Here is a 48,529-nt window from a genome sequence, read left to right on the forward strand (position 1 = left end):
AGGTAACGAACGTACGACTTGGGCACCTTCTCGATCTGGTTACCGTGGATCACGATAATCGGCGGGTTGGCACCGCCCAAGTGGGCGTAGCGCAGCTTGATCCGACGGTTGTTGACCATCGGTGGCGCGTGCTCGCCTACCGCATCTTCGAGGATCTGGGTAAGGCGGTTGGTCGGCCAGCGGGTCACCGCGGACTTGAACGAGTTCTGCACCGAAGCGTAGAGGTTGCCCACGCCCGTGCCGTGCAGAGCCGAGATGAAGTGGATGTCGGCGAAGTCGACGAAGAACAGGCGACGCTGCAATTCGACCTTGACGAAATCCCGTTCGCTCGGCGTCATGCCGTCCCACTTGTTGATCGCGATGACCAGCGCACGACCGGCTTCCAGGGCGAAACCCAGCAGGTTCAGGTCGTGATCGACCACACCCTCGCGGGCATCCATCACGAAGATCACCACGTTGGCGTCCTTGATCGCCTGCAAGGTCTTGACCACGGAGAACTTTTCAACTTCTTCGTGGATCTTGCCGCGCTTGCGCACACCGGCGGTGTCGATCAGCGTGTACTTCTCTTCGTTACGCTCGAAGGGAATGTAGATGCTGTCACGGGTGGTGCCGGGCTGGTCATAAACGATGACCCGGTCTTCGCCGAGCATGCGGTTGACCAGCGTCGACTTGCCCACGTTGGGACGGCCGATGATGGCGATCTTGATCCCGTCTTTCTCGCTTGGGCCCGGAATGCGCTTGGCTTCCTCGCCTTCGGCAACGATCTCTTCCTCGCCCTCTTCCGGCTCTTCCACGTCGTCCTTGGGGAAACTCTCCAGGGCGATTTCCAGCATCTGGGTGATGCCACGACCGTGGGCACCGGCGATCGGGATCGCCTGGCCCATGCCCAACGGTGCGAACTCGGCACGGGCCATGTCCGGGTCGATGTTGTCGACCTTGTTGGCGACCACGTAGGAACGCTTGTTACGCTTGCGCAAATGCTCGGCGATCATCTGGTCGGCGGCGGTAAAACCGGCCTTGGCGTCTACCAGGAACAGCACCACATCGGCTTCTTCAATGGCGAGCAGCGACTGCTCGGCCATTTTTTCGTCCATGCCATGTTCATCACCGGAGATGCCGCCGGTGTCGACCAGAATATAGGTACGCCCTTGCCACTTGGCCTCACCGTATTGGCGATCACGGGTCAGACCGGACAAGTCGCCGACAATGGCGTCGCGAGTCCTGGTCAGGCGATTGAACAAGGTGGACTTGCCGACGTTCGGTCGGCCCACCAGGGCGATTACGGGAACCATGCGGCTCTCCACTTCGTTATTTCAGAAAATACAAAAGCCGCTGCGAGGCAGCGGCTGGTGCTCGGGGCAGTCTGTGCAAGCCCTGCAAACCTTGAGAACAAGGCCGCTTGGGGGGATTAGCCCCAAGCATAGTCTTACTTGATGGTCAGGGCTTCCAGTTTGCCGCTGTTGCCATACACATAGATCATGTTGCCCGCCACCAGCGGACGAGCCCGCAGGCCGTCGCTGTCGATGCGCTCGCGGCCGACGAAACGGCCGTCCACCTGGCTGAGCAGGTGCAGGTAACCTTCCAGGTCACCCACTGCAACGTAGCTGGAGAACACTTCCGGGGCCGACAGTTGACGACGGGCCAGGGAGTCGTTGCTCCACAAGGCGGTGGTGGAACGCTCGTCAACGCCTTCGACGGTGCCCGAGGACAGGCTCACGTAGACGCTGCCAAAACCCTGGGCGACACCGGCGTAGCTGGACGCATCGCGCTGCCACAACGGACGACCGCTTTCCAGGTCCAGTGCCGCCACGCGGCCCTGATAGCTGGCGACGTACAACGTACCGCCGGACAGCAGCAAGCCACCGTCGATGTCGACCACACGCTCCAGCTCCGAACGACCTTGCGGGATCGCTACGCGCTGTTCCCAGACCGGCACGCCGTTGGAAATATCCAGGGCCACCACTTTACCGGTCGACAAGCCAGCCACCGCCAGGCGGTTGGTAACGATCGGTGCACTGGTGCCGCGCAGGGTCAGTACCGCCGGGGTGCTGTCGTACAACCAGCGCTGGTTGCCGGTGGCGGCATCCAGGCCGATCAGGCGGTCGTCCTGGGTCTGGACCACCACCACGTCGCCGTTGGTGGCCGGCGGTGCGAGCACTTCGCTGGTCACGCGGGCGCGCCATTTCTCTTCACCGCTGCTCGCGTCCAGGGCGACGATCTCGCCCTTGAGCGTGCCGATCATGACCAGGCCGTAACCCACGCCAACGGCGCCGGAAACGGGCAGTTCGAGATCTTTCTCCCATTTGACGTCGCCGTTGCTGCGATCCATCGCCATGACCACGCCCGTGACGTCGCCGGCATAGATGGTGTCGCCATCGATGGCCGGCACCAGCATGTTGTAGGTTTCACCCTGGCCATCGCCGATGGAACGGCTCCACTGCTTCTGCAGCACGACTTCTTCTTTGAAGTCGGTCAGTTCGGCCGGAGGCAGTTCTTTCTTGCTGTTGCTGCTGCAACCCGCGGCCAGAATGGCCAGGGCCAGCAATGCTGCATGTTTCCACTGGATCACGTCACGCATCCCCTTTGGCCAGGTCGTCCAGCTTGATTTGCAGGCCACCGACCGCGGCTTCATCCGACAGCGCAGCCTTGGCTTTTTGGTAGGCCGCATGGGCCTCATCGGCACGGCCCAGCTGTACCAGCAGGTCGCCCTTGAGTTCTTCGCGGGTCGCCAGGAACGCCTTGTCGGCATCGCCGTCGAGCAGCTTCAACGCCTCTTCAGCCTTGTTCTGTGCCGCCAGTACCTGCGCCAGGCGCTGACGCGCCACTTCGCCCAGGGTCGGGTTGGCCGGTTTGTCGACGATACCTTTGAGCTCAGTGGCCGCGTCGTCCAATTTGCCGCTGTCCACCGCCACCTTGGCCACGAACAGGCGACCGTACTGGGCGTAGGCAGTGCCGCCGAATTCCTTGTCCAGCTTGCCGGCCAGGTCCGCCACGCGGGCAGGGTCAGGCTTGCCGTCCGGGGTCAGGGTGGTTTCCAGCAATTGCTGGTAGAGCACCGAGGCGCCTTGCGACTGGTTGCTCTGGTATTTCTGGTAGGCCTGCCAGCCGAACACGATGACCAGCGCCAACAGGCCGCCAGTGACCAGCGGCTTGCCGTTGCGCGTCCACCAGTCCTTCAAATCCGCCAGCTGTTCATCTTCGGTACTCGACACCCCAATACTCCTTAATCGCTAAATCGGCTGTTTGACAGCTTCAACCCTGCACGACGCAGGTGGCCAGGTGTGCAGCAAGCGCATCCCAGGCAATGCTTTGTTGTTCGCCCTGGCCACGCAGGGGTTTGAAACCTACCACTTGTTGGGCCAGTTCGTCGTCACCGAGGATCAGTGCGTACAACGCACCGCTCTTGTCGGCCTTCTTGAATTGGCTCTTGAAGCTGCCGGCGCCGGCGTTGATTTGCAAGCGCAGGTTGGGCAACTGGTCGCGGATCCGCTCGCTCAACGACAAGGCGGCCAGTTCGGCGGCCTCGCCAAAGGCGCACAGGTAGACGTCGACCTGACGGGACAGTTCTTCGGGGACCTTGTCCAAGGCTTCCAGCATCAGCACCAGGCGCTCGATGCCCATGGCAAAGCCCACGCCAGGGGTCGGCTTGCCGCCCATCTGTTCAACCAGTCCGTCGTAGCGGCCGCCAGCACATACGGTGCCTTGGGCGCCGAGTTTGTCGGTGACCCACTCGAAGACGGTCTTGCTGTAGTAGTCCAGACCACGGACCAACTTGGGGTTGATCACGTAAGGGATGCCCACGGCGTCGAGGCGCGCCTTCAGCCCTTCGAAGTGTGCACGGGATTCGTCGTCGAGGTAGTCGGCCATTTTCGGCGCGTCGACCAGGACTGCTTGGGTCTCGGCATTCTTGGTGTCGAGCACACGCAGCGGGTTGGTCTTCAGACGGCGCTGGCTGTCTTCGTCGAGCTTGTCCAGGTGGGCAGAAAGAAACTCCACCAACGCTTCACGGTAGCGGCCACGGGACTCGCTGGTGCCCAGGCTGTTGAGCTCGAGCTTGACCGCATCGCGAAGCCCCAGCTCGCCCCACAGGCGCCAGGTCATGACAATCAGCTCGGCATCGATGTCCGGACCTTCGAGGTTGAACACTTCCAGGCCAATCTGGTGGAACTGGCGATAACGGCCTTTCTGCGGACGCTCGTGACGAAACATCGGGCCGACGTACCAGAGTTTCTGCACCTGGCCGCCGCCGGTGATGCCGTGCTCGAGCACCGCACGCACGCAGGCCGCCGTGCCTTCGGGGCGCAGGGTCAGGGAGTCGCCATTGCGGTCGTCGAAGGTGTACATCTCTTTTTCGACGATGTCGGTCACTTCACCGATGGAGCGCTTGAACAGCTCGGTGAACTCGACGATCGGCATGCGGATCTGCCGATAGCCGTAGTTATCCAGCAGACGCGCCACAGTGCCCTCGAAATAACGCCACAGGGGCGTCTGCTCGGGCAGGATGTCGTTCATGCCACGAATGGCTTGCAGGGACTTGCTCACAGGTAATCCTTAAATTCGTTCGACTCAACCACGCGCAATCACTGCGGCGTCGGCTTCGACCTTTTCGGCCGCTTTCTGGCGAATCAGCCGTTCCAGCTCATCCACCAGATTGTCATTCGTCAGTTTCTGCGACGGCTTGCCGTCGATGTAAATCAGGTTCGGTGTACCGCCAGTCAGGCCGATGTGCGCCTCCTTGGCTTCGCCCGGCCCGTTGACCACGCAACCGATCACCGCGACATCCAGCGGCACCAGCAGGTCTTCGAGGCGCCCTTCCAGCTCGTTCATGGTCTTGACCACATCGAAGTTCTGCCGCGAGCAGCTCGGGCAGGCGATGAAGTTGATGCCACGGGAACGCAGGTGCAGGGACTTGAGAATGTCGTAGCCGACTTTCACTTCCTCGACCGGGTCAGCCGCCAACGAGATGCGGATGGTATCGCCAATCCCTTCGGCGAGCAGCATACCGAGGCCGACGGCGGATTTCACCGTGCCCGAACGCAACCCACCGGCTTCGGTGATGCCCAGGTGCAGCGGCTGGACGATTTCCTTGGCCAGCAGGCGGTAGGCTTCGACGGCCATGAACACGTCGGACGCCTTCACGCTGACCTTGAAGTCCTGGAAATTCAGGCGCTCGAGGTGCTCGACGTGGCGCAGGGCCGACTCCACCAGTGCCGCCGGGGTCGGTTCGCCGTATTTCTTTTGCAGGTCTTTTTCCAGGGAACCGGCGTTCACGCCGATGCGGATCGGGATGCCCCGGTCGCGGGCGGCATCCACTACGGCACGGACACGGTCTTCGCGACCGATGTTGCCCGGGTTGATGCGCAGGCAATCCACGCCCAACTCCGCCACGCGCAGGGCGATGCGGTAGTCGAAGTGGATGTCGGCCACCAAGGGGACCTTGACCAGTTGCTTGATCTTGCCGAACGCCTCGGCGGCGTCCATGTCCGGCACCGATACGCGCACGATGTCGACACCGGCGGCTTCCAGGCGGTTGATCTGGGCGACCGTGGCGGCTACATCATTGGTGTCGCTGTTGGTCATGCTCTGCACAGCGATAGGCGCATCGCCGCCCACGGGCACGTTGCCGACCCAGATTTTTCGGGATTCGCGACGCTTGATAGGAGATTCGCCGTGCATGACTTATTGACCCAACTTCAGGCGAGCGGTCTCGCCACTGGTGAACGGAGCGATGTCGACCGGCTGGCCGTTGTAGCTGACCTGCGCGCCACGGGCATAACCCAGGCGTACGGCAAACGGCGGCTTGCCATTGACGGCAGTGCTGTCGCCCTTGCGCTTGAGGCCACTGAACAGCACCTTGCCGTTGCCGTCGGTGATCTGCGTCCAGCAGTCGGCGACAAACTGGATCTGCACCTGGCCTTCACCTGCGACTGGCGCCGGGGTCGGGGCCGCCGGAGCTGCCGGAACAACTGGCGCGGCTGGCGCAGCGTGGGTCGCAGGCGCAGCCGCGGTTGGCGCTGGCGTGCTCGGTGCGGCAGGTGCCGTGGCAATCGGTGCAGCCGGCGCTGCTGGTGCAACTGGCGCAGGGGCTGGAGCAGCCGGCTCGGCACCCGCTTCGGCATTGGCGTCCTGGTCCTGTGGCAACGCCAGGGCGGTCTCGCCTTCGGCCTGGCCTTCGACGACAGCCTGGTCTTCCGGCTCGTCCAGCGGATGGATCTGGGTGGTGCCGTCGGCGCCTTCGACCTCAACGTGCTCAGGGTTCATGGCGACCGGCTCCTTGTTGCGCAAGGAAGCCTGGTCCTGCCACCAGACAAAACCGCCACCAATCACCGCGATCAGCAACAACAGGCTGACGATTCGCAAAATGGTGTGGGAAACGCGAACCGGCTCCTCGATGCGCCCCAGGCTGTGCACATTGCTGCCCTGGGCATCGGAACCGGTGTATTGATCGAATTGCTGGACCAGCACGGTCTGGTCCATGCCGAGCAACTTGGCATAGGCGCGGATATAGCCCCGGGCAAAGGTATGCCCAGGCAGCTTGTCGAACGCGCCCGCTTCCAGATTGCCGAGGGAGGCCACGGTGAGATTGAGCTTGAGGGCCACTTCGGCCAGCGACCAACCATTGCTTTCGCGGGCTTGACGCAGGGTCTCACCAGGATTTACGCGAGTCGCTGCTACAACTTCGGGATGCGCCGCTTTCATCATTGCTCCGACAGGTATTGCTGATATTCCGGCGTACCGGGATAGAGTCTTTTGAGTTGCAGGCCGTAACTTGCAGCCTTGTCGCGATCTTCAAACACATGTGCCAGCCGAACGCCGAGCAATAGACTACGTGCATTTTGCTCACTCAGCAGGCTAAAACGCTCGTAGTAGTCACGGGCGGGCACATAATGCCTGTCTTCGTAGGACAACTCAGCCATTTCCAGCAGCGCCCGCGGTTGCTGGCGGTTGAGCCGCAGCGCCTTTTCCAGTTGCTGGCGGGCCAGGTCGCGCTGGCCGAGCTGCGCTGCCGTCATGCCGAGGTTTTCGAAAACCCGCGAACGCTCAGGGTAAAGGGTGTCGGCGGCAGCCTGCTCGAAGCGCTCGTAGGCGTCCTTGTAGCGTTTCTGCTCGAAAAGAAAACTGCCGTAGTTGTTCAGGATCCGCGCGTCTTGCGGGCGGGCAGACAGCGCCTTGCGAAAATGCTGGTCGGCCAGCTCCGGCTCCATCTCGGCCTGGAACACCAGGGCCAGGGCCGCATTGGCATCCGGGTCGGAGTCGTCCAGTTCCAGGGCTTTCTTGAGCGGCACCTTGGCCCGTTCGGTCATGCCCTGCTGCAGGTAGCCAATGCCCAGCTGCACGTAGGCCACACGCGCCTCGTCGCGCCCTTTGCTGGTCCTCATCGGGTTGTAGTCACCCGACAGGACACAACCGGAACAAAGGCCGGCCAACAGCAAAACGAGCGCGAAGCGCAGGGACATAGAGTTCCTCTCTTAGTGACTGTTCGCAGCGTTTTGCACCGCATCGTCCGTGGCGTTCAACTCACGCACGGCAATGTAGCGTTCGCTGCGACGGGTGCGATCCAGCACCTGTCCTACCAATTGGCCACAGGCGGCGTCGATGTCTTCGCCGCGAGTGGTGCGCACGGTGACGTTGAAGCCAGCGTGGTGAAGCTGATCCTGGAAGCGACGAATCGCGTTGTTGCTCGGACGCTCGTAACCGGAATGCGGGAACGGATTGAACGGGATCAGGTTGATCTTGCACGGGATGTTCTTGAGCAGCTCGATCATCTCGACCGCGTGTTCGACCTTGTCGTTCACATCCTTGAGCAGCGTGTACTCGATGGTCAGCACGCGTTTTTCGCCCAGGGACGACATGTAGCGCTGGCACGACTCGAGCAGCATCTTAAGCGGATATTTCTTGTTGATCGGCACCAATTGGTTACGCAATGCGTCATTGGGTGCGTGCAGCGACAACGCCAGGGAGACGTCGATGTGCTTGGCCAGCTCATCGATCATCGGCACCACGCCGGAAGTGGACAGGGTCACGCGGCGCTTGGAGATGCCGTAGCCCAAGTCGTCCATCATCAGGTGCATGGCGGAAACGACGTTGTCGAAATTCAGCAGCGGCTCACCCATGCCCATCATCACCACGTTGGTGATGGCACGGTCGACGGTCGCCGGGACACTGCCAAAGGATTTGTTGGCAATCCACACCTGGCCGATCACTTCGGCGGCGGTGAGGTTGCTATTGAAGCCTTGCTTGCCGGTGGAGCAGAAACTGCAATCCAGGGCACAGCCTGCCTGGGACGAAACGCACAAGGTGCCGCGTTTGCCCTGGGGAATGTAGACGGTCTCGACGCAGCTGCCGGACGCCACGCGCACCACCCACTTACGGGTGCCGTCGCTGGAAATGTCCTGGCTGACCACTTCGGGGCCGCGAATCTCGGCCACAGCCTTGAGCTTTTCGCGCAGGGCCTTGCCGACATTCGTCATGGCGTCGAAGTCGTCGACGCCAAAGTGGTGAATCCATTTCATCACCTGACCGGCACGGAAACGCTTCTCCCCGATCGAGTCGAAGAATTTCTCCATTTCCGGCTGGGTCAGCCCCAGCAGATTGGTTTTAACAGTCGATGTAGTCATGGATTCACCTTCACTCTTAAGCCAATGCTTAGCGAGTGGTTACTTCAGTAGCAGCGAAAAAGTAAGCGATTTCGCGAGCAGCAGCGGCTTCGGAGTCCGAACCGTGAACGGCGTTGGCGTCGATGGACTCGGCGAAGTCAGCACGGATGGTGCCGGCAGCAGCTTCTTTAGGGTTGGTAGCGCCCATCAGCTCACGGTTGCGAGCGATAGCGTTTTCGCCTTCGAGCACCTGGACGACAACCGGACCGGAAGTCATGAAGGCCACCAGCTCACCGAAGAAACCGCGCTCGCTGTGCTCAGCGTAGAAGCCTTCGGCTTCAGCCTTGGACAGTTGCTTCATTTTCGAAGCTACAACGCGCAGGCCAGCGTCTTCGAAACGGGTAACGATCTTGCCGATCACGTTTTTAGCAACGGCGTCAGGCTTGATGATGGAGAAAGTACGTTGAACAGCCATGGTGTAACTCCAGAAACGGTAATTTGCGAAAAATTAAACCCGCGAATTATACGCGGGTTCTTGGGTATTGCCTAACTGCGTACGGTGCAGACTCAGTCCGCCTCTTCGATCCAGGCGGCTTGAATGGCTTCCAGCACCTTCTCACCACCGCGGGTCGGATCATCGCTGAACTCCGGCAATTCCAGCACCCACTTGTGCAGATCGACGAAGTTCACGTAACGGGGGTCTACATCTGGCTTGGATTCAACCAGCTGGATTGCGATTTCCAGTACATCAACCCATTTCAGACTCATTGTAGCTCCCTGAATCAGTGCGGCGCTTCGGCGGCGTGGTTAAGCGAGTATCTTGGGATCTCGATGGTCAGGTCCTCAGTGCCGACAATCGCCTGGCAGGCCAGACGCGATTGCGCTTCCAGGCCCCAGGCCCGGTCGAGGAAGTCTTCTTCGAGCTCGTCCGCCTCTTCCAGCGAATCGAAGCCTTCACGAACGATGCAATGACAGGTCGTGCATGCACAGACACCGCCACAGGCACTTTCCATCTCGATGTGATGCTCATGAGCCAGTTCAAGAATGGACGTCCCGGGCTCAGCCTCCACGACCATACCCTCCGGGCAGAACTTCTCGTGGGGCAAAAAAATCACCTGCGGCATCAGTTATTCCTCGATTTCATTCAGGTTGCGCCCCGCCAGGGCGGCTTTCACCGTCGAGTCCAGGCGGCGGGCAGCAAAGGCATCGGTGACGTGCGACAGACGCTTGGTCTGCTGCTCGATGGCATAGCCATCGGTGCCTTTGATCAATTCGGACAATTCCTGCATTTGCAGCTCGATGACCATGCGTTCTTCAGCGTCGAGCAAACGGTCGCCGTCTGCCTCCAGGGCACCTTGCACGGCTTCGATCAGGCGCTGGGCGTCGACCTGCTGCTCGCGCAGCACCCGCGCCACCTTGTCGTCGCTGGCATGCTGGAAGGAATCCTTGAGCATCTTGGCGATTTCACCGTCGGTCAGGCCGTAGGACGGCTTGACCTGGATGCTCGCCTCCACGCCCGAACCCAGTTCGCGGGCGGAGACGTTGAGCAAGCCGTCGGCATCGACCTGGAAGGTCACGCGAATCTTCGCCGCCCCGGCGACCATGGCCGGGATGCCGCGCAGTTCGAAGCGCGCCAGGGAACGGCAGTCGCTGATCAGTTCACGCTCGCCTTGCAGCACGTGGACCATCATGGCCGACTGGCCGTCTTTATAGGTGGTGAAGTCCTGGGCGCGGGCAACCGGGATGGTGGTGTTGCGTGGAATCACCTTCTCCATCAGGCCGCCCATGGTTTCCAGGCCCAGGGACAACGGAATCACGTCGAGCAACAGCAGTTCGCCGCCGTCGCGCTTGTTGCCGGCCAGGGTATCGGCCTGGATCGCGGCGCCGATGGCGACCACCTGGTCCGGGTCGATTTCAGTCAGCGGCTGGCGGCCAAAGGCCTCGGCAACGGCTTCGCGAACCCGAGGCACGCGGGTCGAACCACCGACCATGACCACGGCCTTGACGTCTTCGAGCTCCACGCCGGAATCGCGCACGGCACGGCGGCAGGCCTTGAGGCTGCGGGCGACCATGGGCTCGATCAGGGCATCGAAGGCTTCGCGGGTCAGCGTGGCTTTCCAGTCGCCATAAGCGACTTCAACGGTGGCGGCGTCGGTCAAGGCTTCCTTGGCGGCGCAGGCGGTTTGCAGCAGGTGGCGTTGCGCACCTGGGTCGAGGTCGGCGGACAAGCCCGCTTGCTCGATGATCCAGCCGGCGATGGCGTGGTCGAAGTCATCGCCGCCCAGGGCACTGTCGCCACCGGTGGCCAAGACTTCGAAAACACCGCCGGTCAGGCGCAAGATCGAAATATCGAAAGTACCGCCACCCAAGTCGTAGATGGCAACCAGGCCTTCGGCATGCTGGTCCAGGCCATAAGCGACCGCAGCGGCCGTCGGCTCGTTGAGCAGGCGCAGCACGTTCAGGCCGGCGAGCTTGGCGGCATCCTTGGTGGCTTGGCGCTGGGCGTCGTCGAAATAGGCCGGCACGGTGATGACCGCACCGACCAACTCACCACCCAATGCTGCTTCGGCGCGCTGGCGCAACACCTTGAGGATGTCAGCGGAAACCTCGACCGGGCTTTTCGGGCCCTGCACGGTTTCGATGAACGGCATGTGGGATTCGCCGCCAACGAAGCGGTACGGCAGTTGGTCACCCAATTGCTTGACGTCGGACAGACCACGACCCATCAAGCGCTTGACCGAGACGATGGTGTTCAACGGATCGGTGGCGGCGGCCAGCTTCGCGGACTCGCCCACTTCAACGTGATCGGCGTGATAGCGCACGGCGGACGGCAGGATCACCCGTCCCTGCTCGTCGGCCAGCGGTTCGGAAAGACCGCTGCGCAAGGCAGCTACCAGGGAGTTGGTGGTACCCAAGTCGATCCCGACAGCCAGGCGACGCTGGTGCGGTTGTGGACTTTGGCCGGGTTCGGCGATCTGCAGTAGGGCCATCGTAATCAGGACTTATCTGTAATCAGGCGTGCGACCGGAGCGGCACTGGGTTAATCGTCGAGGCGCTCTTCTAGCTGGCGCACTTCGTAGGTGAGCTTGTCGAGGAACTGCATGCGCCGCATCAGGCGTTCGGCCTGTTCGCGTTGCGCGGCATCGTTCCAGCAGGCTGCGAAGCTTTCGTTCAGTGTTTGCTGGGCGTCTTTCAAGCGTCGCTTGAATACCGCGACACCGGCCAGATCGGCGCTGTCCTGCAGGTCTTCGAGCTCTTCGCGCCATTGCATCTGCTGCAAAAGAAACTCGGGATCGTGGACCGTGACCTCCAGCGGCAACTCATGGCCACTGATGGCAAGCAGGTAACGTGCGCGCTTGGCCGGGTTCTTGAGCGTCTGGTAAGCCTCGTTGAGGTTCGCCGACTGCTCGAGCGCCCGCCGCTGCTCAGCCTCGGAGCCGTCGGCAAAACGGTCCGGATGAACACCACGGGCCAATTCCAGATATCGCGCCGACAACTGATCGAGATCCAGCTGGAAAGCAGGCTGCAACTGGAACAACGCAAAATGACAAGGAGTACCCACAAGCTGCCTCAGATGTTGAAGCTTTCGCCGCAGCCACACTCACCGCGCACGTTGGGGTTGTTGAACTTGAAGCCTTCGTTCAACCCTTCCTTGACGAAATCCAGCTCGGTGCCGTCCAGGTACGTCAGGCTTTTCGGGTCGATGATCACTTTCTGACCATGACTTTCGAACACCTGATCGTCTTCGCCCACTTCGTCGACGAATTCCAGTACATAGGCGAGGCCAGAACAGCCCGTGGTGCGAACACCCAGGCGGATACCCTCGCCCTTGCCACGCCCCGCGAGGGAACGCTGCACATGCTTAGCTGCCGCTTCTGTCATCTGGATAGCCATGAAAACTCCTTACCAATGCGCGGATCAGATCAAGCCTTTCTTCTGCTTGTAGTCGCGAACGGCGGCCTTGATGGCGTCTTCGGCGAGTACCGAGCAGTGGATCTTCACTGGCGGCAGGGCCAGTTCTTCGGCCAGCTGGGTGTTCTTGATGGTTTCGGCTTCATCAAGGGTCTTGCCCTTCATCCACTCGGTGGCCAGGGAGCTGGACGCGATGGCGGAACCGCAACCGTAGGTCTTGAACTTGGCATCTTCGATGATGCCTTGCTCGTTGACCTTGATCTGCAGACGCATCACGTCGCCGCACGCCGGCGCGCCGACCATGCCGGTGCCGACATCAGGATCCTGCGCGTCCATCTTGCCGACGTTGCGCGGGTTCTCGTAGTGGTCGATGACCTTTTCGCTATATGCCATTTGCTTCAATCCTCATCAGTGAGTCGCTCTGGTGGCGACTTCTTCAGTGCGCCGCCCACTCGATTTTCGAAATGTCGACGCCGTCTTTGTACATGTCCCACAGCGGCGACAGAGCGCGCAGCTTGGTAACGGCCTCGCAGACTTTCTGCGCGGCGTAATCGATTTCTTCTTCGGTGGTGAAACGGCCGAAGGTAAAGCGAATGGAGCTGTGGGCCAGTTCGTCGTTGCGGCCCAGGGCGCGCAGTACGTACGAAGGCTCAAGCGACGCCGAGGTGCACGCCGAACCGGACGACACGGCCAGATCCTTGAGCGCCATGATCAGCGACTCACCTTCAACGTAGTTGAAGCTCAGGTTCAGGTTGTGCGGTACGCGGGCGATCATGCTGCCGTTGACGTAGAGTTCTTCCAGATGCTCGACCTGCTTGAAGAAGCGGTCGCTCAGGGCCTTGATGCGTACGTTCTCGGCGGCCATGTCTTCCTTGGCCACGCGGAAGGCTTCGCCCATGCCGACGATCTGGTGGGTCGCCAGGGTGCCGGAACGCATGCCGCGCTCGTGACCGCCGCCGTGCATGGTCGCTTCGAGGCGAACACGCGGCTTGCGGCTGACGTACAGCGCGCCGATGCCTTTAGGGCCATAGGTCTTGTGGGCCGAAAACGACATCAGGTCGACTTTCAGCTTGGACAGGTCGATGTCGACCTTGCCGGTGGACTGGGCCGCGTCGACGTGGAACAGGATGCCCTTGGAACGGGTCAGTTCGCCGATGGCGGCGATGTCGTTGACGGTGCCGATTTCGTTGTTCACGTGCATGATCGAAACTAGGATGGTGTCGTCGCGCAGGGCGGCTTCAACCATGGCCGGGGTGATGATGCCGTCTTCACCGGGCTCGATGTAGGTGACTTCGAAGCCTTCACGCTCCAGTTGGCGCATGGTGTCCAAGACAGCCTTGTGCTCGATCTTGGAGGTGATCAGGTGCTTGCCCTTGGTGTGGTAGAAATGCGCGACACCCTTGATTGCCAGGTTGTCGGATTCAGTGGCACCGGAGGTCCAGACGATTTCACGCGGGTCGGCGTTGACCAGGTCAGCGACCTGGCGACGGGCGTTTTCGACCGACTCTTCGGCCTTCCAGCCAAACACGTGGGAACGGGACGCCGGGTTACCGAAGTTTCCGTCGACCAGCAGGCATTCACTCATTTTTTGCGCAACACGCGGATCAACCGGGGTGGTCGCAGAGTAATCAAGGTAAATCGGCAATTTCATGGACTCTCTCCTAAATCAGGCTGGCTGGCGTTCCGCGTGCTCTGCGGCAGTCATTCGACGGCGGACGCTTCAATCTTGTCCAGGTGCGGCGCCTTGCTATTGCAACGACGCTGGTCCTGACGCTGGGCTACTTCTTGCACCTCACGACGAGTTACAAGGTCAGCCAAGCTGATACCGCTTAGAAATTCGTGAATCTGCAGGCTGAGGTCGCACCACAAGTGGTGGGTCAGGCAAGTATCGCCGCCATGGCAATCGCCAAGGCCCTGGCATTTGGTCGCATCGACCGATTCGTTCACCGCATCGATCACCTGGGCGACCTGGATGCCCTGCATGTCCCGCGACAGCTGGTAGCCGCCGCCTGGGCCGCGAACGCTGGAAACCAGGTTGCTACGGCGCAGCTTGGCGAACAGCTGTTCAAGGTAGGACAGGGAAATGCCCTGGCGCTCGGAGATATCGGCCAGGGACACCGGCCCGTGCTGCGCATGCAATGCCAGATCCAGCATTGCGGTCACGGCGTATCGGCCTTTTGTAGTCAGTCGCATGGACAATTACCACGGAGTTCGGAATGGGGGCGAGTATGCAATTCCCGAGTATTTAAGTCAAGTATAAGACCTAGTGCTTTACTCAGGTTTACCCGCGAAAGAGCGCGCGCATGATAGCAAAGGCTGGTCGGCGGCGACCAGCGATACCGCGTTATCGTTTATCGCGAGCAAGCTCGCTCCCACAGGGATCTGTGGTGTACACGAATTGTGCACCCACCAAAACCCCCTGTGTGCGAGCTTGCTCGCGATGAGGCCTGCCGGGTTTAGCTGGCCTGGCTCTGATCCTTGTCCTTCACACACGCGAAATCTTCCTCGCGCAGCTCAGGCAGGTCCTTGGCACAGTAATTACTGCCCAGATCCTTCAGGGCCCCGCACATCCCCTCCAGGCGCCCATCGACGGCCTGCAGGTGATCGAGCAACTGGTTGATGGCGCGGGCGACCGGGTCGGGCATGTCTTCGCCGACACCGTAGGCGTCGAAGCCGATCTTCTCGGCCATGGCCTTGCGGCGCGCGTCCTGCTCGTCATCGGACTTGACGATGATCCGCCCCGGAATACCCACCACGGTCGCGCCAGGCGGCACGGCCTTGGTTACGACCGCATTGGAGCCGACTTTCGCCCCCGCCCCCACCGTGAACGGCCCGAGCACCTTGGCGCCGGCACCGACTACCACGCCGTCTTCCAGGGTCGGGTGGCGCTTGCCTTTGTTCCAGCTGGTGCCACCGAGGGTCACGCCCTGGTACAGGGTCACGTCGTCGCCGATCTCGGCGGTTTCGCCGATGACGATGCCCATGCCATGGTCGATGAAGAACCGACGGCCGACCTTGGCGCCCGGATGGATCTCGATCCCGGTCAACCAGCGCCCGAAGTTCGAGACCAGCCGCGCCAGCCATTTCCAGCCCATGTTCCACAAGGCACCGGACAGGCGGTGGATCCAGATCGCGTGCATCCCCGGGTAGCAGGTCAGCACTTCAAAGGCATTGCGCGCCGCCGGGTCACGATGGAAAACACTTTGGATATCTTCACGCAAACGTTCGAACATTTTATTTCTTCCGCTTAATCAGCTCGCCACGGGCCGCCTTCTGGGTTTCCGTGAGGATGCCGCGCAATATATTCATCTCCGCCCGGCTGACCGAGCTTCGTCCGTACAACCGACGCAGGCGCGCCATCAAGTGTCGCGGCTTTTCCGGGTCGAGGAACTCGATGTCCACCAGGGTCTGCTCCAGGTGTTCATAGAACCGTTCCAGTTCGTCCATGGTCGCCAGTGTCTCACTGCGCGGCGACGTGACCTCGGTTTTTTCGACTTTGCTGGGCTTGCCTTCGGCTGCCAGCCAAGCCATGCGCACTTCATAGCTCAACACCTGCACCGCCGCCCCCAGGTTCAGGGAACTGAACTCGGGGTCGGAAGGGATATGCACGTGAAAGTGACATCGCTGCAGCTCGTCGTTGGTCAGGCCGGAATCTTCACGACCGAACACCAGGGCGATCTCAAAGCCTTGGGCGGCCTCCTCGACCACTTTGGTGCCGCATTCGCGGGGGTCGAGCAGCGGCCAGGGGATACGGCGGTCGCGGGCGCTGGTGCCGAGCACCAGGTTGCAACCCACCAGGGCATCCTCAAGAGTGGCGACGACTTGAGCGTTGGCCAGGATGTCACCGGCACCGGAAGCCCGGGCGTCAGCCTCGTGATGGGGAAACAGACGCGGTTCGACCAGCACCAGGCGCGACAGGCCCATGTTCTTCATGGCCCGCGCAGCTCCGCCGATGTTACCCGGATGGCTGGTATTGACCAGGACGACACGAATGTTCTGCAACAAGGGGGGCGCTCTCGAACACGATAAAGGGAGCAAATCTTACAGAAGCACCTACCGTTAAGCTATGAAAGCGAACACCAACCTTCTCCTCGGAAAACTTTCTGATAGAATGCGCGGCTTTCTTTAACAACCTTAGGTGACACATCCATGCAGCCCATGCTGAATATCGCGCTGCGCGCCGCCCGCAGCGCCAGTGAACTGATCTTCCGCTCCATCGAGCGCCTGGATACCATCAAGGTCGATGAAAAAGACGCCAAGGACTACGTGTCCGAGGTCGATCGCGCCGCCGAGCAAAAGATCGTCGACGCCCTGCGCAAGGCTTATCCAAACCACTCCATCCTCGGTGAAGAGACCGGCATGCACGCCGGTACTGGCATCGAAGGCGAAGAGTACCTGTGGATCATCGATCCGCTGGACGGCACCACCAACTTCCTGCGCGGCATTCCTCATTTCGCTGTCAGCATCGCCTGCAAATACCGTGGCCGCCTGGAACACGCCGTTGTGCTGGACCCGGTTCGCCAGGAAGAATTCACCGCCAGCCGTGGCCGTGGCGCCCAACTGAACGGTCGTCGCCTGCGCGTCAGCGGCCGCACCAGCCTGGACGGCGCCCTGCTGGGTACCGGCTTCCCGTTCCGTGATGACCAGATGGACAACCTGGACAACTACCTGGGCATGTTCCGCGCCCTGGTCGGCCAGACCGCCGGCATCCGCCGCGCCGGCGCTGCGAGCCTGGACCTGGCTTATGTAGCCGCTGGCCGTTTCGATGCGTTCTGGGAATCGGGCCTGTCCGAATGGGACATGGCTGCTGGCGCCCTGCTGATCCAGGAAGCCGGTGGCTTGGTGAGCGACTTCACCGGCGGCCACGACTTCCTTGAAAAAGGCCACATCGTTGCCGGCAACACCAAATGCTTCAAGGCTGTGCTGACTGCTATCCAGCCGCACTTGCCGGCTTCGTTGAAGCGTTAAGCAACTCGGCTACAGAAAAGGCACCTTTCGGGGTGCTTTTTTTATGCCTGCCCCACACCACTCAGCCCAGATGAATACCCCGTGGCGAGGGAGCTTGCTCCCGCTGGGCTGCGCAGCAGACCCAAGATCTTGCGGTCGCTGCGCAACCGAGCGGGAGCAAGCTCCCTCGCCACAATGGATGACACCCTGAACATTGATGGAAGCTGACCCACCGCTATCGCGAGCAATCTCCCACAGGGGATTTGGGGTGGGGCTTAAAATGCGGGCGAAAAAAAAGCACCCCGAAGGGTGCTTTTTCATAGCGACTGGATCACTGAGCCGGTTCGTTCTGCCCCAGGATCAGTTGGCCTTCTTTGTTCACCGGGATCTGGTTGCCCGGGTCGCGGTCCATGCGGACTTTGCCTTCTTTGCCGTCGAGCATGTAGCGAACGTCGTAGCCTACAACCTTGTCGCTGATGTCATTGACCGTGTTGCAGCGAGTCTGGGTGGTGGTGTAGGTGTCGCGTTCCTGCATGCCTTCCTGAATCTTGTTACCGGCATAACCACCACCGGCCGCACCCGCCACGGTGGCGATTTTCTTGCCGGTGCCGCCGCCGATCTGGTTACCCAGCAAGCCACCGGCTACGGCGCCCAACACGGTGCCGGCGATCTGGTGCTGGTCCTGGACTGGCTTCTGCCGAGTCACGGTGACGTCCTTGCACACTTCACGCGGGGTCTTGATTTGGGTCTTGACCGGCTCCACGGCCAATACTTGCGCATACTCAGGGCCACTTTTTACCAAGCTGTAGGTGGCGACCGCACCACCGGCTGTTACACCGACAGCACCCAATACCGCACCAACCAGCATCGATTTGTTCACTTGAACCTCCTGACCATCACAAGCGGATTAATCCGCGCTTCTCCCAGCCTTGGAGCACAAAAAAAGGCGCGAGTTCAACTCGCGCCTTTTCAGCCGTGACGGGCGGAGCGACGAGCCTTATGGGCGGTCGTCCACTTCCGTTTCGGTGGCCGCTGGAGGAATCAGGTCCTCGGTGCTCAGGTTCAGCCAGATCAGCACCACGTTAGCGATGTAGATCGACGAGTAGGTACCCGCCAGCACGCCGATGAACAGCGCGATGGAGAAACCGAACAGGTTGTCGCCACCAAAGATCAGCAGCGCCGCGATCGCCAGCAAGGTGGAGATCGACGTCGCCATGGTCCGCAGCAGCGTCTGGGTGGTCGAGATGTTGATGTTCTCGATCAACGACGCCTTGCGCAGCACACGGAAGTTCTCACGCACCCGGTCGAACACCACGATGGTGTCGTTGAGCGAGTAACCAATGATCGCCAGCACCGCCGCCAACACCGTCAGGTCGAAGGTGATCTGGAAGAACGACAGGATGCCCACGGTCACGATCACGTCGTGGATCAGCGAGACAATCGCACCCACCGCGAACTTCCACTGAAAGCGGAAGGCCAGGTAGATCAGGATGCCGCCCAGCGCCATCAGCATGCCGAGGCCGCCCTGGTCGCGCAGCTCTTCACCCACTTGCGGGCCGACGAACTCGACGCGCTTGACCTGGGCCGGGTTATCGCCGCCGGCCTTCTGCAAGGCCTCGGCCACCTGGTGACCCAGTTGCGGGTCTTCACCCGGCATACGCACCAACAGGTCCGTCGTCGCACCGAAGCTCTGCACGATGGCATCGCTGTAGCCCGACGTCGCCAGTTGCTCGCGCACCTTGGTGACATCGGCCGGACGCTCGTAGGTCAGCTCGATGAGCGTACCGCCGGTGAAGTCCAGGCCGTAGTTCAGACCCTTGGTGGCCCAGCTGAACAACGCCAGTACAGTGAGGAACAATGTGACGCCGAACGCAACGTTGCGAACGCCCATGAAGTTGATTGTACGTAACATGGCAGCCCCTTAAATCCACAACTTCTTGAAGTCACGACCGCCAAAGATCAGGTTGACCATTGCGCGGGTCACCATGATGGCCGTGAACATCGAGGTAAAGATCCCGAGGGACATGGTCACTGCGAAGCCCTTGACCGGGCCGGTGCCCATGGCGAAGAGAATCCCGCCCACCAGCAACGTGGTCAGGTTGGCGTCGAGGATCGCGGTGAATGCCCGGCCGAAGCCTTCGTTGATTGCACGTTGAATCGACATGCCCGCAGCAATCTCTTCACGTATCCGCGAGAAGATCAGCACGTTGGCGTCCACCGCCATACCCATGGTCAAGACGATACCGGCGATACCCGGCAGGGTCAGCGTAGCCCCCAGCAGCGACATCAGGGCCAGCAGCATCACCATGTTCACCGCCAGCGCGACGGTGGCGATGATGCCGAAGAAGCGGTAGATGGCGATGATGAACAGCGACACGAACAGCATGCCCCACAGGGATGCATCGATACCCTTGGTGATGTTGTCGGCACCCAGGCTCGGGCCGATGGTGCGTTCTTCAGCGAAGTACATCGGCGCGGCCAGGCCACCGGCACGCAGCAGCAGGGCCAGTTCCGAGGATTCACCCTGGCCGTTGAGGCCGGTGATGCGGAACTGGCTGCCCAGTGGCGACTGGATGGTCGCCAGGCTGATGATCTTTTTCTCTTCCTTGAAGGTCTGGACCGGTACGTCTTTCTCGACGCCATTGACCACTTGCTTGGTGTAAGTGGTGGTCGGCTTCTGCTCGATGAAGATCACCGCCATGCTGCGACCGACGTTGCTGCGCGTGGCGCGGCTCATCAGTTCGCCGCCGTGGCCGTCGAGGCGAATGTTCACCTGCGGACGACCCTGCTCGTCGAAGCCCGCCTGGGCGTCGGTCACCTGGTCACCGGTGATGATCAGGCCACGCTCGATCTGCGCCGCCGGACGACCGCCCTCACGGAACTCGAAGCTCTCGGAAGTGGCCTTGGAAGCACCCGGCTCAGCGGCCAGGCGGAATTCCAGGTTGGCGGTCTTGCCGAGGATACGCTTGGCTTCGGCGGTGTCCTGCACGCCCGGCAGCTCAACCACGATGCGGTTGGCGCCCTGGCGCTGCACGATCGGCTCGGCCACACCCAGCTCGTTGACGCGGTTACGCACCGTGGTCAAGTTCTGCTTGATGGAGTATTCGCGGATTTCCGCCAGCTTGGCCGGGGTCATCGCCAGACGCAGCACCGCCTGACCATTGAGGTCGGCCGGCACAATGTCGAAATCGTTGAAGTTCTTGCGGATCAGCGCACGGGCCTGCTCGCGGGTATCTTCATCGCTGAAGCCCAGCTGAATGGCACCGTCGAGTTGCGGCAGGCTGCGATAACGCACGCGTTCTTTACGCAGCAAGCTCTTGACGTCACCTTCGTAGACTTTCATCCGCGCGTCGAGGGCTTTTTCCATGTCCACTTCCAGCAGGAAGTGCACACCACCGGACAAGTCCAGGCCCAGCTTCATCGGGTGCGCGCCGAGCTTGCGCAGCCATTGCGGGGTGGTCTGGGCCAGGTTCAGGGCCACGACGTAATCGTCACCCAACGCCTTGCGCACCACGTCCTTGGCTGGCAGTTGGTCTTCTGCCTTGACCAGGCGCAACAGGCCGCCCTTGCCGTTTTCGGCGATGGACGCAGCCTTGACCTCGATATTGGCCGCCTTGAGCGCAGCGCTCGCACGGTCCAGATCGGCCTGGGTGACCTGCAGCGCAGTGCTTGCGCCACTGACCTGAATGGCCGGGTCATCCGGGTAGAGATTGGGAGCGGAATAAATCAGACCGACCGCCAGCACCGCCAGGATCAGTAAATATTTCCACAGAGGGTATTTGTTCAGCATCACGCCGCCCGCTTATGACGCGGGGCGCCTTGCGCGCCCCGTCGATTGAATAGAAGTTGTTACTTAGATCGCTTTCAGCGTGCCTTTTGGCAGCGTGGCCGCGATGGCGCCCTTCTGGAACTTCATTTCAACAGTGTCGGACACTTCCAGTACCACGAAGTCATCAGCCACTTTGGTGATCTTGCCCGCGATACCGCCGGTGGTGACCACTTCATCGCCCTTCTGCAAGCTGCTGAGCAGGTTCTTCTGCTCTTTGGCGCGCTTGGCCTGTGGACGCCAGATCATCAGGTAGAAGATGACCAGGAAGCCGACCAGGAAAATCCACTCGAAACCGCCACCCATAGGGCCGGCAGCAGCAGGTGCAGCGGCATCAGCCATGGCGTTAGAGATAAAAAAGCTCATTTAGCACTCCAGTTGCAAGTATTGAATCTAGGGATCGGAAAACTCAGTCCAAAGGCGGAACAGGCAACCCGCGCTTGGCATAGAAGGCCTCGACAAAGGCGGCCAATGTACCCTGTTGGATAGCCTCGCGCAAACCAGCCATAAGCACCTGATAATGGCGCAAATTGTGGATGGTATTGAGCATACTGCCGAGCATTTCGCCGCACTTGTCCAAATGATGCAGATAAGCGCGGGAGAAGTTCTGGCAGGTGTAGCAATCGCACGTCGGATCCAGCGGCGAATCATCATGGCGATGGAACGCGTTACGGATCTTCAGCACACCGGTGTCGATGAACAGATGCCCATTGCGGGCATTACGGGTTGGCATCACGCAATCGAACATGTCCACCCCGCGGCGCACACCCTCAACCAGATCTTCCGGTTTGCCAACGCCCATAAGGTAACGAGGTTTGTCAGCGGGCATTTCGCCCGGCAGGTAATCGAGCACCTTGATCATCTCGTGCTTCGGCTCACCCACCGACAGGCCGCCAATCGCCAGGCCGTCGAAGCCGATCTTGTCCAGGCCTTCCAGCGAGCGCATGCGCAGGTCGCGGTGCATGCCGCCCTGGACGATGCCGAACAACGCCGCGGTGTTTTCGCCATGGGCATTCTTCGAACGCTGGGCCCAGCGCAACGACAGCTCCATGGACACCCGCGCCACGTCTTCATCGGCCGGGTACGGCGTGCATTCGTCGAAGATCATCACGATGTCCGAGCCCAGGTCGCGCTGCACCTGCATCGACTCTTCCGGGCCCATGAACACCTTGGAACCATCCACCGGGGAGGCGAAGGTCACGCCCTCCTCCTTGATCTTGCGCATCGCGCCCAGGCTGAACACCTGGAAACCACCGGAGTCGGTCAGGATCGGGCCTTTCCACTGCATGAAATCGTGCAGGTCGCCGTGGGCCTTGATCACTTCCATGCCCGGGCGCAGCCACAGGTGGAAGGTATTGCCCAGGATGATCTCTGCGCCAATGGCCTCGATGTCGCGCGGCAGCATGCCCTTGACCGTGCCATAGGTGCCCACCGGCATGAACGCCGGGGTTTCCACGGTACCGCGGGGGAAGGTCAGACGACCGCGACGAGCCTTGCCATCGGTGGCGAGCAACTCGAAGGACATGCGACAGGTGCGACTCATACTGTTTCCTCGGGTCCGCGTGGCGCGGGGTTACGGGTGATGAACATCGCATCACCGTAGCTGAAAAAGCGGTATCCATGCTCGACGGCGGCCTTGTAGGCGGCCATGGCTTCGGGATAACCGGCGAACGCCGAAACCAGCATCAACAGCGTGGATTCAGGCAAATGAAAGTTGGTGACCAGGGCATCGACCACATGAAACGGCCGGCCCGGGTAGATAAAGATGTCGGTGTCGCCACTGAACGGCTTGAGCACACCATCGCGAGCGGCGCTTTCCAGGGACCGCACACTGGTGGTCCCCACCGCCACCACCCGCCCACCGCGAGCGCGACAGGCCGCCACGGCATCGACGACTTCCTGGCTCACTTCCAGCCATTCGTTGTGCATGTGGTGGTCTTCGATACGCTCCACCCGCACCGGCTGGAACGTACCAGCGCCAACGTGCAGCGTCACGAATGCGGTCTCCACGCCCTTGGCGGCAATCGCCTCCAGCAACGGCTGATCAAAATGCAGCCCCGCCGTCGGCGCCGCCACCGCCCCCAGGCGCTCGGCGTACACGGTCTGATAACGCTCGCGGTCCGAACCTTCGTCCGGGCGGTCTATATAAGGAGGCAAAGGCATGTGCCCGACACGGTCGAGCAGCGGCAACACCTCTTCGGCAAACTCCAGCTCGAACAATGCATCATGCCGCGCCACCATCACCGCCTCGCCGCCACCGTCGATCAAAATCGACGAACCCGGCTTGGGCGATTTGCTGGAGCGCACATGGGCCAGCACACGATGACTGTCCAGCACCCGCTCCACCAGAATCTCCAGCTTGCCGCCGGAGGCCTTCTGGCCAAACAACCGCGCCGGAATCACCCGGGTATTGTTGAACACCATCAAATCGCCCGGGCGCAAATGCTCAAGCAAATCAGTGAATTGACGGTGAGCCATGGCACCGCTGACCCCATCCAGGGTCAACAGTCGACTGGCGCGACGCTCGGCCAGAGGGTGGCGAGCGATCAGCGAATCCGGGAGTTCGAAGGTAAAGTCAGCAACACGCATGATGGGGTTCGTCTAGCAGGGCCGGAAAGTCTAGCGGAAATATCAAAAATTCACCATGAAACGTGATTGACCAACGGTAGGCACCTCTCTATACTTCGCCGCCATTGAGCCCTGATGGCGGAATTGGTAGACGCGGCGGATTCAAAATCCGTTTTCGAAAGGAGTGGGAGTTCGAGTCTCCCTCGGGGCACCATCTTAAAAAAAGACCTTGAAATTCAAGGTCTTTTTTTTCGTCTGCAGGAAAGTGATTGGCCATGACCCAAGCAAAACTCAGCCAATCCCCGATGATTGGCTGAGTTTTGCTTGGGTCATGGCCAGTCACTCCCTTGTGGCGAGGGGATTTATCCCCGCTGGGCCGCGAAGCGGCCCCAACCACCAAACCTCTGGCAAGGAAGAATCTGTGGCTAGCAAGAACCTGTGGCGAGGGAGCTTGCTCCCGCTTGAGCGCAAAGCGCTCACAAAAATGTCACCGCCCCCACCGATGCTCCGCCTTGCAACGCCCAATTGATCCACCGCCCCTCCTCACCCGCTGACAAAGGACTTCACCCCATGGAATTGCTGCTGGAAACAGTCGCTCTTTACTCCCTCAAGCTGGCCTATGAGACAGAGGGTCACAGCCCGATCCTGCGGGATGATCCGTTGATGGGCGGGTGTGATCGGGAGGTTTTCGGGTTGTTGGTACGGCGCGGGGATGTGGCAGGGATTCAGAGTGAGATAGGCCGATGCCTGGATCTGGCGTTGGGGGCGGTTGGTGGGGTGGATACGGTGTTGGGGCGGGAGTTGCATCACCTGACGACGACATTTAGCGCCGTGCAGGCGATAGAAGGCCTAGATGCTCCGCTCATAGCGCTTAAAGCTTATCTGAAAGATATTCTGTAAACCGCAGTGCTCGACAGGCAAAACGCAGGCAACCCATGGACGACATCATCGCAGCAATAGGCAGTTGGCTAACCGAAACCCACGAGGCTAAACGGCGGATGGTGAGCAACCTGGAAACGCTCTTCTGGATCGCCTTCGGGATTGTCAGCGTGATCGCCGCGAAGGATTACGCTGCGAAGCGTAAGGCGCTGATGAAGCGAGCAGAGCTGGCCTTGCCGGAGAAAAATCTGGTGGCGACGTCGTTTAGTGACGAAGCGGGTCGGCCGGTTAAATATGATGGCATCCTGCGGCGAGTTGAGGACGGGTATACCGTTGGCGTGATTCGGGAGGCTGACGGGGAGCGCACCGAGTCGTGTAGCGAGGTGATGCCGTCGTTGGAGAGGGTTGAGGCTTATCTTACAAGCTGTACGCCGTTTGTTTTGTCGGATTTCAAAGGCTGAACCGGTAATGCCTGTGGATTCATTACTGCGCAGTCAGCGACGAATTTCGTGCTCCGATCATTGACATTGGGTACATCGAGAAGAGCCGACACCCAACATGACTCTTGAGGCACCCTTTGAACAAAAAATATTACCTTAACAATCTCTTGATTTCGCTCAGCTTACTCGCACTAGGCCTAAGCGTTTGGTTTTACAAAGAGCCCTCATACGAAACAGCTAATTCGCGCTATCTGATCGTAGGTTTCTGCAGCGCCTTTCTCTTTCCTTTTTCTCGAAAGCTTATTGAAAATACATGCCTACGCTTTATAAGCCGTGAATTCTGGACGACTGGATTATTGACTGAGAGCCCAGGGAAGAACGGACTCTACGTCATCTATTTTTTGATATGCATGGCTACGGCAATACCTTTGGGCGGTAGCTTTTTGATTTATTTGGGAATAAAGAGAGCGGCCTAAATAGATCGCTCTCCTTTTCCTTATCGACTCAAAACGGAATCGAAAGCGTCGTTGAACATTTGGATTTGTTAGTCGCTCGAGCTGGAATGAGCTCCCCGCACGATGAAGTGTCTACTCAGCTACGGCACGGTCTGCTTTGGATAGACTCACAAATATCTGGCCGCTTTACGCTATTTTCTAGGCAAACCAAGGAATGACTACAAACTTGAAGGACTCAAATTGATGTCAATTTCACTAGGGGATTTTTTCTACCCTCACGTAAAATTTCTCCACGGCGCCGCCTACAACCTGCACCAGATCCTGGAAGGCCTTGGCGTCGTATCATCGACCTTCACCGGGCGTAACGACGCCGGGCAAATCATCGGAACTTACTGGTCGCCCGATGAGGCCATGGTGATCACGCTGGGCTATCTGATGATGCTGTCCCTGCTGCTGATTCCCTTGCTGGCAGCAACGGCCTTTACCGTGAGCAAGAAGCGAAGTGTGTTCATCTTCTTCGCGCTCTTGTTCCTACCCGGTGTGTTGAACTGCCTGGGCCTTTTCCCAACCATCAATTACCTGCCCATTCGTTACACCATCAACGGCGTTGGGAAGCTGGGCAGCGAAGTCGGGCTGATCCCTTTGTTGATGCTTTGCGCCCTCACTGGATGGGGTGTCATGGTCCTTATTTATGACAACCTCAACCTCACCGAACGCTTCCGACAGCTATACGATCACTTCTGGTTTCCGCTGGCATTGGTCGCAGCGGTGTTCTTCGTGGCGGACAACGGAGCCAATGAAGACGCCGCATTGCTGAAGGAAGCGACAGCGAGCATCCAGGACGCCAGCGCGTTCCTGTTGAGCCAGATCAGGCGCTACGATGATTACTGTAAGGCCAATGGCTTGGGTAACCTGAAGTCGTGCCAGTGGAGCAGCGATTCACAGTGGACCTTTACTCACATCAAGGAAGGTGAAGCCAGCTACTTCATAGGTTACGCACCGGACGACTCCAAAGGGTTCTACGCCGCGAATAGAAGAACCCTAAGCGATGAGGACGTGATCGCCATTCGCACAGAGATCAACGAGTACAACCAACGGTTATGCCCCGTGAAGTACTTTTCCAATGGCATGTCGCGCTCATCGCCACTCTCCAGCACCTGTGAGTACGTCCCCCACGGCTATTGCTCGGTCAATCCTGATGGCCCGCCGGGACTTGTAGACAAAAACATCAGCAGCCACACCGTAGCCTTGGCGAGCGAATGCATCATTCCCTGGCTCGCCGGTGCCAAGCCTTCTTTGAAGCAATTGTCGGCGCTAGTCAGCCAACATGACAAAGCCAAGAATCAGCGTTGGCTGTATTTCCTTGCTGTCGCCGTAGCGGTCGGAGCAAAAGTGGCGTTGGCGACTACCAAGTTGTGTTTGATTGATGCGCGGCCTGTGGCTGATAGGCGTCGTGTTCTTAGGGCTGCACGGTATCGGCTGGGCCAGTGCATTCGTGTACTGAAGCGCCTGCTGGTTGGTTCTGGCCGCTTAGCATGGTGCGCTGCAACCCGTGTATCCAAGCTGCTTAGCCGAGGAATAGCACGGGGAGACTAATACTCTACCTAGACATACCGAGCGCAGGGCGCTTACGCCGGGCCAATCTAGGTAACAAAGGAGACGGACAGCTCAGCCTGAAAATAAATCCATCCCCTTTTTGACACATTTGCGGTCTTTCCCTGTACTCCGGCTGGTTTGCTTGATGCTAGCACGACGGCATCTATGGCCGAGAGACATCGGCCCACTCAACGTTCAACGAATCTCGATTTCTTCCACGCCAGCGTCGGTCAGCAACTGATACAGCTCGGAAACCCGTTCACGTCTTCCTCTGCCCGCGCAGAAAAGGAAGATTGCTCTCTGCTTGGCTCTCGATAGCGCAACAAAAAATGTCGCGATGCCCTCCGGGTTTCGCGGCGTATGACTCCACCATGATTGATCGTCAAGCCCAACAAAGAATACGGTGTCGTATTCGAGCCCCTTGCTCTTGTGAACAGTCATCATCGAGATGTCGTGCGTGCCTAAAAACCGATCAATGCAGGCTGCCCAGGTCGCAGCCTCATAGGCTGACTGTTGCAGGTGCAGTGAAAACGCTTCAGTCATGATTTCGAGTAGATCGTTTCGCGTGTATGCGGCATAGGCAGCCGCCATGGCATTAACGTCCAAGAAAGTAAAAATCCGCCGCGCTATTTCAGCTGCAAACTCAACCGAAGGCATTTGAGCACGGACCTCTTGCCCGAGTGCGGCCAAGAAGCCTTGGATGTCCTGATCAGCTCGATATCGTTTTATCTCGTCGTCTTCGTCGACTCCGCGAATAGCATAAACGGCAGAGGACAAGGTCGACCAAGCTGCAGCGCTACGCTCTCCGCTGGCTAATCGTAACGTTGCCAACGCTATGGTAGCGGCCTCATCGACCATCAAGTCCTGAACATTGGTTCGGCCAATCGCTTTGTTCTCGTTTCGAATACTCAACCCAGCGGCTGTAAATATCGGTCGCAGTTCTTCCTCAAACTGATCAGCGCGCTGACGCACTAGGAGCACATAGTCCCTTGGTTGCTTCTGGCGCGTAACCAAATCCGCTGCTATCCACTGGGCAAGCTGTCGCCCTTCAATCACCGTGGAGCGAGAACTCCACACCTGAACCACATCCCTATCCAACTGGCCCACAGCTTGAGACTGGATTTGTGGCGATTGCGGATCCAGAGCCTGCGCCACGAAATGCTGAACGCGCACCAGCTCCGGTGATGATCTGAAGTTGAAAAGCAGGTTGACCCGTTGCGCCCCAAAATCCGCCTCGAATTGTTCGAAGGCATCCTGACGTGCACCGGCCCAGCCCATGATTCGCTGCTTGTGATCTCCTACCGCAGTGACGACGGTTCCTGCTTGGCCAAACGTAGAGAGTAGGAAATCGTATTGAGCGAACGATGTGTCCTGGAACTCGTCCACAAACACGTAGGGGTAGGTCATACGCAGCGCACGCGCAATCTTAGGATTCGCCCGAATAATCAACTCAGCCAACCGATTCAACGTCACGAACGAGAGTCTGGACACATTAGTGCCGTACAACTGTTGTCGCAGCCACTGATAGGCAGCTAGCTGCTCGGCTGTGGTGGGCTGCAGGAGTGCGTCCACTGCCAAACGACTGCCACCTATCGCTTCTGCCTCAAATCGCTCAGCCGAAAGCTGCGCAATTCTAGGTTGCCATTCCGCTGGAGCCATAAATTGAATGCGGTTCAATTCGTCCTGCACTATTCGCCGCGTGGGGAAACCTATTTCATAGGGGCGTGAAGGACGCCAATGCTCTGGGATCGCAGCTTGGAAACGATCAACGAGACTTTTAGTGAACGCATCAAACGTAAGGGAGATGAACCGCCCGGCCAGTTCAGGAGGGCAGCGCTTGCGAACACGAGCAGCGAGATTGGCTGCCGCATCCGTCTTGAACGAGATCGCAAGAATCTGCTGAGGTGCTTTGCACAGCCCCGTCTCCAACAGGTAAGCCGCGCGCTGAGCTAGAAATTCCGATTTTCCAGCGCCAGGACCTGCGACCACAGAGGTGGACTCCGTGCGGCGCAGGGCGATCCAAGCATTGGGCTCTAGGTTGGGTATACCGCGTGGTAGCCATACTTCAGGCGACAAGGATCTCCAGCTCATTGCTGCTCAGCCTGATCTAAGACTGTGCGAACCCTCGCCAACAATCGCTGTAAAGGCTCGGGTACTGCAGCCATCAAATCAGCGGGTGTGACCTGGCTCAAAACCCTCACGTGAGTGCTGGGCTTCCCACGTCCCAAGAAGAGATACCGATACCACCGCAGATCATTGTCTTCGTCAACACCGTAGAAGGCTGGAGAGCCTTCTACGCCTAGGACCGCCTCTCGAGGCTCCCCTACCCCGGCTGGCCCACGCATCCCCGGTTCGAGAACCCGATACGCTCTTGGATACGCTTTAAGCATGGTGTAATCCAAGTCGAGCGGATCGGAGAAAAACACTTGAAATTGCTCAAGCCACGCGGTCCATCGGCGCAAAGCTGCAAGGTCGGCAGGGTCACTACGCGATATCTCGGCCAGGTTTTCTGCCGCACCACCGGCTCGCAGAAAGCCTGCGAAGAGTTGCTGCGGCGTGAAATCGATATTCAGCAGTTGCTCGCATGCATTCCTAATACGACCAAAACCACCTCCGCTGCGCCCCCAATCCAGATCCAGCAAAGTCGCATAAGGCACCTGGAGACTACCGAGCAATCTCCACAGGTGATTCACGTGACGTCCTCCCAGCGGCACCACAGCAACGAATGATCTATCGATGGGGAAGCCCATCGCTTTTGCGAGGAGCGGTAACACTACTTCTTCGGTGGCCCCCTCACCAAGTATCACGTAGCGCGCAAAATACAACTCAGGGTAGGCCCGGACAGCCTCTCGAACGAACTTAGAAGCCTCCTCGTCCCCGATTGGCATTCTTATCTGGCGAACTTCTGTGCAGCGACTTCCCTGGTTCAACTGGAAGTGCCGCACACTAGATGGCTCCACCCGAGCGAGGATGCTGGGCGAGTGGCTGGAGACTATCGCTTGGGCATTCGACCCCGCGGCTACTTCTTCCACCTGTTTGATGATACGAGATAGATAGAACGGAGCCAGATTATTCTCCGGCTCCTCAAGGGCAACGATAGTCAGCGCTGGCAGCGCTACACCGGCACCGGCAAAGCCCGGTGGTGCATTGTCACCCGCAAGTCGCGCCTCAATATCCAGCGTGGCTGAAACCATGGCCATATGGAATAACGAGCGCTGACCGTCGCTGAGATCCTCAAGCGCGCGGTCTTGCCCATCTTCGGCGGGATGGAACACCACCTCAACCCGCCGAATAAATTCCTGCCAACGGGTATCGACCGGGCGAAAGAACGGCGTGGTATCGGTACCAGCAGAATGAAGCTGCCGCCATCGCCGGGTCACTGCAGAGCAGATACTGTCAACGGCCGCCTCGGCAGAGAACCCCTCATTCACGGCAGTGCCTGCATCGGTTAACGAGTCCTTAACCTCCGGCGACCAACTGATTGCGCGCCAGAGTCGGCCGCGGATAAAGGAGGTTACCTGAGAGGCACCGTCCCTCGTCGCTGGAATGTAGATGAGTTGGATACGCGAACGATCAGGGCCACGAAGTTGCTGGAGGTCAGTGTCTTCGAAGTTACCGAACGTCTGTACAGCGCAATATGACTCTTCGATCGCACCGTCCAGGGTGCCATCATCTGTCCATGTTGCCTGCAGCCTCAGACGGACCTTGAGATTGCCGTTTTCCTCGGCAGCCATGTTCTTGAAGAACGCTGGCACTGCAGCGTTATCCGCATCGTCATCTAATTCCGGGAATGCAACGATGGCTTCAATCACCAGCGTGCGAGCCAAAGGCCGTTCATCCTCGTTTCGGGGGATATGGAAGTCTTGCTTGCGCAACCGCCGCTGCTCTGAAGTCACGCCAAACATCCGCTGTAAGGCCTGCATCACCGCAGTCTTGCCAGTACCGTTATCGCCAACAAACGCTACGAGACTAGGTCCTAGGACAACGTGGACTTGCTGAGGGCCGAAGCAACGAAAGTTCTCCAGACCAAGACGTTCGATGTGCATGCGATCTTCCTGATAGCCGTTCATGAAAGCTGCCTCAGTTAGCGATCAATGAGAGGCAGCCATGCTTCCACGCAGTAAGTAGCGTAGCACTCAACAACGATCCTGGTAGCAACCAGTTCTGAACTTCATAGACACAGTCTTAATGACTGTTACTGCACCGATTGCGACCTATGGTGGGCCAAAACTTGTAGACACTGCCGTAACACCTGCTTGGTTTATAACACCCAATACACGTGAAAGACGGACAACGCGCAACACAACAAAACTCAATAAATTCAATTAGTTAATATCATACGTAACACTCGCAACACCTGTAACACGTCTTATCGAGCCCAAACCCCATCGGTAATAGAGCCTCCAGCGAAAATAATGCTGACTTGGTATCGACTTATGCAGAATTCGAACGCGTGGCTCGCCGTCCGCCAGAGTGCATTGGAGGTGCCGTCTACCAACAACAGACAGAGGAGATGCATCCACCGGAGTACTGACATCGCCTGGGACCCTGGGGATGTTTGGTGGATACGGGGTCGGAAACCCGCCGGATCTCATTAGTGGCTGCGCTTCAAAGTTAGTTGACTGGTTGACCCAGTTGACCGGGCCGACCGTTCACTATCATCAACACATCAGGGGACCGTTACCAATCCAGCAACGATGCCCTTTTCGCTGCAAGATCCTTTCAATTTCAACGACTGAAATTTCAGTAACTTCCAGCACCTCCAACTAACTCAGCCCCGCGGGTTTCCGACCCCGTGCCGTTTGAAAGGCTCTAGGGTACCCGGCAACCTTTTTGACATGGTAGGTTATGGTCATCTAGGAGTGAGGAGGCGCTAAATGGAGTCAGCTCGTGATAAATACACAAGGGAAATTGTCGAGGCGGAAGAGCTATGGCAGTTGCCTACGGTAGATCGAAAAGGATACGAATGTGGCAGCTGTGGGGTAGACGTTTATCCTGCCTCCTATCTCAAAACCAATCTCAAGCGACCTTATTTCAGCTTGTACGGAGACACCGATCACCTGAACGGTTGTGACGTCGAGGGCGATAAAAAGACAGTTGCTAGAGGAAAAAAGGGAAGCGTTCGCGACGAGTTAGAAACTAGCCCAGGGTTATCTCCGTCGAGATTGACACTTAGAGACGAGCGTGTGGCGGTTGACCCTACGCTTCCTCGCACATCAGCTCAAACCAGCAGCGCCAGAACTGCCCGACGTGACATAGATAGTGAAACGGTGAGACCTGTTGGTCGCAGAGCAGCAAATACCATTCGTCCCATCTGCCGAGCATTTCTAAACTTCCCTTTTGACAGAAATATGTCGCTGGACGTTCCAGGAGTTGACGACAAAACATACTGGACTGCCTTCAAGAAGCTAGGAGCCGGCAACAAAGGGATAGAGACATTCGAGCGCCCAAAAATTTTCTACGCGGAGCTCGCATGGGCGAAAGCTCAAGAAGATGACGGCTCGCTTACCATCCCACTATCGGCTGGTGAGTGGAGTACTGATCGAAAACTGGTTCGCCATTACAAGGTGCGTGTGAGCTGGGCGAAATGGTCAAAATACAAGCGAACAGTTGTAAGAAATGAGATGGAGGTTGTGCGTGAGGAAGGGATAAAAGCAAAGAAAAAAAATCTCAAAGATCGCGCATACATTTTCTTTATCGGTGACCAGGATGAGGACGATCCAACCATTTTTAACGTAAGTGACCACAGGCTGATTTGTGGGCTGCTAGGGGCTTTGATCATCGTATCTTGATGATCACTCCTTAGTTCGCTAGGTTCAGTTGTCACACGATCTGATGGCTGAACCTCTCTTAAACAAGTCAAACAAGAGATAACAACATGGACTCAACTCTTCTTGCCGCAATAATCGGAGCAATCGCAACGGTGGCAGCGGTATTGATAGGGTGGTATCTCCAACGTCCCAAACCGGCGCCCCCACCCATCGCTCCAGTCATCACCGAGCCCCAAAGCAATGAGGAAACCGAACCTCAAAGCTTTGCACGTAGGTACTTGGAGTACCCAAGCCACTATCGTTTCATCAAATCGCTACCGAAGTTGAGAGCCGTCGTTCTAGAAAATGCTGGTGAAGGATGGGACACCGGAGTGACGTCCGAGATGCGCGATGCAAGCTACGACGTTACCGCATTTTTAGAATATGCATGGTTGCGTATTGCGGAGTTTTACCCTGATAGGCATTGGGGTGGTCAGTCGGCCCAAGACTACATTCAGACCTATATTCAAGGGCGATACGCGTTCCACTGGTCCAAGCATGAGCCTGGTGGTCCAGGAACCGGAGGAACGATAGTGGGGATACTCACTGGTAACGACGTTATCAAAGATCTGGAGAGCCTGATTTCAGACACCGTCGGCGCCTTGCTGGGCTACAACGACGATTTTGATTTTGTGACGTGGAAAAAGGAATGGGACAACGACGTGATTCTTTCCCAGAGTGAGAACTGACGTCATAATCAGCCACTACCCGAAACGGTGTATCCCTACATGTATCCCTATCAATACAATTTGGCTGAAAGCCCCGGATTTATGGGAGACGACAGTCTCCCTCAGAAACAAAAAAGGTCTTGCGAGCAAGACCTTTTTTGATCCAGGCGGCACGTAGCACTGCTGCCCTACCTCACCTCAACAATATCCAAAGCCCGATTCGCCAACAGCTCACTCACCTCAATCACCTGCAAAATCCCCAACGCAACCCTCCGCCTCGACCCATCCAGATCAAACGCCAAATCACTGATCATGGCATTCGCCGAAGCTAGGTTCTCACTGAGATTCGCAAGCAAACACTCAGAATCAACCCCCGGATCAATCCGAAAAATGGAGTCCGACTTGTCAGACGTTTCGCTCTTAGGCTTAGGCTTCAGGTAGTAATCCAACGCTCGCGTGGCAGCGTCGTCGATTTTCTTGTTGCGGGCGGACTGGGCACGGGATGTAGGTTCATCTGCCGCAGGAGGATTCGGAGTAACTTTTACCATCGTCTTGCTTCCTGTAGTAGGAGCCATCACCCGCTCGCTGCTAAACGATGGGAGGCAGCTGTACGCAGGTTAGCAGACCGGGGAAACAAGAAACCGGCGCGTCCGAGGACGCCCTGCGCACAGCCACCATCAAGTGCAGGATGGGAATCCTGACTGGATGACGCCTTGCACAACCTGTTTCACCGCGAGCTGCTAAACCCGATCACTGACCATCAGTGACAGGTCCAAAACTACCGACGCAACCCCAGGCGCACAAGCCGGCGGATTCTGGCGTAGTTGTAGGCAAAGGCGCAAGGCGCTGTGGCTTGGCGGGCTTCGTTGCTGGGGTCTGTCGGTCTTTACTGACAGATGCCATTCGACTGGGCCGAGCAGATGTCCGATGCCGTTCCGGAAGATCTGTGGCGGGGCGGTCATTGGAGGGGGCTGCTGCGCAGCCCAGCGGGAGCAAGCTCCCTCGCCACGGTGGTTTGCTTCCTGAATTGCGTTGTGCGTGGAGCCACTAGGCGCCCTCGCCCTTTTCCGACGACTCATCGCTGTGCACCACCACCAGCAACTGCGCCTGGACATCCCCCACCGAACGTAGGCGATGGGGTTTCTGCGCATTGAAATGCAGCGCATCACCACGGTTCAGCAGCACGCGCTCGTTCATGAAGTCCACTTCCACCTGGCCCTCGTGCACGAACAGGAACTCCTCTCCGGTGTGTTCCTTGAACGCGTGATGGGCCGTGAATTCGGCGGCCGGGTAGAGGATGAAGGGCAGCAGGCTGCGCTCGGACACTTGGTGGGCCAATACCGCGTATTCGGAGCTGCCGCTGCTCGCCGCGAGGGATTGACGGTCTTCGCTGCGCACCAGGCTGTAGCTGTCGAGGGAGACGGTTTCTTCGGAGAACAGCTCCTCGACTTTCACGCTCAGGGCCTTGGCGAGCTTGAGCGCCGTGGCGATGGAGGGCGTGCTCAAGCCCCGTTCCACCTTGGACAGGTAGCTCTTGGTCATCCCGGTTTTTTCGGCCAGGACGTCCAGTGTCATGCCGAGTTTTTTCCTGAGCAATTTCAAGCGAATGGACATAGGTAACCAACATTTCCAGAGAAACGGACAATCTGCGATTGCAAATGACACTTTGTATCATATAGTCTATTTAGTGTCATTAGCACCTTCCTTTCACAGCTTCCATGACGCGGATCAAGAACGGTCAAAGAACGAATCAGGAGAACGGATATGAGCAAGACACTGGCGACGCCCAAGGACCAGTTGGTCCAGCATGCTGTTAACCAGATGCAGAAAACACTGCCGGATAATACGTGGACTGTACGACAAAAGCTGGCCCTGACCTGCCGCATCCTGTTCGAGAACGGCCACGACTCAGGGCTGGCGGGGCAGATTACCGCGCGCGGGCCGCAACCGGACACCTATTACACCCAGCAATTGGGCCTGGGCTTCGATGAGATCACCGCTGGCAACCTGTTGCTGGTCAATGAAGACCTCGAGGTGCTGGAGGGCCATGGCATGCCCAACCCGGCCAACCGCTTTCACACCTGGGTCTACCGCGCCCGGCCGGATGTGAATTGCATCATCCACACCCACCCGACCCACATTGCCGCGCTGTCGATGCTGGAAGTGCCGCTGCAGATTTCCCACATGGACCTCTGCCCGCTGTACGAAGACTGTGCCTTCCTGGAGGGCTGGCCGGGTGTGCCCGTGGGCAACGAGGAAGGCGAGTTGATCGCCGGTGCCCTGGGTGACAAGCGCGCCATCCTGCTTTCCCACCACGGCCAGTTGTCCACCGGTGCCACCGTGGAAGAAGCCTGCAACATCGCCCAACTGATCGAACGCGCCGCGAAGCTGCAATTGCTGGCCATGGCCGCCGGCGAGGTGAAACCGATCCTGCCTCACCTGGGCCGCGAAGCCCACGACTGGATCGCCCGCCCCAAGCGCCATGCGGCGGCCTTCAACTACTACGCCCGGCAGAGTCTGCGCCAACACGCCGATTGCTTGAACTGAACCCACCAGGAGCGAAGCCATGTCTACCCCCAACATCCACGGCATCATCGGCTACACCATCACGCCCTTCTCCACCGACGGCCAGGGCTTGGACCTGGACGCCTTGGGCCGGTCCATCGACCGTCTGATCGACAGCGGCGTGCATGCCATCGCGCCCCTGGGCAGCACCGGCGAAGGCGCCTACCTGAGCGACGCCGAGTGGGACCAGGTCAGCGAGTTCAGCATCGCCCGCGTCGCCGGCCGGGTGCCGACGGTGGTCAGCGTATCCGACCTGACCACCGCCAAGGCGGTACGCCGTGCGCGTTTTGCCCAGGATAAGGGCGCCGATGTGGTGATGGTGTTGCCGGCCTCGTATTGGAAACTGAGCGAGGCGGAAATCCTCGCGCACTACCAGGCCATCGGCGCCAGCATCGACCTGCCCATCATGCTCTACAACAACCCCGCCACCAGCGGCATCGACATGTCGGTGGAGCTGATCCTGCGGATTTTCAACGCGGTGGATAACGTCACCATGGTCAAGGAAAGCACTGGCGACATTCAGCGCATGCACAAGCTGCAATTGCTGGGCGAAGGCCAGGTGCCGTTCTACAACGGTTGCAACCCCCTGGCGCTGGAAGCCTTCGCCGCCGGCGCCAAGGGCTGGTGCACCGCCGCGCCGAACCTGATCCCGCAGCTCAACCTCGACCTGTACGCCGCCGTCCTGGCGAACGACCTGAGCCAGGCCCGGGCGTTGTTCTATCGTCAATTGCCACTGCTGGACTTCATCCTCAAGGGCGGTCTGCCCGCCACCATCAAGGCCGGTTTGCGCACCCTCGGCTTGGAGGTTGGCGATCCGCGTCTGCCGGTTTTCCCACTGGATGAGGCGCGTAACCAGCAACTGCAGACTATGTTGAAACAACTGCTCTGATTCAGAGTTCTAATCTTGCGACGGACAGGTGGCGCCCTGACCTGTCCGGTCGCTCCATTGAGGGTCACTTGAGATGAAGACCTATCAACCGTTGAACTGCGACCTGCATGATTACCTGGAGATTGCCTGCCTGTACGGCTACACGCTGGACATCGAACTGACTGACGGCCAACGCCTGACCGCCCGCGCGATCACCACGCGCACCGCCCCCACGCGGGAGGAGTTTTTCGACGTGGAAACTGCGGACGGTCGCCTGGAGATTCGCCTTGATCAGTTGCTGGCGATTACGCCGCGGGATGGCAGTGCCAGGTTTGGTCGGGTTGTGCTCACACCCTATACCGTGCCCGGCTAAAAAACAGTGCCGCTCCAATGCCAATTGCACTGGTCGAGACGATACCCAGGTCAAAACCGGAGATGAAAGACGGCAGCGCAAAAATACTCGCAAACCCCAGAGCGACCAGGGCAATGCCTAGCCATTTCCTGAGGCCGTAGGATTTCATATAGAAAAACAACAACAGGAACACTGCGTACGCCAGGGCGTATAGGCCATATTCGTTCATCGTCCTAGCCGCCCTGAGTCTTGATGATCATGGAGGATCCGGAGTGTTGCGGACCGATGCCACCGCTGACCTGCGCATCCAGGCTGACGATGACATCACCGGCGTGATAGGTCGGCAATTTACCTAGCGTGAACTCGCGGACGGCCCATCCCACAGGGATGACCGCGGCGGGCATGAACTTGCCTGCCGCTGCGGCGAAAACACCGCTGGTGAGGTTGGCGATACTCATTCGTTGAGCGTTGAGTAAATCCCCCTGCTGCCGGGTCAAGGGTTTGGAGATCCCGACCATCATTTGGCAGGGTAAATCCTTGGCAAGCATTTTGTCGTAGAGCTCTACCACCCGGTTGCTCACTTCATAGTGGGCGGCTTTAGCTTCACCAAAATGCAGCTCCCTGAGGCTACCCCGTTCATCGGCTGACAGGGTGAAGCGCGATACGCTGAAGATAACTCCATGGCTGCTGGAAAACTGTCCGGTTTCAAACTTCAATGCTCGCGTCCTTATCGAGTCTGGGAAGACGGGGAGTTTGTCTTAGCTGATGGGCTTTTCGCAAATGGAAATCGGCCCTACCTGCATTGAGGAAACCGGAACAACCACTTCAAGAAACCGCCTACATCGCGCCCCTCTCTTCCCGCGTTAGCGTCTGTCCCGCACTCACTGGACGAGACTCACTACGTGGCGACACGCAAAAAAGACATCCCCCAGGTCCGAAACCCGCCCGGTGGTGATGGACATTACGTCACTTATCGGGACATGACCGCCAGCGAACTGGCCGAGCGCGAAGCCCGGCAGTTGGCTTACGAAGCCATGCTTGCCCGGCAGGCAGCCTATGAACGAGAGCGCTGGGCCACGGTGGCTAACAAGCCGTTACCCACCGTAACCGGAAGCGTGTTTGCCAAGAGTTGCAAGCTCCCCGACGGCATCATCGATTACAGCAACCCCAACGGCTACGTCCCTGCCGATCTGGTCAAGCAGTACGGCGATCTCATGTGGCTCGGCGGCAGGAGCGCCGCCCCATCCGGCACGATTCCCCTCAAGCAGATCAGCGCTGGCACGGTACCCGTTACGCTGGGCAGGCTCGCGCTGGGCGGGTCGGCAACTTCTACGGCAGCCGCTGCCGGCGGCACCGTTGGCGCGGCCCTGCTGACAGGCATCGTCGCCTTGCTCTGGCCCAGCAGCCTGGGTGACAGCGCGCTCTACAGCGAAGATCAGTTACGCAACCTTAAGCAGGCTCGCAGCCGCATGCGCTTGAGCGTCGAGCAGCAGGCCGATGGGAGTCTGAAGGGTTACGGTTTCTACACTGGTCAGAACCGCGATTGGGAAATGGTCGACGTTGTCCAGTTCACCCCGCGAGCCGATCAATTCATCGCCGACCTGGGTGATGGCATCGAACTGATCTGGACCCCGGCCACCAACCCGTCCGACACCCTCGGCATTCCTGCCCTGGAAGCGGCGCCACAGGCACCTCACATCTGGATCTATCCCCCGACGCCAGCGGCCGACAGCATCATCGTCGACCCGATCTATCCGCCGGAGTACAGGGATTTCATTCTGGTGTTTCCGGCGGATTCGGGGGTTCGGCCGGTTTATGTGGTCGCCTCTGTCAGGCGAAGCGGTAACGCCGATCATGACTATCATCCCGCTCCAGAAACCGAAGAAATTACCGGTTTCTCAAATCTCGAGTCGGTAAAAAAGAAAACACCAAAACAAGCAGGGGCAGGACTTAGAGAACGATGGATTGATCCTAAAGGAAGGACCATTTATGAATGGGACTCCAGACATGGTGAGCTAGAGGCATATCGCGCAAGCGATGGAAGTCATTTAGGCGCGTTCGATCATAGGACGGGTCTGCAGGTAGGTCAGGCTAGAAAAAACCGCAACATCAAAAAGTATTTGTGAGGGTTCAATGGGCTTGAAACTGAGATTGGATTGGTATGACAAAAAAACCGAACTGGCTGGAGGCAAAGAGTATTCGAAGGATATGGGAGATGATTTGTCGGTGATCACCGCGTTGAAGCTGGGAAGCGAACCAGAAATATATGACGGAGGCTTTGATGTGCTCGCTGGATGGATACCAATCATCCAGCCCTTCTTTGACCATCCAATCGAACCAGAAAAATTCGACTATCAAATTGCATTTCGGTACCGAACCAATTGGTAAAAGACAATTCGTCACCAGCTCATCCATAACATTCGTACGTGGTGGCGGCGTAAAATGTCGAAGCGCGGCGGTCGTCAGCGAGAGCTTGTTGGACGCCATCCAGCGTTTGAATGCCTAGGTAAGCATCACCTCACCAGCTTGCTCCAGTGCCAACCGATGCAAGGTGACGGCTGCTAGTTCCAGATTATAGCCCCAGCTCACATCGAAGCCCCATTCAGCCACTTGGGCGGTAGAGAACAACGTCAGATCTTCCAGGGGCTTGAGCACCGGGAATTGTCGGATGTATTCCCGCAGGTCAACGTCGTAACGCTTACCCTTGGCAAACTCCACTTGCAAGGCATGTTTGCCGAGGACAGGTTTCACGCCGTTGATTCTGACTTCGCTGATCATGGGTCAGCCTCTTCGACTCTGTTTATTCCAAACACGCTGCAGGTCAGCGGTGTGCTTTGCCGCCCGCGCCAAGGCGGCAGGAAAGGCCTAGCTGTTGCAAGACCTTTCCTGTACTGAGACAAGCGCCTCGACTACCTCACCTCGACAATATCCAACGCCCGATTCGCCAACAGCTCACTCACCTCGATCACCTGCAAAATCCCCAACGCCACATGCCGCCGAGCCCCGTCCAGATCAAACGCCAAATCGTTGATCATGGCATTCGCCGACGCCAGGTTCTCACTGAGGTTCGCAAGCAAACATTCAGAATCAGCCCCAGGGTCGATCCGTAAAATGGAGTCCGACTTATCAGACGTTTCGCCCTTAGGCTTGGGCTTCAAGTAGTAATCCAGGGCACGAGTGGCCGCTTCGTCGAGCTTTTTGTTGCGAGCCGATTGGGCACGTGATGTGGGTTCATCTGTATCTGTAACTGGAGGATTCGGTGTAATTTTGACCATAGCCTTAGCTCTCTTTGGGTTGGGCTACGTCCCGCTCGCGACTAAACGATTGGGAGGTAGCTGTACGCAGGTTAGTCGACCGACGAGCTAAGAAATCGGCGCGCCCGAGGGCGCCCTGCGCACAGCCACCATCGAGTGCAGGGATGGGGGATACCTGACTGATGAACGCTTGAGCGACTTAGCAACGACGGGCGACTAAACCCGATCACTGATGAGCAGTGACAGGTCCCAAACTACCGACGCAACCCAAGGCGCACAAGCCGGCGGATTCTGGCGTAGTTGTAGGCAATGGCGCAAGACGACGTCGGCTCATGAGCCTAGCCGTCCAACGTCTGACAGACCCGGCATAAAAATCTTTCCGTTCCATCCCTTCCCGCAAATCTCCCATCCGCTGCAGCAAAGTCCCCGGCCAATCCGCGCCTCGATAATGCCCACTTCGCTAGCCCGCCCCTTATCGCCAGCACCTTATAAACCCCATGAACCTACGCACCTTCATTCGCGGCTACTGCCTCAATTCCCGGCTCGCCACGAATGCCCTGACCCGCCTGCACAAGTCGCTCTCGTCCCTGGTCAGCTATCTGGCCCAGCAGGGCTTTGATTCCGCTATGTGGCCGGCAACCCGCGACGAAGCCACCCTGGACCGTCGCCTCAACATCGTCTGCCCAGAGCTAGCCGCCACCGTGTTCAGCCACGCCCGCGAAGGCATCATCCTCGTCGATCCGTACGGTCGGGTCATCAGCGTCAACGAAGCCTTCACCCGCCTCACCGGTTACGGGCAAGACGAGGTGCAGGGCCGGGAGTTGAACTCCCATCGCATGGTGCGTCGGCTCGCGGCGTTTTATGCGCCGATGAAGAATGCGCTGGATTTCCACGGGCATTGGTCCGGTGAAGTTCAGAGCCATCACAAGGATGGTCGGGAGATGACGTCGCGCATCAGCATCAGTGCCGTGCATGACCGTCACGGTAATGTGCAGCACTATGTGGCACTGCTCAGCGACATGACGCAGGTGAAGCAACGCCTTCAGTTACTGGAGCGCGATGCCCGTTATGACGCCCTCACACAGCTGCCCAATCGCTTGCTGTTGGCCGAGCGGATGCGCCAGGCGCTGGGCAAGGCGCGGATTCACCAGCACAAGGTGGCCATTGCGTTCATTGATCTGGACGGGTTCAAGGCGCTTAACGACAGTTACGGGCATGACTGGGGGGATCGGGTGTTGCAGATTGTCGCGGCGCGGATCAATGCGACGTTGCGTGAGGGCGATACGTTGGCGCGCCTCGGTGGCGATGAATTCGTGGCGGGGCTGGTGGGTTTGCAGGCGGTGGAGGACAGCGAGCCGTTGCTCAAGCGGATGCTGGCGGCGGCCAATGCGCCGATCCTGATTGGCGCGCAAACGGTGGAGATTGCCGCCAGTATCGGCGTGGCGTTCTTTCCGGAGCATGGGCAGGAAGTCGATGGGCTGATCAGCAAGGCGGACCAGGCGATGTACCTGTCGAAAAAGGCCGGCGGCAATCGTCTGGCGTTTTGTCCGACGCGGTTTATTTCGCTCAATAGCGGAGCCTGACGGTGGTGCCGAGGGTTCTTTCGCTGCCGGTCATGACGCCATAGTCACCGGCGCCGAGCAGTGAATAGACGGCGGTGATGTAGTTGCGGTCGAAGACGTTGCGCACCCAGCCCTCCACTTCCCAGGCGCGGTCCTGGCTGCGCAGGCCCAGACGCAGGTTGGTGAGGCCGTAGCTGGGTTGATAGCTGCCTTCGCCGCCTTCGAGGGTGCCGGAGTAGCCGGTGCGGAAGCTGTAGTCGATGCCGCTGAAGGCTTCCAGCCCGTAGGGCAGCGGATGGGTGTGGTCGAGGCCGCTGCTGAGGTTCCATTCCGGCGCGTTGTAGAGCCGGTCGCCGCTGAGGTCGCAGGTCCATTGGCCCGAGGCCGGCGGGCACGGGGCGTTGGGGAAGCTGCGGTAGCGTGCATCGCTCCAGGCCAGGCCCAGGCGCCCGGTGAGTCGCGGGGTGAGTTGCCAGGCGGAGTCCAGCTCGATGCCGCGCAGGCGAACCTTGCCGACATTGATCAGATTGTCCCGCAGCGGTGGCGCGAACATGGTCGTCGGCGGGCTGTAGGTAAGCGCCTGGTAGTTGTCGACGTCGGTCTGGTAGACGGCGAGGTCGAGCAATGCGCGCTCGTCCCAGAAGCGCGTCTTCATGCCCAGCTCCAACGACGTGGCCCGCTCCGGCTCGAAGGTGGGCGCGGTGAACGGGCCGACCACGTCGAAGTTGATGCCGCCGGCCTTGTAGCCCCGCGACCAGCTGACGTAGCCCATCACCCCATCGCTGAAGCGGTAGCTGGCGCTGAGGAGGCTGGAGACGTTGTTTTCCTTTATCGAATCCTCGCGGTAATAACCACCACCGAGGGCAATGTCGCGCAGCAACAGTCCACCGGCCTGGAACACCGCAGGCAAACCCGTCAGCGGGGCGAGGTTGCTGACGTCGCGGGAGATCCAGCCGTCCTTGCGCTCCTGGCTGTAGCGCAGGCCGCCGGTGAGTTCCAGTGGTTCGATCGGGCGCCAGGAAACCTGGCCGAAAATGGCTCGACTGTCGCCCTTTTGCTCGCCGTCATAGCGTTGCCGGGCGCCGTCCAGCAGCATCGCCGGCACCTGCTTCGGGTCGGTGAAGGTGATGCCGTAGAGCTTGCGCAAGGCTTCCAACTGATCGCCGACGAACCAGGGCGCGGCGTCCTGGCCAAATTCGGCGTCGATCTCGCGGTCGAGCTGTTGGCGCAGGTAATACAGCCCGGCCACATAGTCGACGGACGAACCGACCGTGCCGGACAGGCGCCATTCCTGGCTGAACTGCCGATGGCCCAGCTCGGTTTCGGACTCGGCCACGGACAGCGCGGTGCTGTCGCTGTCGCGGGTGGCGCGGTAGTCCCAGTCGCGGTAGGCGGTGATGCTGGTCAGGCGCATCGCCTCGTCGAGATCCCAATTCAATTCCAGTGAGACACCGTTCTGCAGGGTTTGCGGATGCCCCGGCGCGTCGATGCGTGCCTCACGCTTGTAAGGGTCGGGCTCCGACAATGGATAGCCGAGGAACTGGGCGCGCTTGCGGGTCTGTTGGCTGTAGTGATTGACCAGCAGAACGTTGCCGGCTTCGTTTTGCTCGGTATAGTCGGCGATCAGGCGGGCGCTGAAGTCCGGGGTCGGCGTCCACAGCAATTGCCCACGCAGGCCATGGCTGTCGGCGTCGCCGAGGCGGGCGCCGTCTTGCAGGTTTTCCACGGCGCCATCGGTGGAACTGTCGAAAACATTCAGTCGACCGGCGAGCATGTCGTCCTGCAACGGCCCGGAAACCGTCCCACGATATTCCCGCAGGCCGCGCTCGCCATAGCTGGCTTCGAGGTTGGCTTCGGGCTCGAAGGTCGGTTGCCGGGTGATGATGTTCAGCGCGCCAGCGGTGGTGTTCTTGCCGAACAAGGTGCCTTGCGGCCCGCGCAGCACTTCGATGCGCTCGATGTCCATCAACTCGGTGAAGGCCATGCCCTGGCGCGCCTGGTAGACGCCATCGACATAGGTGCCGACGCTGCCTTCCAGGCCATCGTTGTAGGCGGTGGCGCCGAAGCCGCGCAGGCCGAAGCCGGCGTAACGGGCGTCGTGGCCGGAGACCACCAGGCCGGGCACGCGCTGTTGAATGTCTCGAAGAGAGTGCAGGCCGGCCTCGTCCAGTTGCTCGCCGTAGAGGACGTTGATCGGGATCGGCACGTCTTGCGGGTCTTCCTCGCGGCGGCGAGCGGTGACGGTGGTGGCGTCGAGCGTGAGGGCGCTGGGCGCCGCTTGTTCGGCCTGGACCGACGCCCAGGGCAACATCGAAAGGCTGCCGAGCAAGAGCAGCCGATGACCCAAACCCGGCATGCTAGTGCTCCCGAGCCAATGCGCGACGCGTGCTGTCCGGGCAGGCCAGTGCCTTGACCCGTGCCAGCAATTCACGGCTGTCGGCGGGCTTGAGCAGGACCGCGTCGAAGGCCAGGCCCTCGGGATAATCCTGCGGCCTGCGGGGCGGCACCGCCGAATAGAGCATCACCGGCAGATGGCGCCAACGCTCGCGCACCTGGCGCAGCAGCGCCCAACCGTCCATGCCGGGCATCATCTGGTCGCTGATCAGCAGGTCGATTGGCTGCTCAGCCAGGCAGGCCAAAGCGTCTTGACCGTTCGTTGCGATGCTGACATCGAAACCGTAACCGGCCAGCAGGTCGTAGAGCCATTCGCTGTTCTGCTCGACGTCGTCCACCAGCAGAACGTGTTTACCCTGGCCGTCGAACGGCGTGGCATTGTTGTCGACGATGCCGTTTTCCAGGTCGTGTTCTTGGGCGCAATTCAATTGCAGGCGAAAGCTGAAGTGGCTGCCCTGCCCGGTGGCTTGGGGTTCGAGGCGGCTGTCCATGCGTTCCAGCAGTTGCGTGACGATGGACAGGCCCAGCCCGCTGCCTTCATAGCGCTGGGCATTGCGGCCGCGGCGGAACGGTTGCAGCAGTTGTTCGAATTCTTGCGGGTCGATGCCGATGCCGGTGTCGATTACGCTGAAGCGCAGTTCCACGGTATCTGTGGTCGCGCCCGGGGCCCAATCCACTTCGAAGCGGATCTGGCCGTTGAGGGTGAATTTCGCCGCGTTCGCCAGCAGGTTCATGAGCACCTGCCGAAGGCGTTTGAAGTCGGCCTCCACCAGTGGCGGCAGGTCGTCTGCCAGCACAGCTTCGAAGGTGTTGCCCTGGCGTGCGGCGAGAAAGCCCGCTTCGCCTGCTATCTCGTTGAGGAACCCGTATAGGTAGCCCGGCGCGAGGGTCAGTTGCATTTGCTCCAGCTCGCCACGGGAAAACTCGAGCATCTCATCGATCAGTTCCAGTTGCTGGCGGGCGTTGCGCTCGATGGTCGCTTGATAGTCGCGGTTGGGCCCGGCGTGCAACAGGCGCGCATAGTCGATGATGCGCACCAGCGGCGAGCGCAGGTCGTGGCTGATGCGGGCCATCAACGCGCTGCGGGCCGCCAGGGAGTCGCGCAACTGCGACGTGCGCAGCGCCACGGTGCTTTCCAGGCGTTCGTGCTCGGCCTGGCGCTGTTGTTCGAGGGTGGCCAGGGCGTGTTTTTCGCGGTTGCGGCTGCGGGCCACTTCCATGATCAACGTGCACACCAGCAACGCCACGCCTGGCAGTGTGGACGATAAGCTGTATTTGCTTTGGGGCGACTGCCAGGGCAATTGCTCCTGGGGGAAAAGCATCCGCATCAGCAATTGTGCAAGCAAGAGCCCCGACACCAGCCAGGCCAGCCAGCTGTAGCTCAGTCGTCTGCGCCAGGCCATGAACAGCGTGACGAGCAGCACCCCGTAGAAACTCATGAGGGATATCTGGACGACCTGCGCGCCCTGGACGGAATCGACTTTTAGCCACCAGAGCCGGCCGAGCACACACCCCGACAGCGGCAGCCAATAGCTCCAGCCAATGACTTTGGGCAATGCGGACACCTGCAACAGCACGCGGAAGTAGGCGAGAAACAGGACGAACGAGATTGCGCTGGCGCAGGTCAGCAGCTCCCGGGTCCAGCCCAGCGCGGTGGGCCAGTAGATCAGGTAGCCGTTGAGGATGCAGGTCAGCAGGATATAGCTCAGGACCGCGCCCGCATTCACGCTCAGCAATCGGGAGCGCAGGATCCAGCCGACGATGAAGCCGAACGGCACGACCAGCAGGACGATGCCGAGGGCGAGCCCGTCGCTCAGGTAAGTCTGTTGCTGACTGCGCAGCAGCGCCGGTTCGGACCACAGTTCCGGCTCCAGCAACAGCTGGAAATGGCTCGTCACGCGGACGAACACCGTGACGCTCTCCCCCGCCGCCAGCGAGACCAGGAATGCCGGCTGACGTGCCGCCGGTTGGGGCCATTCGGCCAAGGGATAGACGCCTCCGGCGTGGGCATCACGCCAGCGCCCGGCTGAAGATTGATAGACGCGGATGTCGTCCAGGCGCGGCGCCCCGACCACCAGCAAGCGCGAACACGCCGCATCGCTGGAATTGGTGAGCTGCCATTTCAACCAGAAGGCGGAGCGGCTGTAACCTTGGCTCGGCCAGCGCGGGGTTGCGGGGTTGAAATGGGTGTCGGGCAGTCGGGCGACTTCTTCGAGGCTCAAGCGGGCCTGGGCGTCTTCGAAAATCTGCGCCGCAGGCATCAGGTCCAGACGGTCAGCCCGGCACAACTCCACGGGCGCGGCGTGTAGCAGCCCGGCGGACAACAAGGCAATCGTCAGCACCAGGAACTGTAGGAGCCGCATCAGGCGCGCCCGACCGACTCTGCATCAACGAGGCCCAGGGTCTGCTGGCGAAACTGGCTGGGCGTCATGCCGATTCGCTGTCGAAACGCCGTAGTGAAGTTGCAGGCATTGCGAAAGCCCACCACTTCGGCGACGTCCTGCACGCTCATGGCGCTTTCGGAGAGCAGTTCCTGGCCGCGCCGCAATCGCGCGTCGCGAATGTAGGCAAACACGGTCATCCCCAGGTGTTCGCGGAAAATGGCGGAGAGGCGCTTTTCATGAGTGCCGACTTTTTGCGCAAGCATGCCCAGGGACGGGATGTCGTCCAGCTGGTTTTCGATCAGTCGCATCGCGGCGCGCAGCACGATTTCATCGCCTTGCGGTTCCGGATCGGCCGGGTTGTCCGCAATGGCCGGCGGCGCTCGCCAGGTCAATTGCAGATGGATCCTGATGCGCGCCAGGACTTCCTCGGGGGCGCAGGATTTGGGGATGTAGTCCACCGCGCCCACGGTCAACCCTTCCAACCGCTCCAACGACGTATTGGCCGAGGACAGAAACAGGATCGGGGTATGCCGGGTGGCCGGTGCCTCGCGTAACAACCGGCACAGGCTGAAGCCGTCCATTTGCGGCATGTGTACATCCAGGACGATCAGGTCGGGACGCAGGGCAAGGGCGCGTTGATAACCCTGGTAGGCATCGCTGGCCAGGGAAATGCGCCAGGGCTGGGTCTTCAACAGGATGAGCGTGGCGCGAATGTCTTCGGGGACATCGTCGATCAGCAGAATATGCGGCAACGGCTCGGACGCCGCCGCGCCTGCCGCCGTCAATACCTGCCTTTCGTATCGTCCGTTGTCCATTCGCCAGGTCTCTTTTTGTGTTTAGCCAGGTCGCTGTCGCGCAATTGCCAAGTGAGGAAGCACGTTTCGGGCCGGCAACAAACCGATATAGCGGCAGATCAAATGAGAACTGAAGCTATCAAATTCTTAATCGGCGATAAATGGTCGTCTCGTCCGAGGCGTCCATTGATACGCAAGGGCCTTGGCGAGGCGTAGAGGCATGTGGCGAGGGATGGCAAACAAGAAGTGGCTGCACCTGGACATCAGCCCAGGCGAGCTTTGACAGCGAACAACAGGCGAGACGGCCAACGCGGTGGACGCTGTTCACCCGTGGCGAGGGAGCTTGCTCCCGCTGGGCTGCGAAGCGGCCCCAAAGCAGCAAACTCAATCTTCCTGACACACTGAGGTGCTTGATTTGAGGGCTGCTGCGCAGCCCAACGGGGATAAATCCCCTCGCCACAGGTTTGTTGAACGGCTTGAATGAACAGTAATGCCTTCAGGTCGCCTTGAAACGTTTAGAACTGGTAACCGATCTGCGCGAGCAGTTGCGGGTTTTCCTGGCGCGTATCGCTCTGCGCTTCGCCGCCGGAGTGACGCCAGGCGACCCTGTGGCGAGGGAGCTTGCTCCCGCTGGGCTGCGAAGCGGCCCCCAAACCAG

General features: G+C 59.5%; 49 protein-coding genes and 1 tRNA gene (1 of these 50 only partly in view). 14 read left to right on the top strand and 36 right to left on the bottom strand.

The window, feature by feature from the left end; all coding sequences use genetic code 11:
• The 19 genes from der to trmJ form a co-directional block, all read right to left on the bottom strand.
• Nucleotides 1–1,292: the 5' portion of a ribosome biogenesis GTPase Der gene (gene der, locus BLU76_RS15375; RefSeq protein WP_063322847.1), read on the bottom strand. Its footprint begins 181 nt before the window's first position; only the first 1,292 of its 1,473 coding nucleotides appear in the window; it begins with the start codon at nucleotides 1,290–1,292; its stop codon lies off the left edge, out of view.
• Nucleotides 1,293–1,426: 134 nt separating this feature from the next.
• The gene (gene bamB / locus BLU76_RS15380) at nucleotides 1,427–2,578 is read right to left on the bottom strand and encodes an outer membrane protein assembly factor BamB (RefSeq protein WP_092223320.1); all 1,152 of its coding nucleotides are present in this window, start codon (nucleotides 2,576–2,578) and stop codon (nucleotides 1,427–1,429) included.
• The gene (locus BLU76_RS15385; RefSeq protein ID WP_092143856.1) at nucleotides 2,571–3,212 is read right to left on the bottom strand and encodes a YfgM family protein; all 642 of its coding nucleotides are present in this window, start codon (nucleotides 3,210–3,212) and stop codon (nucleotides 2,571–2,573) included. The genes bamB and BLU76_RS15385 overlap by 8 nt, the downstream gene beginning before the upstream one ends.
• Before the next feature lie 40 nt (nucleotides 3,213–3,252).
• Complete coding sequence (gene hisS / locus BLU76_RS15390) at nucleotides 3,253–4,542, bottom strand: histidine--tRNA ligase (protein ID WP_014336698.1); 1,290 nt, start codon at nucleotides 4,540–4,542, stop codon at nucleotides 3,253–3,255.
• A 24-nt stretch (nucleotides 4,543–4,566) separates the two neighbouring features.
• Entirely contained in the window at nucleotides 4,567–5,676 is a 1,110-nt protein-coding gene (gene ispG, locus BLU76_RS15395) for a flavodoxin-dependent (E)-4-hydroxy-3-methylbut-2-enyl-diphosphate synthase (RefSeq protein ID WP_003185136.1), read from the bottom strand.
• Nucleotides 5,677–5,679: 3 nt separating this feature from the next.
• Complete coding sequence (locus tag BLU76_RS15400; RefSeq protein WP_092223322.1) at nucleotides 5,680–6,699, bottom strand: RodZ domain-containing protein; 1,020 nt, start codon at nucleotides 6,697–6,699, stop codon at nucleotides 5,680–5,682.
• Complete coding sequence (pilW, locus tag BLU76_RS15405; RefSeq protein ID WP_063322851.1) at nucleotides 6,699–7,457, bottom strand: type IV pilus biogenesis/stability protein PilW; 759 nt, start codon at nucleotides 7,455–7,457, stop codon at nucleotides 6,699–6,701. Before pilW ends, BLU76_RS15400 begins: the two co-directional genes overlap by 1 nt.
• A gap of 12 nt (nucleotides 7,458–7,469) precedes the next feature.
• Nucleotides 7,470–8,618, bottom strand: coding sequence for a dual-specificity RNA methyltransferase RlmN (gene rlmN / locus BLU76_RS15410; RefSeq protein WP_063322852.1), 1,149 nt, complete (start codon nucleotides 8,616–8,618; stop codon nucleotides 7,470–7,472).
• Between the two features lie 28 nt (nucleotides 8,619–8,646).
• A complete protein-coding gene (ndk, locus tag BLU76_RS15415; protein ID WP_063322853.1) occupies nucleotides 8,647–9,072 on the bottom strand; it encodes a nucleoside-diphosphate kinase in 426 nt (141 codons plus the stop codon).
• 92 nt (nucleotides 9,073–9,164) lie between these two features.
• Nucleotides 9,165–9,365, bottom strand: a complete 201-nt coding sequence (iscX, locus tag BLU76_RS15420) for a Fe-S cluster assembly protein IscX (RefSeq protein ID WP_092223324.1) — start codon at nucleotides 9,363–9,365, stop codon at nucleotides 9,165–9,167.
• Nucleotides 9,366–9,379: 14 nt separating this feature from the next.
• Entirely contained in the window at nucleotides 9,380–9,721 is a 342-nt protein-coding gene (fdx, locus tag BLU76_RS15425) for an ISC system 2Fe-2S type ferredoxin (protein ID WP_025212005.1), read from the bottom strand.
• Nucleotides 9,722–9,724: 3 nt separating this feature from the next.
• Nucleotides 9,725–11,587 carry a Fe-S protein assembly chaperone HscA gene (gene hscA, locus BLU76_RS15430; protein ID WP_092223326.1) on the bottom strand — a complete coding sequence of 621 codons (1,863 nt, stop codon included), beginning with the start codon at nucleotides 11,585–11,587 and terminating at the stop codon, nucleotides 9,725–9,727.
• A gap of 50 nt (nucleotides 11,588–11,637) precedes the next feature.
• Nucleotides 11,638–12,159 (bottom strand): co-chaperone HscB, encoded by a 522-nt coding sequence (gene hscB, locus BLU76_RS15435; protein ID WP_092223328.1) that lies wholly within the window; start codon nucleotides 12,157–12,159, stop codon nucleotides 11,638–11,640.
• Nucleotides 12,160–12,167: 8 nt separating this feature from the next.
• On the bottom strand, nucleotides 12,168–12,491 hold the full coding sequence (gene iscA, locus BLU76_RS15440) for an iron-sulfur cluster assembly protein IscA (RefSeq protein WP_030139597.1): 324 nt from the start codon (nucleotides 12,489–12,491) through the stop codon (nucleotides 12,168–12,170).
• A gap of 24 nt (nucleotides 12,492–12,515) precedes the next feature.
• Nucleotides 12,516–12,902, bottom strand: coding sequence for a Fe-S cluster assembly scaffold IscU (gene iscU / locus BLU76_RS15445; protein WP_003185157.1), 387 nt, complete (start codon nucleotides 12,900–12,902; stop codon nucleotides 12,516–12,518).
• 43 nt (nucleotides 12,903–12,945) lie between these two features.
• The gene (locus BLU76_RS15450; RefSeq protein WP_063322856.1) at nucleotides 12,946–14,160 is read right to left on the bottom strand and encodes an IscS subfamily cysteine desulfurase; all 1,215 of its coding nucleotides are present in this window, start codon (nucleotides 14,158–14,160) and stop codon (nucleotides 12,946–12,948) included.
• 50 nt (nucleotides 14,161–14,210) lie between these two features.
• Nucleotides 14,211–14,702 carry a Fe-S cluster assembly transcriptional regulator IscR gene (iscR, locus tag BLU76_RS15455; protein ID WP_003185160.1) on the bottom strand — a complete coding sequence of 164 codons (492 nt, stop codon included), beginning with the start codon at nucleotides 14,700–14,702 and terminating at the stop codon, nucleotides 14,211–14,213.
• Between the two features lie 263 nt (nucleotides 14,703–14,965).
• Entirely contained in the window at nucleotides 14,966–15,742 is a 777-nt protein-coding gene (gene cysE / locus BLU76_RS15460; RefSeq protein WP_072346750.1) for a serine O-acetyltransferase, read from the bottom strand.
• A 1-nt stretch (nucleotide 15,743) separates the two neighbouring features.
• Nucleotides 15,744–16,514, bottom strand: a complete 771-nt coding sequence (trmJ, locus tag BLU76_RS15465; RefSeq protein WP_038856918.1) for a tRNA (cytosine(32)/uridine(32)-2'-O)-methyltransferase TrmJ — start codon at nucleotides 16,512–16,514, stop codon at nucleotides 15,744–15,746.
• Between the two features lie 144 nt (nucleotides 16,515–16,658).
• Here trmJ and suhB point away from each other — a divergent pair, with 144 nt between their 5' ends.
• Nucleotides 16,659–17,477: a type III secretion system regulator SuhB gene (gene suhB, locus BLU76_RS15470; protein ID WP_003185165.1), complete on the top strand. Its 819-nt coding sequence runs from the start codon at nucleotides 16,659–16,661 to the stop codon at nucleotides 17,475–17,477.
• Between the two features lie 310 nt (nucleotides 17,478–17,787).
• Here suhB and BLU76_RS15475 read toward each other — a convergent pair whose 3' ends face one another.
• The 6 genes from BLU76_RS15475 to queA form a co-directional block, all read right to left on the bottom strand.
• A complete protein-coding gene (locus BLU76_RS15475) occupies nucleotides 17,788–18,336 on the bottom strand; it encodes a glycine zipper 2TM domain-containing protein (RefSeq protein WP_003197986.1) in 549 nt (182 codons plus the stop codon).
• A 117-nt stretch (nucleotides 18,337–18,453) separates the two neighbouring features.
• Complete coding sequence (gene secF / locus BLU76_RS15480) at nucleotides 18,454–19,368, bottom strand: protein translocase subunit SecF (RefSeq protein WP_092143843.1); 915 nt, start codon at nucleotides 19,366–19,368, stop codon at nucleotides 18,454–18,456.
• 9 nt (nucleotides 19,369–19,377) lie between these two features.
• Complete coding sequence (gene secD / locus BLU76_RS15485) at nucleotides 19,378–21,246, bottom strand: protein translocase subunit SecD (RefSeq protein WP_092143840.1); 1,869 nt, start codon at nucleotides 21,244–21,246, stop codon at nucleotides 19,378–19,380.
• Nucleotides 21,247–21,309: 63 nt separating this feature from the next.
• Nucleotides 21,310–21,648, bottom strand: coding sequence for a preprotein translocase subunit YajC (gene yajC / locus BLU76_RS15490; protein WP_007916913.1), 339 nt, complete (start codon nucleotides 21,646–21,648; stop codon nucleotides 21,310–21,312).
• Nucleotides 21,649–21,691: 43 nt separating this feature from the next.
• On the bottom strand, nucleotides 21,692–22,807 hold the full coding sequence (tgt, locus tag BLU76_RS15495) for a tRNA guanosine(34) transglycosylase Tgt (RefSeq protein ID WP_161951757.1): 1,116 nt from the start codon (nucleotides 22,805–22,807) through the stop codon (nucleotides 21,692–21,694).
• A gap of 14 nt (nucleotides 22,808–22,821) precedes the next feature.
• Nucleotides 22,822–23,871: a tRNA preQ1(34) S-adenosylmethionine ribosyltransferase-isomerase QueA gene (gene queA, locus BLU76_RS15500; RefSeq protein ID WP_025211994.1), complete on the bottom strand. Its 1,050-nt coding sequence runs from the start codon at nucleotides 23,869–23,871 to the stop codon at nucleotides 22,822–22,824.
• A gap of 108 nt (nucleotides 23,872–23,979) precedes the next feature.
• Between queA and BLU76_RS15505 the strand changes: the two genes are divergently transcribed.
• The 5 genes from BLU76_RS15505 to BLU76_RS15520 all read left to right on the top strand — a co-directional run bounded on the left by BLU76_RS15505 (nucleotide 23,980) and on the right by BLU76_RS15520 (nucleotide 27,220).
• Nucleotides 23,980–24,064, top strand: a tRNA-Leu gene (locus tag BLU76_RS15505).
• Nucleotides 24,065–24,420: 356 nt separating this feature from the next.
• Nucleotides 24,421–24,750 carry a hypothetical protein gene (locus BLU76_RS15510; protein ID WP_092223330.1) on the top strand — a complete coding sequence of 110 codons (330 nt, stop codon included), beginning with the start codon at nucleotides 24,421–24,423 and terminating at the stop codon, nucleotides 24,748–24,750.
• A 35-nt stretch (nucleotides 24,751–24,785) separates the two neighbouring features.
• Nucleotides 24,786–25,190: a hypothetical protein gene (locus BLU76_RS15515; protein ID WP_092223332.1), complete on the top strand. Its 405-nt coding sequence runs from the start codon at nucleotides 24,786–24,788 to the stop codon at nucleotides 25,188–25,190.
• 146 nt (nucleotides 25,191–25,336) lie between these two features.
• On the top strand, nucleotides 25,337–25,645 hold the full coding sequence (locus tag BLU76_RS32315) for a colicin E1 family microcin immunity protein (protein ID WP_371915039.1): 309 nt from the start codon (nucleotides 25,337–25,339) through the stop codon (nucleotides 25,643–25,645).
• Nucleotides 25,646–25,867: 222 nt separating this feature from the next.
• Nucleotides 25,868–27,220, top strand: coding sequence for a hypothetical protein (locus tag BLU76_RS15520; protein WP_092223334.1), 1,353 nt, complete (start codon nucleotides 25,868–25,870; stop codon nucleotides 27,218–27,220).
• Between the two features lie 195 nt (nucleotides 27,221–27,415).
• Here the strand turns inward: BLU76_RS15520 and BLU76_RS15525 are convergent, their stop codons facing one another.
• Together BLU76_RS15525 and BLU76_RS15530 are read right to left on the bottom strand one after the other, a co-directional pair.
• Complete coding sequence (locus BLU76_RS15525) at nucleotides 27,416–29,296, bottom strand: UvrD-helicase domain-containing protein (protein WP_218190242.1); 1,881 nt, start codon at nucleotides 29,294–29,296, stop codon at nucleotides 27,416–27,418.
• A gap of 11 nt (nucleotides 29,297–29,307) precedes the next feature.
• Nucleotides 29,308–31,290 (bottom strand): ATP-dependent nuclease, encoded by a 1,983-nt coding sequence (locus BLU76_RS15530; protein ID WP_218190243.1) that lies wholly within the window; start codon nucleotides 31,288–31,290, stop codon nucleotides 29,308–29,310.
• An 807-nt stretch (nucleotides 31,291–32,097) separates the two neighbouring features.
• Between BLU76_RS15530 and BLU76_RS30845 the strand changes: the two genes are divergently transcribed.
• Both BLU76_RS30845 and BLU76_RS15540 read left to right on the top strand, forming a co-directional pair.
• Entirely contained in the window at nucleotides 32,098–33,012 is a 915-nt protein-coding gene (locus BLU76_RS30845) for a hypothetical protein (protein ID WP_139211611.1), read from the top strand.
• A gap of 86 nt (nucleotides 33,013–33,098) precedes the next feature.
• Nucleotides 33,099–33,719, top strand: coding sequence for a hypothetical protein (locus BLU76_RS15540; protein ID WP_092223342.1), 621 nt, complete (start codon nucleotides 33,099–33,101; stop codon nucleotides 33,717–33,719).
• A 167-nt stretch (nucleotides 33,720–33,886) separates the two neighbouring features.
• Here the strand turns inward: BLU76_RS15540 and BLU76_RS15545 are convergent, their stop codons facing one another.
• Complete coding sequence (locus tag BLU76_RS15545) at nucleotides 33,887–34,246, bottom strand: DUF6124 family protein (protein ID WP_092223344.1); 360 nt, start codon at nucleotides 34,244–34,246, stop codon at nucleotides 33,887–33,889.
• A gap of 499 nt (nucleotides 34,247–34,745) precedes the next feature.
• Complete coding sequence (locus BLU76_RS15550; protein ID WP_092223346.1) at nucleotides 34,746–35,312, bottom strand: helix-turn-helix domain-containing protein; 567 nt, start codon at nucleotides 35,310–35,312, stop codon at nucleotides 34,746–34,748.
• 150 nt (nucleotides 35,313–35,462) lie between these two features.
• Between BLU76_RS15550 and BLU76_RS15555 the strand changes: the two genes are divergently transcribed.
• The 3 genes from BLU76_RS15555 (at nucleotide 35,463) to BLU76_RS15565 (ending at nucleotide 37,504) form a co-directional block, all read left to right on the top strand.
• Entirely contained in the window at nucleotides 35,463–36,245 is a 783-nt protein-coding gene (locus BLU76_RS15555; RefSeq protein WP_092223348.1) for an aldolase, read from the top strand.
• 19 nt (nucleotides 36,246–36,264) lie between these two features.
• Complete coding sequence (locus tag BLU76_RS15560) at nucleotides 36,265–37,152, top strand: dihydrodipicolinate synthase family protein (protein WP_092223350.1); 888 nt, start codon at nucleotides 36,265–36,267, stop codon at nucleotides 37,150–37,152.
• A gap of 73 nt (nucleotides 37,153–37,225) precedes the next feature.
• Nucleotides 37,226–37,504 carry a Rho-binding antiterminator gene (locus BLU76_RS15565; RefSeq protein ID WP_092143796.1) on the top strand — a complete coding sequence of 93 codons (279 nt, stop codon included), beginning with the start codon at nucleotides 37,226–37,228 and terminating at the stop codon, nucleotides 37,502–37,504.
• On the opposite strand, the gene BLU76_RS15570 is transcribed toward BLU76_RS15565, so the two are convergent.
• Nucleotides 37,479–37,712: a hypothetical protein gene (locus tag BLU76_RS15570; RefSeq protein WP_092143793.1), complete on the bottom strand. Its 234-nt coding sequence runs from the start codon at nucleotides 37,710–37,712 to the stop codon at nucleotides 37,479–37,481. The two genes, BLU76_RS15565 and BLU76_RS15570, sit on opposite strands and share 26 nt — an antisense overlap.
• A gap of 4 nt (nucleotides 37,713–37,716) precedes the next feature.
• Complete coding sequence (locus tag BLU76_RS15575) at nucleotides 37,717–38,199, bottom strand: hypothetical protein (RefSeq protein WP_092223352.1); 483 nt, start codon at nucleotides 38,197–38,199, stop codon at nucleotides 37,717–37,719.
• A gap of 186 nt (nucleotides 38,200–38,385) precedes the next feature.
• Between BLU76_RS15575 and BLU76_RS15580 the strand changes: the two genes are divergently transcribed.
• Nucleotides 38,386–39,609 carry an S-type pyocin domain-containing protein gene (locus BLU76_RS15580; RefSeq protein ID WP_092223354.1) on the top strand — a complete coding sequence of 408 codons (1,224 nt, stop codon included), beginning with the start codon at nucleotides 38,386–38,388 and terminating at the stop codon, nucleotides 39,607–39,609.
• Between the two features lie 7 nt (nucleotides 39,610–39,616).
• Nucleotides 39,617–39,871 (top strand): colicin E3-like toxin immunity protein, encoded by a 255-nt coding sequence (locus BLU76_RS15585; protein WP_072346910.1) that lies wholly within the window; start codon nucleotides 39,617–39,619, stop codon nucleotides 39,869–39,871.
• A 114-nt stretch (nucleotides 39,872–39,985) separates the two neighbouring features.
• Here BLU76_RS15585 and BLU76_RS15590 read toward each other — a convergent pair whose 3' ends face one another.
• Both BLU76_RS15590 and BLU76_RS15595 read right to left on the bottom strand, forming a co-directional pair.
• Nucleotides 39,986–40,261: a DUF2442 domain-containing protein gene (locus BLU76_RS15590; protein ID WP_092223356.1), complete on the bottom strand. Its 276-nt coding sequence runs from the start codon at nucleotides 40,259–40,261 to the stop codon at nucleotides 39,986–39,988.
• 131 nt (nucleotides 40,262–40,392) lie between these two features.
• Nucleotides 40,393–40,758, bottom strand: a complete 366-nt coding sequence (locus tag BLU76_RS15595) for a DUF6124 family protein (RefSeq protein ID WP_063322871.1) — start codon at nucleotides 40,756–40,758, stop codon at nucleotides 40,393–40,395.
• A 476-nt stretch (nucleotides 40,759–41,234) separates the two neighbouring features.
• On the opposite strand from BLU76_RS15595, the gene BLU76_RS15600 reads away from it, so the two are divergent.
• On the top strand, nucleotides 41,235–42,320 hold the full coding sequence (locus tag BLU76_RS15600) for a sensor domain-containing diguanylate cyclase (protein WP_092223358.1): 1,086 nt from the start codon (nucleotides 41,235–41,237) through the stop codon (nucleotides 42,318–42,320).
• Here the strand turns inward: BLU76_RS15600 and BLU76_RS15605 are convergent.
• The 3 genes from BLU76_RS15605 to BLU76_RS15615 are packed head-to-tail and all read right to left on the bottom strand — an operon-like array spanning nucleotide 42,304 to nucleotide 47,892.
• Nucleotides 42,304–44,655: a TonB-dependent receptor gene (locus BLU76_RS15605; RefSeq protein ID WP_092223360.1), complete on the bottom strand. Its 2,352-nt coding sequence runs from the start codon at nucleotides 44,653–44,655 to the stop codon at nucleotides 42,304–42,306. The two genes, BLU76_RS15600 and BLU76_RS15605, sit on opposite strands and share 17 nt — an antisense overlap.
• A 1-nt stretch (nucleotide 44,656) precedes the next feature.
• Nucleotides 44,657–47,056, bottom strand: coding sequence for a hybrid sensor histidine kinase/response regulator (locus BLU76_RS15610; protein ID WP_092223362.1), 2,400 nt, complete (start codon nucleotides 47,054–47,056; stop codon nucleotides 44,657–44,659).
• Nucleotides 47,056–47,892, bottom strand: a complete 837-nt coding sequence (locus tag BLU76_RS15615; RefSeq protein ID WP_086936660.1) for a response regulator transcription factor — start codon at nucleotides 47,890–47,892, stop codon at nucleotides 47,056–47,058. Before BLU76_RS15615 ends, BLU76_RS15610 begins: the two co-directional genes overlap by 1 nt.
• Nucleotides 47,893–48,529: the final 637 nt, after the last annotated feature.

Source organism: Pseudomonas sp. NFACC08-1 (genome assembly GCF_900106735.1).
In the GTDB taxonomy this organism is placed as follows: domain Bacteria; phylum Pseudomonadota; class Gammaproteobacteria; order Pseudomonadales; family Pseudomonadaceae; genus Aquipseudomonas; species Aquipseudomonas fluorescens_Q.

Excerpts from the sequence above, each read along its gene's own strand:
- BLU76_RS15595 (WP_063322871.1), bottom strand. The coding sequence starts at position 40,758 with ATGGTCAAAATTACACCGAATCCTCCAGTTACAGATACAGATGAACCC.
- tgt (WP_161951757.1), bottom strand. The coding sequence starts at position 22,807 with ATGTCCTTCGAGTTGCTCGCCACCGATGGCAAGGCTCGTCGCGGTCGT.
- secD (WP_092143840.1), bottom strand. The coding sequence starts at position 21,246 with ATGCTGAACAAATACCCTCTGTGGAAATATTTACTGATCCTGGCGGTG.
- BLU76_RS15560 (WP_092223350.1), top strand. The coding sequence starts at position 36,265 with ATGTCTACCCCCAACATCCACGGCATCATCGGCTACACCATCACGCCC.
- BLU76_RS15520 (WP_092223334.1), top strand. The coding sequence starts at position 25,868 with ATGTCAATTTCACTAGGGGATTTTTTCTACCCTCACGTAAAATTTCTC.
- BLU76_RS15615 (WP_086936660.1), bottom strand. The coding sequence starts at position 47,892 with ATGGACAACGGACGATACGAAAGGCAGGTATTGACGGCGGCAGGCGCG.
- iscA (WP_030139597.1), bottom strand. The coding sequence starts at position 12,491 with ATGGCTATCCAGATGACAGAAGCGGCAGCTAAGCATGTGCAGCGTTCC.
- BLU76_RS15585 (WP_072346910.1), top strand. The coding sequence starts at position 39,617 with ATGGGCTTGAAACTGAGATTGGATTGGTATGACAAAAAAACCGAACTG.
- BLU76_RS15590 (WP_092223356.1), bottom strand. The coding sequence starts at position 40,261 with ATGATCAGCGAAGTCAGAATCAACGGCGTGAAACCTGTCCTCGGCAAA.
- BLU76_RS15555 (WP_092223348.1), top strand. The coding sequence starts at position 35,463 with ATGAGCAAGACACTGGCGACGCCCAAGGACCAGTTGGTCCAGCATGCT.
- BLU76_RS15570 (WP_092143793.1), bottom strand. The coding sequence starts at position 37,712 with ATGAACGAATATGGCCTATACGCCCTGGCGTACGCAGTGTTCCTGTTG.
- BLU76_RS15510 (WP_092223330.1), top strand. The coding sequence starts at position 24,421 with ATGGAATTGCTGCTGGAAACAGTCGCTCTTTACTCCCTCAAGCTGGCC.
- cysE (WP_072346750.1), bottom strand. The coding sequence starts at position 15,742 with ATGTTCGAACGTTTGCGTGAAGATATCCAAAGTGTTTTCCATCGTGAC.
- BLU76_RS15545 (WP_092223344.1), bottom strand. The coding sequence starts at position 34,246 with ATGGTAAAAGTTACTCCGAATCCTCCTGCGGCAGATGAACCTACATCC.
- iscU (WP_003185157.1), bottom strand. The coding sequence starts at position 12,902 with ATGGCATATAGCGAAAAGGTCATCGACCACTACGAGAACCCGCGCAAC.
- iscX (WP_092223324.1), bottom strand. The coding sequence starts at position 9,365 with ATGAGTCTGAAATGGGTTGATGTACTGGAAATCGCAATCCAGCTGGTT.
- pilW (WP_063322851.1), bottom strand. The coding sequence starts at position 7,457 with ATGTCCCTGCGCTTCGCGCTCGTTTTGCTGTTGGCCGGCCTTTGTTCC.
- ispG (WP_003185136.1), bottom strand. The coding sequence starts at position 5,676 with ATGCACGGCGAATCTCCTATCAAGCGTCGCGAATCCCGAAAAATCTGG.
- fdx (WP_025212005.1), bottom strand. The coding sequence starts at position 9,721 with ATGCCGCAGGTGATTTTTTTGCCCCACGAGAAGTTCTGCCCGGAGGGT.
- secF (WP_092143843.1), bottom strand. The coding sequence starts at position 19,368 with ATGTTACGTACAATCAACTTCATGGGCGTTCGCAACGTTGCGTTCGGC.
- hscA (WP_092223326.1), bottom strand. The coding sequence starts at position 11,587 with ATGGCCCTACTGCAGATCGCCGAACCCGGCCAAAGTCCACAACCGCAC.
- yajC (WP_007916913.1), bottom strand. The coding sequence starts at position 21,648 with ATGAGCTTTTTTATCTCTAACGCCATGGCTGATGCCGCTGCACCTGCT.
- bamB (WP_092223320.1), bottom strand. The coding sequence starts at position 2,578 with ATGCGTGACGTGATCCAGTGGAAACATGCAGCATTGCTGGCCCTGGCC.
- BLU76_RS15450 (WP_063322856.1), bottom strand. The coding sequence starts at position 14,160 with ATGAAATTGCCGATTTACCTTGATTACTCTGCGACCACCCCGGTTGAT.
- ndk (WP_063322853.1), bottom strand. The coding sequence starts at position 9,072 with ATGGCTGTTCAACGTACTTTCTCCATCATCAAGCCTGACGCCGTTGCT.
- suhB (WP_003185165.1), top strand. The coding sequence starts at position 16,659 with ATGCAGCCCATGCTGAATATCGCGCTGCGCGCCGCCCGCAGCGCCAGT.
- BLU76_RS15400 (WP_092223322.1), bottom strand. The coding sequence starts at position 6,699 with ATGAAAGCGGCGCATCCCGAAGTTGTAGCAGCGACTCGCGTAAATCCT.
- BLU76_RS15530 (WP_218190243.1), bottom strand. The coding sequence starts at position 31,290 with ATGAACGGCTATCAGGAAGATCGCATGCACATCGAACGTCTTGGTCTG.
- BLU76_RS30845 (WP_139211611.1), top strand. The coding sequence starts at position 32,098 with ATGGAGTCAGCTCGTGATAAATACACAAGGGAAATTGTCGAGGCGGAA.
- BLU76_RS15605 (WP_092223360.1), bottom strand. The coding sequence starts at position 44,655 with ATGCCGGGTTTGGGTCATCGGCTGCTCTTGCTCGGCAGCCTTTCGATG.
- BLU76_RS15540 (WP_092223342.1), top strand. The coding sequence starts at position 33,099 with ATGGACTCAACTCTTCTTGCCGCAATAATCGGAGCAATCGCAACGGTG.
- BLU76_RS15515 (WP_092223332.1), top strand. The coding sequence starts at position 24,786 with ATGGACGACATCATCGCAGCAATAGGCAGTTGGCTAACCGAAACCCAC.
- rlmN (WP_063322852.1), bottom strand. The coding sequence starts at position 8,618 with ATGACTACATCGACTGTTAAAACCAATCTGCTGGGGCTGACCCAGCCG.
- queA (WP_025211994.1), bottom strand. The coding sequence starts at position 23,871 with ATGCGTGTTGCTGACTTTACCTTCGAACTCCCGGATTCGCTGATCGCT.
- BLU76_RS15565 (WP_092143796.1), top strand. The coding sequence starts at position 37,226 with ATGAAGACCTATCAACCGTTGAACTGCGACCTGCATGATTACCTGGAG.
- BLU76_RS15550 (WP_092223346.1), bottom strand. The coding sequence starts at position 35,312 with ATGTCCATTCGCTTGAAATTGCTCAGGAAAAAACTCGGCATGACACTG.
- iscR (WP_003185160.1), bottom strand. The coding sequence starts at position 14,702 with ATGCGACTGACTACAAAAGGCCGATACGCCGTGACCGCAATGCTGGAT.
- BLU76_RS15600 (WP_092223358.1), top strand. The coding sequence starts at position 41,235 with ATGAACCTACGCACCTTCATTCGCGGCTACTGCCTCAATTCCCGGCTC.
- BLU76_RS15610 (WP_092223362.1), bottom strand. The coding sequence starts at position 47,056 with ATGCGGCTCCTACAGTTCCTGGTGCTGACGATTGCCTTGTTGTCCGCC.